We start from the raw sequence: 57,671 nt of genomic DNA, 5'->3' as shown, positions 1-57,671 counted from the left end.
TGAAGCATGGCTTGTACGCCGCAGCGAATAAGCTGGCGAATGGACGGAATATATCGGCATTGGATGATACTTGGACGAAGTTCAAGCTGGAAAATGTCAAACCTAAACCGAAGGAAGCGCCTGAGCCGCCGAAAACGAAGACAACAACGAAAGAGTCTACAAAAGGCGGCCCTGGTGTAAATAAGCCGATTGATGAGTTTGACGATGCGACGATTTATCAAGGGGCAGGTAAGGGTAGATCAGAGCCTCCGAATGCAACGGGTGGGGAAGTAGGGGGGACAGGTAATTCTTCAAAGATACCTAGAACAGGACCAGAGTGGGATGAGTATTTCCGTTCAAAATATGGTGATAAAAATGTAGACTGGAAAACTAGTTCAGAGTACAAACTATATGGTGAAAAATATATTCCTTATACACCTAAAATTAGACCCAATGCTATAATTACAAAGCCTTCATTACCTAAGGGTGGCAAACCAGAAGGAAATTATGCTAAAGATACAGGTAAAGATGCTCGAGGATTAAAAAGACAAAATGAAGCTGCTGATGTTCTTGCAGAACAAGGATATCGTACAACAATGCTTGACGAAGTCCCCAATGGAAATGCATTTGATGGAAATGGCTATGGCATTGATCCCTCTAAAAGTCCAGACTTTATAATTGAAGGACAAGTATTTGATTGTTATGCTCCAGATAAAGGTACTAGTTTACAGAATATTCTTACTACACTCAGGAGCAAAACTACAAAACAAGCTAGAAGAATCGTATTAAATTTAAATGATTATCCTGTTGAAAAAAGGCGAGAACTTATTGATTATTTAATAAGTCAGACACACAAGGATTTAAAACATCTAGACGAACTATTAATTATTGAAGGTCGTCAAGTAACAAGAGGGTATTGGAGGTTTGATTAAAATGGATTTTAGAATATCTATTGGTTCTGATTTGCCTAGAGAAGCCTTGCGAAAGATACTTTACGATATGATATGCGAAGTGTTTTTTGTAGAATTAATTAATTATGAAGTGGAAGTAAGGGATCGATCTGGTGCACAGCAAGTGAGTATTGGTTGCACTTATTTTTCACTAAGTATAGATTTAGATGAAGAAGAAGACTATATTAAACGCTTTCGAGAGATGAATCTCGAAGATCATGGGGTGGATACAAATGTTCCTATTAGTATTCAATTTATATCGCGTACTTTTGATATTGGGTGGTTAAAGATGCTTGAAGTTATTGGGAAAATACTGCAGTTGAACGATAAGGATATGCTTGTTGAAGATGATACCTCCTATCCATTAATAAAAAGGGTTAAAGGGAGTTTACTGATCAATACCCATTTAGATGAATATCAAACGAGTTATTTGGCTAAGGAAGATTTAGAACTACTGAACTACCCCTATCTAGAAGAGGATTTTTTTAAAGATAGAGAGTAAAAAAGCAGCCACTCTTTATTTGCTGAATAACAGGAACATTCAATCCTGTGGATGAGAGGCAAAAATGAGTGGGAGAAGAACAGTTTTGCAGCACAGGCTGCAAGCTGTTCTTTTTTTCTGTAAAAGTTAAAATTGCACGGATATCATCTGTGTGTCGAGAGAAAATTTTAAAGGCGATGAGCGAGGCTGAAAAGGTAATATTGGAGAGCCAACAATTGCACATTAAAGGCACATTCCACTTAGAAGTTGAGTTAAAAAAAGTGTTTTTTTAAGATGTCTTCTTTACTATATACAAGGGAAACTGGTGGTTCCCGTATTCGGGGAAAGGCAACAATATGTTTCACGTGCTGCCCGATGAGGGCGCGTGGATTAAGGTGTATTTTCCAAGAGTCTACGGAACATTCTTGATATACTCAATAAGAAAACTACAGAACAAGCCAGAAGAATAGTGTTAATTTAAATAAACTATAAACCATTGAAGGCTATAAAGTAACTAGAGCATACTGGAGGTATGAGTAAAATGGATTTTTCGTTATGCATTGGTTCTAATGTGCCTAAAGAAGAATTGAGGAAATTGCTCTACAATATGATATGCGAAGTATTATTTGTAGAATTAATTGATTATGAAGCAGAAGTATGGGATTGGTCCGATACTCAACGCGTAAGAATCGGTTGCATATATTTTTCAATGAGCATTAATTTAGAGGATGAGGATGACTATATAGAACGTTATCGGAAGGCGAACTTCGAAGCGTATGGTGTAGATACAAATGTGTTTATTAGTATTCAATTTATATCGCGAACTTTTGATATCGGATGGTTAAAACTACTCGAAGTGATTGAAAAACTATTGCGGTTAAACAATCTGGATTTGGTTGTTGAGGATCACACCACGTATCCTCTATTGAAAAGAATGAAAGGGCGTTTGCTTATTAATAGTAATTTAGATTATCGGACCTGGTTTATGACAAAAGAAAATCTAGCACTATTGAATTATCCTTATGAAGAAGAAAATTTTCTTAAAGATAGTGAGTGAAGAAAGTAACCACTCTTTATTTGATAAGTAACAGGGACATCAAATCCTGCAAGCTGTTCTTTTTTCTGTGAAAGTCAAAATTGTACGGAGTATCTATAGCAACAGTATTTAAAAAGCTAATTTTAAGAAGGCAGGTGTTGAAATGGGAGAGCAGTCGAATGATTTAGCAAAAGTTATGGAGAAGATTAATAGAGTTCGATTAGAAGAAGGTATACTGGATTACTTAGAGATAGGCGGGCTGGACCTCTCTTTTTCAGACTTATCAGAGCTAAGGGCAGATCGAATTATGGCTCATGGTACGAACCTGCGAGGCTCTGAGCTATTAAGTGTCTCTTTGCGTGATTGTGAATTTGACAAGGCTAATCTGGAAAGCTGTAATTTGGAGGAAGCCGATATCGCTGATTGTGTATTAAGCGAGGCGAACCTGCGTAAAGCTCAGATGAAGTATGCGCACATAAAAATAAGTACGTGTATAGAGACTTGTTTTGACGAGGTGGATTTTTACCATGGCCATTTATCTGGAACAACTTTCAATGAAGCTACATTTCGCCAGGCGAATCTAACGGGAATTATTGCAATCGAGGCCTATTTTGATGAAGCCGTCTTTGTTGGTGCTATTCTCATAGATGGAAACTTTGAAGGATCTGATTTCATTAAGGCTAATTTGTCCGAAGTACAAGCTAGGAATGCGAATTTCTCAGGAGCTGATTTAACTGGAGCTACACTATGGAATGGTCATTTTCAAGCAGCTGACTTTACAAATGCTAAACTTAACGATGTAATATGGAAAGGGGCTAACATAGAAGGAGCTAAGTTCGATAAAGGTGTTAGAGAACAAATTTTAAAACAGCTATAAAAGGTATGATCATGCTGCGGACTACTGGCGATGATGCCACCTCAGGCTGTATCCCCTGATAAAGCCGCAGTTTTAGTCATGAATACATATAACGAAAGGTTCAAACAAAATGGAAAATAAAATAACCGCAAGTTATGCTGCCATTCAACAGGATTTAGTTCAACAAATTAAGCTGCAAAATCATTTTAAAATAGAAGATATTAAGCTCATTGCCGGAGTGGATCTAGCGTACTGGGAGGAAGCTGGAAAGACAATTGCAGTGTGCTGCATATGTGTCGTAGATTTTCTGACCAAAGAGGTTGTGGAAATACAGTCTTTAAAAGCTGAAGTTAAGGTGCCTTATATACCGGGCTATTTATCTTTCAGAGAATTGCCTTTAATTATCGAAACATTTAAGCTGCTGAATAGCGATCCGAATATGATCATGTTTGATGGTAATGGATATTTGCATCCTAGAAATATGGGAATCGCCACACATGCGTCCTTCCATCTGAATAAACCGACGATAGGTATGGCGAAAACTTATTTGAAAATCGATTCGGTTGATTTTGATATGCCGGCGAATGAAGCAGGGGCGTTCACCAATATTGTAATAAACAACATCGTATATGGACGAGCGCTAAGAACGCATAAAGATGTGAAGCCTATTTTTATTTCATGCGGCAATTGGATTGATATAGATACCGCGACCGCCATCACGCTAGCGTTAATTAATAAAGAAAGCAGACTGCCTATACCCGTAAGACTAGCCGATTTAGAAACTAAAAAAAGGAGAGAGCATTTTAGATAGCATATGGAAAAGGCTCGTTCCACTTGGACTTCAAGGAGGAATAAGCCTTTTTTTAGAATAGCTTTAGAAAAGCCCCGTGACACTTAAACTCCAATACTATCTCTACAACTACATCGTCGCGCTAATATGCAGCAGACTGTGCTTATTTATTCAAAACACTTTCCTCCAGCATCGAATACTTATCGCCATAAATCCGGATAATATGCTCTTCTCCCCAGTTGCAGAGGGCGCTGAGAATGCTATCAAGGCTGAGTCCGTATTCGGTCAGCTCGTATTCGACCTTAGGCGGAACCTGATTATACGTAATCCGGTTCACGATTCCATCGTCCTCCAGCTCGCGGAGCTGCTGAGTGAGCATTTTTTGCGTAATGCCTGGCATGAGCCGTTTCAGCTCGCTAGTCCGCTTCTTGCCGTGGGTGAGATGGCACAGAATGACGCATTTCCATTTCCCTCCGATAACCTCAAGCGTCGCTTCTACGGAAATATTGTATTTCTTCTTCGTCATGCTGCTCCTCCTTGCTGATCGGTATTTATAGGTACTTTTTAGTGCCTACAGTACTGAAAAGTACGTACTATTCATTTGGATAGATATGACCTATCATAGCATTTATCGATCCATTGCGGCTACTCGCGAAGTGAACCGTACCCAATAGATACACGACAGGATAGGAGGCAATATAGCATGACTATTAATCAAAAAAGAAGCACATTGGCACTGCTGGCTCTCGCCGTTAGCGCATTTGCCATTGGTACCACGGAATTTATAAGCGTTGGGCTGCTGCCGCTGATTTCAGAGGACTTGCAGGTATCGCTTCGGGCAGCGGGGCTTACTGTTTCGCTTTATGCACTGGGTGTAACGATTGGGGCTCCCATCCTTACATCCTTAACGTCCAGCTTGTCACGCAAAACGCTGCTCATGTGGATTATGCTCATCTTCATTATCGGCAACAGCTTAGCGGCCGCGTCATCGAGCATTGAGGTGCTGCTGATCGCGCGCATCGTATCGGCTTTTTCGCATGGCCTATTTATGTCGATTGGCTCGACGATTGCGGCTGATCTTGTTCCGGCGAACCGCCGTGCCAGCGCGATTTCGATTATGTTCAGCGGATTGACCGTTGCGACGGTAACCGGTGTGCCGCTCGGTACATTTATCGGCCAGCTGTGGGGCTGGCGTACGGCTTTTGTCGCTATTGTGATTGTCGGCGTTCTTGCGTTTATTGCGAATATGCTGCTCATTCCAGGCGATTTGCGCAAAGGAGCGCGTTCTTCCTTTAAAGATCAATTGCAATTGGTCAAAAATGGCCGGCTATTGCTGCTGTTCGCCATCACCGCCTTGGGCTACGGTGGCACATTTGTCGTATTCACTTATTTATCCCCGCTATTGCAGCAAATAACCGGATTTAAATCGGGAACGGTCACGGTTATTTTGCTCGTATACGGTATTGCGATTGCGCTCGGTAATATGATTGGCGGAAAGCTTGCCAACCGCAACCCGATTGTTGCTTTGTTTTATATGTTTATGGTGCAGGCCGTTGTGCTTGTTATCCTGACATTTACGGCGCCTTTCAAAATTATCGGTCTAGTGACGATTATTGCGATGGGACTGCTGCATTTTATGAACGTGCCGGGTTTGCAGGTGTACGTTGTAATGCTGGCCGAACGGTTCGTGCCGCGTGCAGTTGATGTGGCCTCGGCGATCAATATTGCTGCCTTTAATGCAGGCATTGCCATCGGCGCTTATCTTGGCGGCATCATTGCTGCTTCCATCGGGCTTATTCATACGACCTGGATCGGCGCGTTGATGGTGCTCGGAGCGGTGCTGCTGAGTGGGTGGAGCATGGCGCTGGAGCGCAAGGACCAGAAGGGAAGTCAGAAAGCGGCGTGATTTTAGCGGGAGTAAACCAACAATCTGCAATATTAACAGGGCTGTCCATCCGTCAGTAAAATGGCGGGGGCGGCTTTTTGCATTTTTTAAAATAAATCCTTATTCGTCTCAATCCAAGTATATTTCCTTTAGCAAAAACAGCTCATCATTAAATGGATTATGGATGGAATTAGAATCCCCTTAGGATCGGGAAGTTAGAAGTGAAAAAGGCATAAAATTGATAAGCGGACGCCCATTTGCTATCATAAATAATAAGGGACTGACCGAAAAAACAAATCGGTCATTTCGTTTGTTTTCAACATTTTTTGCGTTCCATTATGGGCAATGAGGGAGAGTGAAGCATGTCAACGATCGAGGTAAATACGAAGGATGGCACGGTTAAAGGGCAGCAGTTAAACGGAGTTTCCGTTTGGAAGGGAATTCCCTATGCCAAGCCGCCAGTAGATGAGCTGCGATTTGCAGCGCCTGTTCCGCCTGAGCAGTGGGAAGGCGTCAGAGAAGCTTTCCATTTTGGCCCTGAAAATATACAGCCAAGACACAATGGGGCGTCAGCGGAGTTTGCCGCAGGTACGTCCCTTGAATCTGAAGATTGCCTTTATTTAAACGTATGGGCACCGGAAGCAGCCATAACTGAAAATGCAGCCGCGCCGCTTCCAGTTATGGTATGGATTCATGGCGGCTCTTTCTTGACTGGAGCAGGAAGCTTGCCACTCTATGATGGATCAGAGCTGGTGAAGCGAGGAAATGTGATCGTCGTAACGATCAATTATCGTCTAGGACCGTTCGGGTTTCTGCATCTCGCGCCGCTTGGCGGCTCCTTCGTATCGAATGCAGGACTTCTAGATCAAATAGCAGCACTGGAATGGGTGAAAAATAATATCGCGGCGTTCGGCGGCGATCCCGCTGCCGTCACCATTTTTGGCGAATCCGCAGGCAGTATGAGCATTGCTGCGCTGCTGGCCATGCCGAAAGCGAAAGGCTTGTACAGCCGTGCCATTATGCAAAGCGGAGCCTCGCAGTCCATTGCGCCTCAGCAAGCGGATGCCATCCGGGCAGGCCTGCTTCAAGCTCTCGGCATTAGTCCATCTGAGCTGGATAAGCTGAGGAGCGTGCCGGCGGAGCAAATTTTTGCAGCAGGAGAAAAGCTGAAGGAGCAGGCGGGAGACCGATTTGCGCTGCTGTTTCAACCGGTGCCCGACGAGGCGACGCTTCCGCAGACGCCGCTTGAGGCCATTCAGGAAGGGGCGGCGGAGGGCATTCCTCTGCTAATCGGGACGAATTTGAATGAGGGGCATTTTTTCATCCGGCCCGATATGCCTTTTGATGATAATCTTGATATGTCCAAAGCGTTGGCTTTTATGGCGCCGGATATCAAAAACGCAGGCGCAGCCGCGGCTGCTTATCCGCAAACGTCAGACGGACAAGCGCAAATGATGACCGAAGCCTTTTTCTGGCGTTCGTCCCTGCAGTTCGCCACCGCACAAAGCGAGCATGCGCCTGTATGGATGTATCGTTTTGACTGGGTGCTGCCGGAGCACCCGCTGCTGAATAAAGCGATTCACGCCATTGAAATCTTCTTTGTGTTCAATACGCTGGAGCATATGCAGGGCATGGGCGTTACACCTGATGAGTCCATGAGGCAGTTAGCTTGGCGCATGCAGGATGCGTGGCTTGCTTTCGCCAAACAGGGCAAGCCTAATGTTGAAAATGTCACTTGGCCTGCATACAGCAAGCCGGAGCGTTCGACGCTCATTTTCAACCATAGCATTCAAGTGATTGCTGACCCTGAAGCTCAAAAGCGCGAGCTGCTGGAGCTGTAAAGCATCAGCTTAAAGTAAGCTTCAAATCGAAAAGCACCAATGAAGCAGGCGCAATTGCCTATTTCATTGGTGCTTTGTTGTAGTGTGGCTTTGTTGTAATGGTGTTTGGTGCTTTGGTGTTCATAATCCCATCAATCCATCATCCATTACCTGCTTGGCTGCAAAACCGCCGCCCGCCCTTTCCGCTGTTTAAGCAGCAGCAAGAGAGGGAAGCCGGCCAGCACTGTAATGGCACCGACCACAAACACATCATTAATGCTCATTGTGAACGACATCAAGCGGATCTTATTCGTATCGGTAGCGCCAGACTGGATGAGCTCGCTGCTATGGATGGCGGAACGGCTGGAAATGAGTCCCGTAAACACTGCAATAGCGAAGGAACTGAGCACATTGCGAATCCAGTTGCTGATGGAAGCGGCATGACCGGACCACTCAGGCGGAATTTCTTCCATGGAGGCGGTACTGCTCGGAACGGAAGCAAAGCCAAGCCCAATATTGCGAATGATCATTCCCCACAGTACGAAGCTGTACGCCGTATCCATATGCAGCCAGCTCAGCATAAACAGCCCTGCGAAAATAAATACAATGCCGATGCTGATCATTTTCACCGCTCCAAGCTTCGGGTACAGCTTTCCGGCTATTGGGCTTAGAAGCGCCAATATGACGGAGGAGGGCAGCAAAATCAGCCCTGTTGCAAGCGGACTTTCAAGCTGCACCTGCTGCAAAAACAGCGGAGTCAAATACGTTCCCGTGTACAGCGCCACCGTCACCATGCCATAAATGCTCAGCATGACGGTAAAGCGGCGAATGCGGAAAACCCGCAAATTCAGCAGCGGCTCCTTGGCCGTCAGCTCCCGCCAAATAAAGAGGCCTAGCAAAGCGACGCCTGCAGCCATAAGCAGCAGCGTTTTCCATGAGCTCCAGCCCCAGCTGTTGCCCTCACTGAAAGCTACGAGCAGCGCCAGACTGCCGAGAATAACGGTCATGATGCCCGGTATATCGAGCGATTTCGGGATGTTCATCCGATAATAAGGAATCAGCTTTTGGGTCAAAATAATCGCAATCAGCCCGATCGGCACATTGAACAAAAACAGCCAATGCCAGCTTGCCTGCTGCAGCAGCCAGCCGCTGAAAGTCGGTCCAATCGCAGGCGCGACCATCGCCGACAGCGACCATAGGCTAACCGCAAATGCCCGGCGCTCCTTCGGCACAACCTGAAAAATAATCGTCATCGTACAGGACATAATAAGTCCGCTGCATGCCCCTTGCAGCATTCGAAATACGATCAGCGACGTCGTATCCCACGCGGTTGCGCACAAAAACGAAAACAGCGTAAAGCCGACCAGCGCGTATAAATATAATCGTTTATAACTGAATCGCCCTCCCAAGTACCCGACGAGTGGTGAAATGACTCCCGTTGCCAGCATGAAGCCCGTCACCATCCACTGCATCGTTGAAAGGTCCGAATGGAAATGATCCATTAGCAGTGGAAGCGCAATATTAATCGTCGTTGTGCTGAGCACAGAAAGGAACGTTCCGAAGAAAATCGCAATCATAATCGGCCAAAATCGTATCGTAGTTGTCTGCTCCTCCAAAACAAATGTCCTCCTGTCATTGCTTATATGTCTACTTTTACATATAATATTCTGTGTTATCTATGTTACACTTATGCATTTTATATGTCAATAATGACATATTGGGAGGCCGTTAGACGATGCGATTAAACACTTTATCCTACGGGTTGCTTGCTTTGCTAAGCGCTAGTCCACTAACAGGCTATGATTTGGCGCAAAAAATAAAGCCGCTGTGGCAGGCGGGCCACAGTCAGATTTACCCGCTGCTTGCTGCGCTGGAGCAAAACGGCTATATCGCTTTTGAGCGGATCGAGCAGCAGGATAAGCCGGACAAGAAGGAATATTCCATTACCGATAAAGGGCTAACGGAGCTGGGAAGATGGGTGGAGCTGCCTGCGGAAAATCCTGTGCTGCGGGACGAGCTGCATTTTAAGCTGTATGGCTTATGGCTCTCGGAGCCAGAGAAGGCGAAGGCACTGCTCGTTACTCGCGAAGCTTTTTGTCGGAGTGAGCTGAAGCGTTACGATGGACTTATGCGTGGTCTGGAGGAGAAGCGCGTAAGCGGGCAGGATGCACGCAAGCAGAACGCGCGGCTGCTCGGGCGTTATTTGCTGATTAGCAAACGAATGATGGATACGCGGACTTCGTTAGCTTTTTGCGAATGGGCAATGAAGGAGCTTGAAGCCAGCGAATGGCTGGAAGGCTGACGGGCTGGGAGTTCACGATTATGCTCGGAGGAAGCGCCGTGTTTTTCTGGTCGAGATTATATTACAAAAGGAAAATGATGTAATTAACTCTGAAGCAAAGCCCAATCCTCTATGTAGAGTGGATTGGGCTTTGCTTCGTACCAGCTTTTATGCTTCTCGAGAGGCGGCTGCGTCACTTCTCTGAAAATGCACCTTGAGCGAGGGAAGAACAGATATCAAACATACGGCTGCCGCTATGAGGTAAACGGGAACCAAGCCGATTGAAGTCGCGAGCAGTCCGGATACAACTGTGCCAAGCAGGGTCGCCCCTATGAACAAGGGGGTCATCAGACCATTGACCTTGCCGACCATTCCGTCGGGAATTTTCGCAATGACAAAGCTGGCAACTGCCGTATTAAGAACGGCGAGCAGCATGCCATTGGCGAAGCGGAATGCTCCAGTCACCAGCGGCCAGATAGAGGACCCTTCCACTATAAAGGTAATGCCAAGAAAGGCGAGTGCAAGCGGCAGCAAAAATTTAGCTTGAAGCAGCTTGGGCAACAGTGCTGCAAGCAGCGAGCCCAGCAGCAGGCCTATGCCGTCGGCGGTGGCAAACCACTGCACATTTTCCTTGCTAAGGCCAAGCCTTTCAGTCACTATAAATATTTCAAGCGGCTGAACGAGTCCGGCTGCCAGCCCGATGAAGGCGAAGGTTAGAAATAACCGGAGTAAGCTTTTCTCAGCCATAACGAAGCGGTAGCCGGAGGTTAAATCATTTTTAAGGGAAACGTTTGAACGTTCCTGTGACTTGTTTTCCTTAGGCAGCAGTGTAAGCGCGGTGGCTGACAATAGAAATAACACAGGCAGCACAAGCAGCGATGTAGTGATTCCTGCCCACTGATAAATCGCCGTTCCAACAATCGGACCGAGAATAAGAAACAATGACGATAGACTTTGCGAAAGGCCAACTGCGGCGGGAACCTGATCCTCAGGAATATGGCGTTTGAACACCTTCGCTGATGAAGGTTGTGAAAATTGGCTGACGATGGCGGATACGAATACGGATACATACAGCGCTTCCCACCAATCATTCGCCAGCATAAGCATAATGACGCCAATCGATGCGGCGCTGAGCAGGTCGCTGGCAATCATCGTGCGCTTCGGATTCCAGCGGTCGGCAAGCACGCCGCCAACGATGGAAAAGATAAGAATCGGCGCATATTCCAAAATGGACAGCAGGGATACGGCTACCTTATTGCCATTCGTCTGCTCCATGACAAAAAAGAGGAGTGCCATATTGCGAATCCAAATCGCTAGCTGCTGCATAACATCAGAAAAAAGAATAATGCGAAAAGTACGGTTCTGATATAACATGGTATCCATTCCCTTCGTTTGTAGACCGACCAACCGGTCTAATTATTAGCTAAAAAAAAAGCGCCAGCTATCCTTCACTTAGCGCGTATACCATTCAACAGCAGCTTGGCTGCCAGATGAAACAGCTTAGAGACACGATCCGGTTCCTGCTCCCGGTCAATCGTATAATACACTTTTCCAAGGCCCTCCATCATGCTGCTGACAATCAAAACAAGCTCTTCCTCATCACTAGCAACAAATAGGCCGCTGGCTTGCCCCTCGCGAATAAGGTCGCGGCAGGCTTGCGATGCGTTATTCATGATCTGGAGAAGGCGATTGAAGATTTCCTCCTGTGTGAACGCCTGGCTACGCGAAAATTCCTCCATGGCTTTCATAAGCGGATTTTGAAAGTCATGGGCGTAATGCTCTGCAAGTGCATAAAGCTGCTCCTCAACAGTAGTCAGCTTCTCACGTTTACGATCCCATGCCAAACGCCATTGCTCACTATCTTCCTCAGCCACCGCAAGGAAAAGCTGCTCCTTGCTCGGAAAATGATGATATAGGCTGCCTTTGCTGACCTTGCTGCTCTCGCATACCTCGTTCATGGAAACGGCGCCATAGCCTTTCTGGACAAACAGCTGCTTTGCCGTGGAGGCGATGCGGCGTTTGGTTTCTTCACCATCTGAACGTCCCTTGACCATTTGCTGTCCCTCCTACTAGACCGACTGATCGGTCTAATTATATGCGAGTGACGACAATCTTGCAATATTTCCAGCCGTTGTTTTGAAAAATATCCATTTCTATGCTAGTCTTAAAAGAAAATAGTCGGAGGCAAAGCATGGCAAAAGCGCATAAGAAACTTTCAAAGCTTGAAATTTTGAAAAGAACGCTGTTTATTACAATCGGAGCCGTCCTCATGGGCGTCGCACTGGAATTGTTCCTCGTCCCAAATAGCGTCATCGACGGAGGAATTACCGGTATTTCGATTATGATCTCTCACCTGACTGACAAGCCTCTGGGTATTTTTATTTTCCTCTTGAACCTGCCATTCCTGTTCATCGGCTTCAAGCAAATTGGTAAAACGTTTGCGATATCTACTCTATACGGTATCGTGGTCATGTCCGTAACGACGCAAATGCTGCATCACGTGGACGCTTTTACAGAGGATAAGCTGCTTGCTGTATTGTTCGGCGGTATTATTCTTGGCGGTGGTATCGGTCTCGTTATCCGTTTCGGCGGATCGCTGGATGGCACGGAAATTTTGGCGATTTTAGCCTCGAAGAAGTTTTCCATGCCGGTTGGACAATTTATTATGATCGTCAACGTGTTCATCTTTATTTTGGCGGGCTTCGTCTTCAAATGGGATTCCGCCATGTATTCGATGTTCACGTATTATATCGCGACGAAAGTGATGGATATTGTGGTGGAGGGTCTCGACGAATCCAAATCGGTTACCATTATATCTGCCGAATACGAGGAAATTTCTGAAGCTGTTATGAGCCGTTTGGGCAGAAGCACAACGTATATCCAGGCAAGGGGCGGCTACTCCAGAGAAGAAACGCAAATGATCTACTGCGTAGTCAACCGTCTGGAAGTGGCGAAGCTTAAATCCATCGTCCATGACATTGATCCCCGCGCATTCGTTGCCATTGAGCATGTATCTGATGTGAGCGGCGGCAACTTTAGCAAGAAAGAAATTCACTAAACGAACTCATGCCCGACCCTATATGATCTTATTTTTACCAAAAGCAGCAGTTCAGGACACGCATTTATGGTCTGGAGCTGCTGTTTTTGATTCTATGCATATAGCCTTTTATATGGCTTTACATACCCTATGGGGGTATGTTAATATAAAAATAAGCTTATGCTATACCCCCTGGAGGTATTATTATGGACAAAGAAACGAAATCGGCTTGTTTGCATCAGCATATGGATTCAGGTGGTGCAGGCGATGACCAGTCCAAGGAGCGTCTGAGCCACCATTCCGATGATATGAAAGCGAATTTGATCAGGCGTTTGAACAAGGTGGAGGGTCAAATCCGCGGCGTGAAGGCGATGATTGAGAAGGATACGTATTGCGATGATGTGCTCACTCAGATAGCAGCTGCGCAATCGGCATTAAACGGGGTAGGCAAGCTGCTGCTGGAAGGGCATATGAAAAGCTGTATTGTCGATCGCATTCAGGCAGGCGAGCATGAAGTTATTGACGAGCTGTTGATTACCGTTAAGAAATTAATGAAATAATAAAACATTACTCAAGGAGGCTATAAAGATGGAAAATGTAATACTTAAAGTAGAAGGCATGTCCTGTGGACATTGCGTGAGCACGGTGGAGAAAGCTGTAAATGAAGCGGGAGCAAGCGGTAAAGTCGATTTAGCAGCTGGACAAGTAGCGGTGGAGTTTGATGCAGAGAAAGTATCACTGGCTTCCATTAAAGAAGCGATTGAAAACACCGGTTTCGACGTCGTATAACACGGGGCATAAGCTAAACTAGCAGAGCCCTCTTTTTCCGAAGCGAACATAGCAAGATGGTTTGGGCTTTGGAGAAGGAGCGGCTTTTTGTGTTTTTTAAAAAAGGAGTTGGGAAAAGGAAAATGGCAAAAAGTAAAGCGGCGCTCTATATGACGATGATCGCGCTTGCGGGCATGCTGGCAGGATGCGGTTCGAATAGCGCAAACACTAGCGGCACAAGCGCAAGCGGTCATGAAGGGCATGAGCAGTCCAGCCCGGCAGCTGCACCAGAAGCTGCGGAGTCAGGCGCACACAATGGACATGGCAGTGATGAAAAAGCGGGGAGCAATAACGGTCATGGCGGCCATGGGGATGTGGACGGTATGGAGCATGAACAGGCAAATGCCGATGTGTTGTGGAGCTTCCAGAGTGGACAGCCAGCAGCAGGAGCGGAAGAAGCCATTGAGCTTAATGTCACGGATGATGCGGGTGCGCCAATCGAGAAGTTTGATTTGAATCATGAGAAGCTTATGCATTTGATTGCCGTAAGCAGCGACTTGAACTATTTTTCACATATACACCCGAATTATGAAAGTGGCGGCAAATTTACAGTGAAGGAAACGTTCCCGGCCGCTGGCACATACAAGCTGTTTGCCGATTTTATACCAACAGGTGCCGCGCAGCAGACGATGAGTACAGAGGTGGAAGTTACGGGGCAAGCTGCCGCTAAAGTCGAGCTGAAGGCAGACCAAGAGCTTGTGAAGACGGTGGAAGGACAGCAGGTGAAGCTCGCGCTGTCAACGACGAAAGCGGGCGAGGAAGCTAAGCTCACGTACACCTTTGAGGATGCAGCGACGGGTGAGCCGGTTACAGATTTAGAGCCTTATTTGGGAGCTGTGGGCCATGTCGTCATTATTAGCGGCGATTTGGCAAAATATTTGCATGTGCATCCGCTGGATGAGGCTGCAAAGGGCCCGGATGCTGTTTTTGCCACCGAGTTTCCAGAGCCTGGTGTATATAAAATATGGGGACAATTTCAGCGCGGCGGGAAGACGTTTATCGTCCCCTTCGTCGTGAACATTCAAGCTTAAACCTAACTTAGAAGCAAGGAGGAGAGGCGTTGCTTCCTTTCATACAGCTGCTGCAGCATCGAACGGCTAGGCCGTCGGTCCGCTTCGCCCATCTGAGCGTTGGCTCGAAAGCGGCAGCACCGAGAACGATTTACGATCATAAGTTTATTTTTGTGCTAAAGGGGAGCGGTATCGTTTCTTCTGAAGGCAAGCAAGCCGCATATAAGGAAGGCTCGGTCATTATGATTCCGCCGGGCGTCGCCCACAGCTTGATGCAGGGGCTGGAACAGGGGCAGGAGGATGAGCTGCATATTGCGATTCATTTTGACTGGGAGCCGCGGGTACAGCTGAAAGAGGAGCTATTGCATCACATTGATGCTAATGAGGCTTCCGAAACGGAGTCGGAATTGGCAGCATCAGCGCTGGTGCCAGCGCCAGTAACAGAGGAGCCAGCATCAAAATCAGCGCCATATTCCATTTGGCTTCCTCATGTGATAGTGCTTGAATCGGCAACGGACGAGCTATTTGCTTGTGCAGGCTGGACGGTGCGCGCCTATGAGCAGGGCGGTGCTTACCAGCGGCTGCGTACCGATGCTGAAATGCTGAACTTGATCGTGCAACTGGTCGAAAATTTAACGGACGGCCCGCAGGCGCTCCAAACGCTGCAGCCCTATGAAAACGAACAAGCGACAGTGCAGAAGGAGCACAGCGATATAATCATGTTCGTGCAGCGGATGGAGCAGCTTGCCGAAGAGCTGCCGATTTCGGCAGCGGCATTTGAGGAGCTGTACCGGGAAAGTTGTTTCTCTGAAAGCCATTTTCGCACGCAGTTTGAAGAGCGGCTAGGCATGGCGCCGCATTCTTATTTCACGAGAATCCGCCTGAGACGAGCTTCGCAGCTGCTGCTGGATACTGAGCTTACCGTTCAGGAAATCAGCTATTTGTGCGGCTACGAGGATGCTGAATATTTCAGCCGCTTGTTCCGCCAGCATGAAGGCATGACGCCTCAGGAATTTAGGCAATCGCTGAGGAGTGTAGGATAGGAATTGAATTATAGCTCGCACGTTGAATGAACTCATGAATTTCAGAGTGAACAGCGTTATAACAGAAATCAGCCCTTCAATCATCTTGTGGGATGACCGAAGGGCTGTTTCATTTTATCAGCTAATAAAAGTGAGAAAACGCAAGAGCTCACACCTGCTGCCTCGCACAAGCAGGAGCACCGCTCTTCCATTGCCCTGCAAACGGCTGAGCTATACCACTTTTAACCTCGTACACCATATTCCCTCTGCTCCAAGTAGCCATGACACGGCAGCCGAATTTTCTGCCGATATAAGGATTATGCTTATGACGGTGATAAAGATGCTCAGCTTCAAGAATGTATGGGGCATCGAGCTGAACCATGACTAGGTCCGCATCTGCTCCGAGGCGTATTTCGCCCTTCGTATCGCTGAGGCCAAACCTTGTGGCGGGCGCGAATGACAGCATCCGACTCAGCGCCGGGAGTGGAATCCCCCTCTTTGTATAGCCTTCATCAATCATCAGCTCCAGCGAATTTTGCGCTCCCGCTATGCCTCCCCACGCCGTAAAATAATTGCTGGATTGCTTCAATTCGCTCGGGCAGGGGGAATGGTCGGAGGCGATCATATCGATATGTCCAGCAGCAAGCATCGCCCACAGCTTTTCCTGCTCGAATTTGCTCCGTAATGGAGGGGCGCATTTGGCTGCTGGACCAATCAGCTCCAAATCACGGTCTGTGAGCACCAAATAATGAGGGCACGTTTCCAAGGTCACATCCATACCGCGCTGCTTAGCATTGGCTATCGTCTGGACGGCATCGGCACTGCTAATATGGACAAAATGCAAAGCGCATCCCGTCTGCTCCGCGAACAGGAGCGCGCGTTCAACCGCCTCAAGCTCAGCGCGCACTGGACGCGATGCCGTATAATCTGCCGCACCTATTTCTCCCTTGGCCAGCTTTTCTTTCGTCAAAGCAGAGACGATGGGCTCGCTTTCCGCATGAAGCGCCAACACATGCCCAAGCTCCGCGATAATCTTCATCCCTGCCAGCAGCGTCGCATCATCCACCTCGCGAAAGGCATCCTCGGACGGATCGCCGGGGGAAGACATAAAGGCCTTGAAGCCAATAACGCCGGCCTTATCCAACGCTCGCAAGTCATTGAGATGCCCTGGCACAAGCCCACCCCATAGAGCATAATCCACAACGGATTTTCCTTGCGCAGCAGCAAGCTTTTGCTGCAAGGCGGAAACAGTAACGGTAGGAGGGAGGCCATTTAGCGGCATATCAATATAAGTGGTGCAGCCGCCGGCTGCAAGAGCCGAGGAGCCGCTGGCAAAGCCTTCCCAAGCTCCAAGTCCCGGCTCGTTCAAATGGACATGGGCGTCGATCATGCCGGGCATCACAATCATGCCGGTTGCCTGAACCGTTTGCTTGGCAGGGGCTGTCAATCGCTCAGCCAGCTGTACAATTCGCCCATTGTGGATACCAATATCCATTTGGCGAACATCATGGCTTAGGACAACCGAGCCGTCCCGGATGATTAAATCCAATGGTTCCTTCATAAGCTCACCTCTGTCCGATTAGGAGGATATAAACATAGAAGGCAGAACCACAAGGGCTCAGCCTTCCCGTTATGTTCCTCTTATTTTTATCCCTACTCAGTTACTTTTTTACTCGGTTACTAGCGCAGGATCAAGCGCTTTGAGCAAGCTCAGATCATGGTACGAAGCGAATTCAGGGATGCTTTTGATATTGCCTACACTTTTCAAATATTCGCCTACGGCTTGGCCGTTGCTCCCGTTAATGTAAGTATCATTTACTTCCATGGCGTATACGTTGCGGTTCATAATCTCTCTAAGCTCATCTTCGGTTAAGTGCAGCTCTGGCGCCAATATTTTAATTGCTTCTTCCCGATTGTCATTAATGTAAGCTGTCGCTTTCTCTAGAGCGCCAAGCATCGCTTTAATCGTATTCGGGTTTTCCTTCAAATAATCGTCGGTAACCTGTACCGTCGTATGCACGCTCATCCAGTTCACAGCGCCCGTTTTATCAGGAAGCTCGCTTTTTGTGCCGCTGAATAGAAACTTGCCGCCACCTTGAATCGCCTTCGTAATGAATGGCTCCCACGCTGCCATTGCATCGATTGACCCGTTCTGTAAAGCGACAACGGCGTCACTCGGCGCGAGGTTGACGTATTTGATTTTGCTTACGTCAACGCCAAGCTCCTTGCCCATATTATCGATGGCGAACTTGACATCTGCTCCGCTTGGAATGCCGATTGTTTTGCCTTCCAGATCCTTAGCGCTTTTCAATTCAAGCTTGCTAGAGCCGACGACAGCCTGTGTTCCGGCAATTTGAGCTAGCGGCGCTACAATTTTCACGGGAATATTAGAGGATTTCAAAATAATATCCATAAAGTTCGTCTGAATGCTGACAGGAGCGCTGCCCCCTGCAACCAAAGGAGCAATATCCGGGCCGCTTTCGATGAGCTGGCTTGTTACATCGAGGCCTGCTTCCTTGAAGTAGCCAAGCTTGTCGGCAATAATTTGCTGGGAGGAAATTTGGGCGTCGCGTACGCCGACGAGTGTAACGGTTGTCGTCTCGGGGGTGTCATCGGCAGCAGCCGCAGGCGAGCTTGTTTCCGCAGCCGCGGCAGTAGGGGCAGAGCTAGCGTTTCCGCTTGCACTCGTAGCTTCTTCCTTCGCGCCGCATGCCGTCAGCGCCAATGCCAGAGCGGAAACGACCAATAATTGTTGAACCCATTTTTTCTGATTAGCCATCGTAATCTCTCCCTATACCCATTGTTTTTTGTCTCTAATTTCTAATTTCTAAATTCTAAATTCTACTTTCTCGATGCTGCCAGCCGCATAAAGCGGATCAAGCTCCCTTAGTTGTGTGTGCTACTTCTCAACCGCTTCGCTCATCCCTCCTTTGCGCCAGCTAAGAACCTTGTTCTCCAACAGCTTAAGCAAGGCGGAGAAGATGCTATAAATCAAGCCAATAAAAATAATGGCAACGAACATATTGGAAATTTTAAAATAATTCCGTGCGTCTACAATAATATAGCCGAGCCCCGATTTGGCACCCATCATCTCGGAAACGATCAGGGCGGAGAAGGACAATCCAAGGCTGACTCTGGCGCCTACGATGAAACTCGGAATGGCGGAGGGAAGCAGCACTCTTCTGAAAATTTGCCGTTCCGAAGCGCCAAGGCTCATCGCCGAACGGATAAGGGTAGAAGGGACGGTTTTGAACCCGTCTACCGTATACACTAATACCGGAAGAAACGTCGTCCAGGCAATGAGCAGCACCTTCGGAAATTCTCCGATTCCAAACCAGATAATGATCAGAGGGAGCAGGGCGAGTGCCGGAATCGGACCTACTAAATTCAGCAGAGGAGACATCCAGCGCTCCACTTGACGAAACTTGCTCATTAATACGCCGATGAAAACGGCAAGCACACAGCCGATAACAAAACCAGCCGCAATACGCAAAGTGCTGGATAGCAAGCTCTCAAAGAGAAGGCCCGTTTGCGCAAGTGCCCAAGCATCGCTAATAACGAGTGAAGGGGGTGGGAGAAAAAGCGGATTGAACAGTGCCGCTTTCATATTTATTTGAGAAAAAACTTCCCATAGAATGAAAAAGGCCAGATAAGGAACGAAATTCGATGTTCGCATAAAGCTGGAGCTAGGCTTAGCCTTCAACCTGCGTACGGCCTGATGTGCCCCAAGCTTGCCCGCTTGCGCCCCCTCGGCTGTGAAAGAACCTGATGTCTCGCTCATTGTACGGCCTCCTCCAATTCATTCTCCATCAATACGTGCTCGATTCGCTGCATAGCCTCGCCGAAGCCGGGCATATCGAAGGTGCGGGGATGCGGAAGGTCGACCTTAAATTCATCAGCAATGACACCGTTTTTCATGACGACAACACGGTCAGCCAAATAAATCGCTTCGCTTATGCTGTGTGTCACGAACAAAGTAGTGGGCTTTAGCTTTTCGCAAATGCGGCGCAGCTCTCTGCGCATCATGTCGCGGGTCAAAATATCCAATGCCCCGAAAGGCTCATCCATCAGCAAAATATCGGGGGAGCTTGCGAGCGCCCGGGCAATGCCTACCCGCTGCTTCATCCCGCCTGACAATTCGGCTGGGTATTGATCCGCATATTTCTCCAAGCCAACGAGACCTAAAAACTGTCTGCCGACTTCCTTAGCCTCTGCTTTTCCCGCTCCTTGGACTTCCGGGCCAAAGCTTATATTTTCAAGTACCGTGTACCAAGGGAATAGAGCGTGATCTTGAAAAACCATGCCGCGAGCTTTGGAAGGGCCGCGAATTAGCTCGCCATCCACGAGCAGTTCCCCTTCATCAGGCAGCAAATAGCCGGCGATCATATTAAGCAGCGTAGATTTGCCGCAGCCGCTATGTCCAAGAATGCATACGAACTCGTGAGCATCCACCGTCAAATCGACATTTTTCAATATCGTCCGTTCACCAAAACGCTTTCCTGCATTTCGCACCATCAACTTCATCGCTATCCCTCGCTTTCTACCAAACATGTCCCTTGTTGTATCCCATTTATGAAGGTATCCCATCCAATATGAAATCCAAGATTGGATACAATCCTGTGCAAAAAAAATGATTCGCCTGCCGTCTCAGCTTTTCGCACTGGCGTAATGACCGTTTGCCAAGCGGAAAACCTCGCTTAAGGACTGAGGAGCCGTTCCCTTTTCTTCGAACTGGAGCGTATCTTCGATTTCCTTTAAATGCTCGATCATCAAACGTTCCGCCTGCTCCGCGTCGCCTTGCTCGATTAAAAGCACTAATCGTCGATGATCGCTGCAATGCATATGCTTACTCATGCCATATAGGGCGATGATCACGTAGGTGAGCGATATAAGCTCCTCCAAATAGCGGTAATAATAATTATTGCCTGTGAACTCGGCGATTTTGAGATGGAAGTTGCCCGAGAGCCGCAGGGCGAGCAAAGGATCGCCGTTGTGATGGGCCTGATGTTCTTCATCAAGCAGCCTGCTTAACTGTCCGAGCTGATCGGCGGTCAGCTTTCCACTTACTTTTTTCACGCTGGAAGCTTCAATGACTCTGCGCATTTCGAAAACTTCCTTGGCCTCATCGACCGTAGGGCATGCAACGAATGTTCCCTTGTATGGAATCACCGTCACAAGCTTCTCGCCTGCCAGCTTGCGGAGTACATTGCGTACTGGCGTGCGGCTGACTCCGAACGATTCGGCAATAACCTCCTCGACGAGCTGCATGCTAGGGCGCAGCTTTTGCTGAATAATGGCATCTTTAATGGCTATATAAATATCAAGTTCATTTGCTACCCCCACTGGGAACATCTCCTTTCTAAGGCGGATCAGTCAAACGAAAGTATTTGTTATGTTTTATAACATGAATAGTAAATTAAAAGCACTTTACAAGTCAACAGTTATTTTTGAATGGGGTGAAATGACGGTTTTATAAAAGTTATTTCAGAATTCCAACTGATTTTAGCACTTTTGCGTATAAATACTTGTCTTTTTCGCTAGCTCGCTTTTAGTCTATGTCATATTTGAGTAATATAAACTAACACAAATAATAGATTGATAGCTGATTTTTAATTTGCAGGTTGTCCTACTTTTAAACTATAAAAAACACCTATATAGTGGTAGAATTGGATGAGTGAAATGAATGTGAAGGGTATAAAGAACTAGACGAAAATCATTTTGGGGTTATGCTTTTTATTTATTTTTATAACATTATAAAGTTGAGAGGATTGAATCATCATTATTAAATTTTATTATCGTATCAGTGTAACAGGGTTGGTTATTCTGCTTATGTCATTGGTTTATTTGCCTAGGGAGCAAGTGGTATCGGCGAGAGCGGTTGTTCAAGAGTTCGCCGCAAGCTCATCCGTTAAAACGGATAACGCCCTTACAAGAGCTGAGGCGGCCAGCATGCTGAGCCGGGTTACCCAATTGCCAAAGCCTGACATGGCGGATGTAGCGTCGGTATTTCCTGATCTGGACAAGCATAGCAGCCGCAGCGATGTGCGCAAGCTCGTTGCCCTTGGAATGATTGCGAAAAATGACTACCCCAAAGGCTTCCAGCCTGACAAGGCGGTGACCCGCTTTGAAATCATGAAATGGATGGCTAGCGGACTTGCGGTGTCCGACGAAAGCTTCAAGCAAGCGTTGGCGGATACGGTGAATACGCTGCTGCCTACTCCTGAGACTTATAAAGGCGGCATTGCGGACAAGCAAATTCCGTACATCGCCGTTATTCGAGGAACGGGCATTATTACAGGGATGCAGGATGGCACGTTTCGGCCCGCTTATCCCGTTTCGAAGGCTGAGCTGGCGGCCAGTCTGCTCCGCTATAAGCGAGTGGAGGGCACCAAAGCGGAAGGTTATCAGGCTTTAAATGAGCTGCGGGAAGTGGGACTAACCGGCAGCAATCTGAGCAGCATTACGAAATTCAAATACGAAAGAATAACCTATTTTAACAATGACGGAACCTACAAGCCTGAAGCAGTTGCAAGCGCGGGGATTGACCTGGAGCAGCACATTGATGTCAGCACCTTGGAGCCCTATCTGCGCATTCCGGGCATAGGATTGGATTATCACCATTTTGTAAATGGCTATAGCAAGCGCTACAAATTCGTTAGGCTGGAGGAGCTGGGGATGAGCCTGAAGGATGCGATAGCAGATGCATATGACACAGGATATATGCCGCATCTTGGGGTAGAGGATCCGAGCAAGCTTAGCCAGAAGGATTTGAATTTGATATTGTCACACGAGGATGCTACTTTGAAGGTTGAGGGGAGCAGAATGCCGTTTACCTCCTTTGCCGATGTGGTCGACAGCCCTATCAAGGCCAAGAAGGTCGCTACGGCCAAGCTTCACCGAATGATTTTCGTCGATGTTCCCGTGACGGGCAAAGGGGAAGCGAAGGGTGTTTATGCGAACTATTTTGCCGATTCCATTGCAACTTGGCGCAAGCTTGATAATAGTGTTTACATGGCCTTCACGGAAATGACGATCCAGACCCATGCGGAGAAAATGGATCTTATGGGCTTCTACAACGCCATTGGCAATGGGAATGGGAACGGATTTTTTAAATTCAGCCGTCTCGCTCCCGAAACGATGGACAAAAACGGGCTGACTACCGTTCCGATGGCTACTTCCACTTATTTTACTAAAGACAGCGTCAGACGCTTTTGGACCTTTGGTACCTATCTAAAAAAATACCGTGATCCAGTCCACCTCACGACTGACTCAGGCGCTTACTTTAGAGCGTATTACCAACCTTAATCGAAGCACCCCTTGTCCTCTCTCTATGAGAGTGAAGGGGTGCTTTTTCTCTTGCTGCTCATAGGATAAACGGAAGGTGTGCCTATTCGGAGCAACTACCTTGCATAACAATGTATATAAATATATAATGCAGTTTAGGAGGTGACACCTTTTGCCAATTGAGAAAGAGATTTTGAAGGGGTATATCGATATTATTATTCTTTCGTTGTTGTTTGAAAAAGATATGTACGGTTACGAGATGGCTAAAATGGCTCATCATAAATCACAATTTGAATTAAAAGAAGGAACGATGTATTTGTCTTTGAAAAGAATGGAGAAAAACGGGCTTATTGAATCGTATTGGAATGACAGCGAGTCGGGGGGCAGCAGAAGGAAGTATTATAAAATTCTTTCTGAAGGCGTAGAGCGATTGAGGCAGAAAAAACAGGAGTGGATTGAAATTAATCAAGTGCTTTCCACTTTTTTGGAAGGGGTCGAATAATGAAGCAAGTTGATGTATTTATTGATGAGCTATACCAAAATGTACGGGATACCGCTCATGTGAGAGAGCTTAAGGAAGAAATGCGTGTCCACTTACTTGAGTCCATAGGTGAATTGCAAAGCCAGGGTCTTTCTTTGGAAGAGAGTATTCGAACGGCCTTTGAAAAATTCGGCGATGTAGATAAACTAAAGAAGGAATTAACCGAAAATGATGTGATTCGCCGAACGAGAGCAAGTAGATTTTTAGCGCTCATTGTTATACTTGGTGTTTTAGGCTCCGCTATTTTACTTCTATATAGCATGTGGAACGACAATATTTCACAAAATAAAGTAAATCAGGTTTTTGATGAGGTAAAAATATTCGCTAATAGTGATAAGGAAATGTCGGAGGAGCTTCTAGCCGATATTTTGACAAATAATGCGAGCATTTCGGCAATCGGGTTTAAACGGGTTCCTGCTGGCAAAGCAAGTCTAGAGTATCCTTATGAATATATTTATCCGGCGAGTACACCTATCGATTCTTATGGGGAATTTGCAAATTCTTCACCGAACGGCATTTGGTTTACGAACAACTATAAATATTCATTGCAGGCTCAAGGCAAGAATAGCCATGCAGATATTGCTGTTGATGTGATGCTATGGAAATTTTCAGATAAATTTTATTTAGTAGGTTGTGGACTGCTTATTTTATATTGGCTGCTCTTTATCGTCTGGGCAACTACAAATTTGTATGTCAATCATACTCAAAAGAAATGGAAATGGCTTGTCATCTTTACTTTATTCAATGTAATTGGTTATTGGCTGTACATCGATGAAATTAAATCAGCGCAACTGCGAAGGTCCTGGCTTTATATCAAAATGATTGCATGTCTCGCCGGATTATATATTGGATATCGTGGCATAAAATTGATGCTTTTGCAGACAAGAAGTGAAAATATGGTTATTAATGAATTAGGTATTGATGTCCCATTAAACACACAATCGCTTGTTATTTATGGAGCTGCATTCGTATTAGCGGGTATTTTTCTAGTTCTCATTCCCTTCAAGATTCATAATAAACTGGTTTGGAAAAAGGGATAACAACAATCACCAACCGTTATCCTTCCGTTATCCGTATGCTGCTTAAAGCATAAAACAAGGGCTATCCCCGGAACGTTTAGTTCCAGGAATAGCCCTTGCTGTATTTTAATCGTAAGCATCTCAGGTTGTTAGATCGTTTTGACAGCCGGAGCAGCCTGTGTCTCTACTGCATCAGGAGCAGCCGTTCGCTGGAGTTCTTGATGAAATGATGTCCCAACTAGGACTTACTGTTCTATTTTTGGATACCTATAGCATACTCTGGGTATATATGCCAATTGGTACCTATATGGTATTTATGGCATTAATTTCATTAAATGGTTGAAGCTTATAACTAGGAGGGATCGTTTATGGAAAGGCCTATTGGGATTATTGTGTCAGAACCACATGCTTTAGCAGGGCAAGGTAGTCGTTCAAGTGGAAACTTCTCTACGGAATGGTTTGGAGGTGCCCATGTCATGTTGGTTGAAGTAACGGTCGATGGTCAAATTGATGATACGATAACTTTCAATATTGCCGAAGATAAAAGTGGCAGTGATCCTGTTAGAGCTCGTGATGTGAAGAATAACTATCAAGTGGGATATATAGGAAGTAACTCGTTATACATTTGTGAGGTTAGATGTCCAGCGAATAAGAATTTTATGATTACATTTAAACCTTATGTCAACTAAATAATTCAAAATGAATTTTTATGAAAATAGTCCATTAAATTTAGGGGTGTGAATCATGAACAGACCAATCGCTGTTGTTGTATCCAGTAATACAGTTTTAAATGATGAAAGAAGTCGCACAAGCGGTAATTTTTCGACGAAATGGTTTGGCTCATGTAAATATATGGAGGTTGAAGTGAGCGTAAATGGTAAAATTAATAATGATATTAAATTCAGCATGGCTATTGATATTAATAATGGAAACGATGTTACGAAATATAATGACGTCAAAAATGGTTCTAGAATAGATTATTATGATTCAAATACTTTTTATATTTGCGACGTACCTTCAAGTCAACGTGAAAATTTTATGGTTAAGTTTTTTCCCGTTTAGGAGCAAGGTACAGCTTTTTCAATTAACGTAATTGTGAAGGAGAAAAGGGATGTCTCCGACCGTTAGGCTCGGGGCATCCCTTGCTAAAGCATACAGGAAAATGGAAGATTGAGTGGAGATATCGGTACGAATTGTTATTTCACTGGGCTGACAGGTGCCGTCGGTGCTTCCGCAGCGGCTGGGTCAGCCTTACGTGCTGGCTGGGCTTGCTTCTCCACCTGCTCAGCAGGGGCAAGCGCTGCTGCTTGAAGCGCTGCTTGGTTAAGCAAGCTCCACGGCTTGTTGTAATGCGGCTGGAAGAAGAAGTCGACGAAGCCAACCTCATCAATCGTCATGCGGTTTTGGATGCATACCGACATCGTATTCATCATTTGCGTCAGATCGGCCTTCGATAAAATTTGTGCGCCGACGACACGCTCGCTGTCCGCTTCATAAACGAATTTTAGCGTGACCTCCTCAAACGTTGGCATAAATTCCGGACGGTAGTTTTCAACGATTGTGACAGTTTTCACATTCATTTCAGCAGCAAGTGCAGCTGTTTCAGTCAAGCCCGTCGATGCAATGTTGTAGTCAAAAAGCTTAATGGCCGACGTTCCTTGCGTGCCTAAATATTTCACGCGCGGCTGCAGCAGGTTTTTGCCGATAAGCGTTCCCATCCGGACCGCATTCGTAGCGAGCGGAATGTACGCATGCTGGCCAGTCGGGTTGTACATAACCGCACAGCTGTCTCCGGCTGCGAACACATCAGGCTTGCTGGTGCGCATATATTCGTCGACGATAATAGCGCCATTCGGCAGCATATCGACTTGGCCTTTCAGCAGCTCTGTATTAGGACGGAAGCCAATGCACATAATGACAAGATCGGCTTCGTATTCGCCTTTGGTCGTCAAAATCTGTTTCACTGCTCCGTTTGTACCCTTGAAGCCCGTAACGGTCTGGTCAAGCGCAAGCTCGATGCCATGGGCGACGAGATCCGTTTCGATCACATCGGTGTATTCCTGATCCAAATATTTGTACAAAATGCGATCCATATTATCAATCAGCGTCACCTGTTTACCCAACTGCTCGAATGCTTCCACCAGCTCGATGCCGATATAGCCCGCACCAATGACGGCAATGCGGCCCGCATATTTCGCTTTTTCAATAATCGTTTGGGCATGATTGTAGTTTTTGCATAACAGTATATTTTCAAGCTCCATGCCTTCGAGCTTTGGAATAATCGGCCACGAGCCCGTTGTCACGACAAGCTTGTCAAAGCTGTTTTCAAACGTTTCATTCGTCAGCAGATTGCGGACGGTGACGGTTTTTGCATCGGTATCGACGTTCAGCACCTCATGCTGCATATGCGTTTGAACGCCCATTACTGCAAGCTGCTCAGGCGAAGCATAGAAGAGCTTGGTCGGATCTTTGACGACGCCTCCGACATGAAGGGCGATGCCACACGACAGGAAGGAAATATTGTCATTTTTCTCGAAAACGGTAATTTCCGCCTCAGGGTAGAGTTTGATCATTTGATTAATTGCGGCAGTTCCTGCATGTGTACATCCAATAACGGTAACCTTCATAGTAGGGCCTCCTCGAGTATATGTGAATGTTTTCACAACCATAATGTCTAATGTGAAATGATTCACAATGTGTTGTTGGTATTATCATAAAACATTCGATGCCTGAAAACAAGGTCGGAATTGTGAACTTTTTCACAAGGTATGGCATAGCCCGTTCGAGCCATGTTCAAGCGGGTTATTTTCAGCGACAATAAAGGTGTACAATATATTAGTAGAAAAGTGCGGCAGTGTTGCAAAGCTAGATAGAATGAGAAAAGAGGGAAGGGCATGACCCAGCCGGTTCGAATATTGATTGTGGATGACCATCATCATGCGCGCGAGGGCATACGGGCGATTTTGCAGGCGGAGCCTTTGTTTGAGGTCGTCGGCGAGGGATGCAGCGGGCTTGAGGCGCTTGCGCTCACCGAGCAGCTGATGCCGGACTTGATATTGATGGATATTAATATGAAGGAGATGGACGGGCTCGAAGCGACGAAAGAAATTAAAGCCCGCTACCCTTATGTGAAAATCGTGATTATAACCGTATCGGATGATATTACGCATCTGTTCGAGGCGCTTAAGAAGGGCGCGCAGGGCTATTTGCTCAAAAATTTAAATCCCGGCGCCTGGCGCGAATATTTGAAGGCCATTGCGCTGGACGAAGCGCCTTTGTCGAGGGAATTGGCGCAGCGGATTTTGCAGGAGTTCGCCCTTGCAGGCGCGGGCAGACAGCAGTCCGAGGAAAGTCCGCTCACGGCGCGTGAACAGGAAATTTTGCGCTGTGTGGCGCAGGGGGCGGCCAATCGGGACATTGCCGGCATGCTGATGATTTCAGAGCATACCGTGAAAAATCATCTGAAAAACATTTTGCAGAAGCTCCATCTGGACAACCGTGTGCAGCTGGCGAAATATGCATTCGAGCAAGGGTATTTGCGGGACTAGAGCTCAGTTCAAGCGATGCGCTTATAGTCTTCTAATGAGGGGCTAATGCCTGACCAGTGCCAGCAATCCGTCATCAAAGGTTCACAGCTTGGTCGCAAAGCTGATGCAGAATAGCCCTTTGTAGTCATTCTTTCCCTGAGGGCAGGTCGATATAATAGGATTTAGTTATCCAATATCGATGCTCAGGGGGCTATTTTAATGATCATTTGGAAAAAGAAACTGGCAGCCGCAGCGCTTGCCGCAGTACTAACGTTCAGCGTATCGGCGACCGCGTTCGCCCATGACGGCTGGACGCAGACGAATGCGCCGATTATTGCGCAGGGTGAGGTTGCGTACGTGGATTTGCTTTTCGGCAACCACTCGAACGATCACAAGAGCTATCGCATTACCGGACAATGGGGCGTAGACAGCTCAAAGGTTTATGTGACTTCTCCGGCAGGCGTGAAGACGGACATTACGTCTACGCGTTTTTACACAGGTGAAGCAGCTACAGAGACGGAGCCAGCTGTAAACAATGGTTTTATCGCTTCCTTCTCGGCGGCATCTCCCGGAGCTTATATCGTGACGGGCGAATCGGACAGCGTGAGCACGACCTCGCTCAGCCGCTCGATGCGCAGCGCGAAATCGTTCGTCGCGATCAGCGATCTTCCTCTTATTGCGCGGGTCAGCGCGCTGAAAGGTTTTGCAAATCCGGTGAGCCTTGACCGTGCGGAATTCGTTCCGCAGTTTAATCCGGCAGCTGCCCTGCCAGGGCAGGAAGTAAAGGTGCAAATGCTGCTGAAGGGCAAGCCGGTAGCGGATGCCGAAGTGTCGCTTATTCGCCGCAGCAACTCCGAAGGGCAGACGCTGACAACGGATGAGAATGGCATAGTGACTTATAAAACGGGAGCAGCCGACTATTATTTGCTGCGTGCTTCGACGTCAACGGATGAGAGCAAAGAGGGCGAATATACGAAGGTCAATTATACGGCAACGATGACCTACACGGTGCAAAATGCAGGCGTTAAGCTGCCTGCAGGTAAAGTCAGCCCTATTCCTTATGTCTACGTCGATGGCAAGCTCGTATCCAGCGACAGCCTGACCGTTGTAAAAGGCTCAACGAACGCCAGCGCTGATTTCCTTAAACAGTATATTGATCCAAGCTATAGCAGCAAAAATCCCGCTTCCTTGCGTCAAACAGCAGAGAAAGCGGGAGCGGTTGTCGAGTTTTTGCCAGCAGTTGGCGACACTCGCGCAGCTGTACTGATTTACACGAAAAAATAGAAGGCTTTAAGCGGCAGCAAGCCCCAGTGTTTTGCCCGCCATGGAACATCAATTGAAAGCAGCTGCCCGAAACGCGCAGCACTGCTCACGCATAGCGGGGTCGCCATCATTAGGCGGCTCTGTTTGCATGAGAAGGAAGGAGAGGCGAATGATTCCTCATAAGTTAAAAATAAACCTGCTAGCGCTGGCGGCGCTGCTGCTGTTTATGCTTTGCAGCCCGGCCCTTGCGGACGCGCATGCGAATATGGAGCGTTCGACTCCGCTCCAGGATGCCGAGCTCATCGAATCGCCTTCATCGATTCGCATCCAGTATACGGAAGAGTTTGATCCGGATTTAAGCCGGATTGTACTGGAGGATGAGGCTGGCAATGCGATTAAAGGCAAGCTGTCTGCGGAGAAGGATAGATGGCTTGTTTATACGATTCCGAAGCTGTCGCCCGGTATTTATAAGGTGAAATGGCAGGTGCTGTCCGTGGACACACATGTCACGGACGGTTCCTTCCGCTTTGCGGTCGGCGTGCCGCTCGCTTCGACGAAGCCGAGCGATACGATCTCGCTCGACGGCGGCGCCAGCAATGCTTCGCCGTCACCGGCTGCAACGGCGAAGCCAAGCGCATCAGCCTCGCCGAGTGGTGCCGGAAGTGGGAGCTCTGGCAAGGGCAACGACGCTTCATCGGGAGCAGCCGGACAGCCGGGCAGCGGAAGCTCCAGCAGTGGCAACAGCACCACGGGAGGTAAAGGCGGCAGCTCGCAGGGGGGCGGTGCCGCTAACGGCAGCAGTGCGGGAGGCACGGCGTCTGGCGGAACAGCGGGGAGCGGCAGTTCCTCAGGAGGCAGCAACGCCGCGGATGGAACGGTAAAAGGCGGAGGCTCTTCTGCCGGAACCGGAGCGTCAGGAGGCAAGACGAATGGCGGCGGAAGCAGTTCGACGAGTCCATCATCAAGTGCTGGCGCAGGAGACGGCGGAGCAATTGGAAGCAAAGCGAATTCAGGGGCTATAGCAGCTGAGGGTTCAGCCGTCTCTGGCCAAGTAGGCACTGGCGGCAATAGCTCGGCAACGGGGCTGGGGGAACAAAACAGCTCGGCTGGGGACGGGAGCGGCGAAGCATCCGCAGGAAGTGATGAGGCGGAAGGCTCTTCTGAAAATAGCGACGGGAAATCGGCAAACGGTGATGTTGCTGAATCGGCTAACGGCGAGCAGCAAGCTGCAACGGGTCTTGATCCGTCTATCACTGCAACCGATTCGCCTGCTGCGACGGAAGGGGATTCAACCTCTGGCGAGACGGCGCAAGCAGCGGATGCATCGCATGGGCATTCCATGTCTGGCGAACATGGATCAGACGTTCATGGAGCCGATTCCGACATGGAAATGGATGCGGACGGCAATATGATCGGCCATTCGGGAGACCACAATGCCGAGCATCAGACCGATTGGCGGACGGTTATTTACACGCTGCTGCGAGTAATTGAGGTCATTGCAGCAGCTTGCATGGTCGCTTTTTTATATGCCAGATATGTGCTTTGGTCACGCGCTGATGGCTCAGCAATTCCAAAGCTGCTTAGCAAGCGAAGCGAGCGCCTCTTATTTATAGGTGCGGCAATAGCGCTTGGCGCCACAGGATTTGTCCACATATGGCTGTTGGCGGAGCAGCTAAGCGCATTCGATATGGGCAGCGGCAGCACGTTGTACCAGAAGATTTTATCCGCGACGATGGTGGGACGTGCAGCATGGCTGCGGCCGGCATTGGCGGCGCTTATGCTGCTGCTGGCTTATGCGCCGCAGCGCGATGAACGCTGGGTAGCGCCGCTGAAATGGCTCATGGCCTTGCTGCTGACGGTGCTTTACCCATTAACGGGCCATGCCAATGCCTCCCCGTTGTTTTCGGCAGCGGTATTGTCGCATATTGTGCATATTTGGACGGCGGCGATTTGGTTTGGTGGTCTGATGGCTATTATTAGCGCCACCTTGAAGGCTAGTTTTCCGAGTGTCGAGGAACAGCAGCAGACGCTGCACGAGATGATCAAGGAATTTTCGCGGGCCGCGCTGCCGATTATTATTTTGCTGGCAGCTACAGGCATCATCTTGTCCTTGCAGCGGCTTAACGTTTGGACGGAGCTTGCAAGCAGCAGTTACGGCCGCTTGGTTCTGCTAAAAACGCTGCTGCTGGTTGCCGTTATCGGCATTGGGGCTTACCACCGGTTTGCCCTAATGCCGCGTTTGGCAGCAGGGTTGGGAAAAGGAGCAGCAGACAACAGCTCCGCTCATCCATTTGTTCAGGCGGTGCGTATAGAAGCGCTGCTGGCGCTTGCCGCTTTTATCGTGGCTGGCATGCTGTCTTCCACCGCGCCGCCAGAGCAGCCTGTCTACGCTGAACCTATCTACTGGCATGTGATGGGCGATAAAGCCCATATGTCCATGCGAATTAAGCCTGAAGAGCAGGCTTATCAGCTTGATGTGTGGCTGCCGACTGGCATGGGCGCTCCAACACAAATAGAAGTACAGGCGAAAGGTGATAGTGGGCAGGGAGAGGTGCAGGACATTCCTTTTTCGTTTAATAAGGGAGGGCCTGATCCTTACGGCTATGAAGGCTTTGACAAATATACATATTTGTCGAAGGCCCCGGTGCCTGCGGTCGGCGATATATGGGATATGACGATTGTCATTACCGATCCAACAGGCGAGAAGCATCGCTATGAGAAGCATATACCTTAATGTGCGGAATGAGCGATAACAGCAAGTGCGTGGCACTGCTATTTTGGCAAACGAACCAAACATAAATGATGAATATGGAATGGTTAGAGGGGCAAATACTGCTCCTCTTTCTTTATTTTTATTGCGTGATAAGGAATAGAAAGGAAATAACGCTCTAGAATGGAATGATTTAGCATCCTGTTATATCATGAAGCAGCGCTCAGACTGAAACATTCATTTTTTTTGTTGAAAATTTGTTACATTTGCGATGAAAAATCTATCAATTTCTAAATGAGGTCTGTCGACTATATTACATATACAATATATACAAGCTGGGGAAATTACATCATGAAGGAGAAGAGAGAGATGAAGAAAAAATTGCAATGGAAGCAAAAGTTCTATATGAGGAGGCTCAGAGGAAGGCTTCTTCTCTACATTTCCCTGATGCTGATCTTTTCACTGCTCGTTTCTACATTCTTTTCTTATACCAATGCTAAAATTCAGCTTCAAGATAAAATGGGACAAACAGCAGCTTCTACCGTATCCTCGCTCAATATGGCGATCGATCAAATCGTTGGGCTTGAGAAAGCCAATGTGAAGCAGCTAGCTTATTTGCTCTCATCGGCAGCCGTAGATGAAAAGGCTGAGACGACTCAGGCGCTTATCGACAATTTTACGGCAAACCATCCAGAGGTGGAAATTGTAACGCTTGGCAATGCGAACGGCAGCTGGATGAAATCGCCGAATCCGGGGCAGGAGGATTATGATCCGCGGGAGCGCTCTTGGTACAAGGCAATTATGGCGGCTCCGGGAGAGGCTATCGTTTCCCCGCCGGGCCTATCAGCAACGACGAATAAGTATACGATTACCGTATCTCAAACATTTGCCGATGGTCAGGGCGGCGTTACGGTTGCTTTGAGCGTAGAAGCAATCGGGCAATTAATTCAAAATGTTAAAATCGGTTCAGAGGGTTTTGTTTATTTGATGGATCAGCAGGGCGTTATTTTGGCACATCCTACGATTGAAGTGGGAACACCGATTAGTAACGAAGGTATCCAGACTATTCTGGAGCAAGATAGCGGGGAGCTCTTTTACAACGATCCGATTAACAATGTGGAACGCAAAGCTTTTTACATCACGAATAAGGATACCGGATTAAAATTGGTCGGCGCTCTGCCAACTGAGGAGTTTACTGAGGCTGCACTGCCTATTTTGCTTAATTCGTTCCTCGTCATGGTCATTTCGCTGGTTGCCGCATTCATCATTTTGTTCTTTATTATCCGGGCAATTACAAGGCCTATTGAGCAATTGAACCGTGCAGCTAGACGGGTAAGCGAAGGCTATTTGCAGGAAAAAGTCGAGACGAAGCGCCGGGATGAAATCGGGGAGCTAGCTGGAAATTTCAACGCGATGGTCGATTCGCTGCGCGGTATTGTAATGGAAGTGGCAGATTCATCGAATCAGCTGGCCGCTGCCAGCCAGCAGCTTAGCGCAAGCACAACGGAAAATACGAAGACGGTGGAGCTTGTATCGGAACTCATTGGCGGAGCAGCACAAGGTGCGGACAATCAAGCGCGTATGACGGACGAAACGCGCAGAACGATGGAGGAAATGGCGATCGGCATTACGAGAATTGCTGAGGCATCGTCCGAAATTGTGCAATCGTCGAAAGAGACGGAGCAGAATGTCGCAGAAGGCAGCGATAAAGTACAGGAAGTAACGGTTCAAATGAGAAAAATCGGCGAATCCATCGACCAATCCTCCGAGCAGATTGAGCAGCTGCATGATCTTAGCGCGCAGGTGACGCAAATGAGTACAGCGATAGCAGGCATTGCCAAGCAGACGAATCTTTTGTCGCTTAATGCGGCCATTGAAGCCTCACGGGCGGGCGATCACGGCAAAGGCTTTGCTGTCGTTGCACAGGAAGTGCAGAAGCTGGCAGACCAGACGAAGACGACAGCCGATCAAATATTGGAGACGATTGGCCAGATGACGAAGCTGGTTGCAGCTACTTACGATATGATGAAATATAAAGTTTCCGAGGATATGCGGGGAGGACTGCGCATAACGGAGGAAGCGGGACAGGCGCTGGCAAGCATTGAACAATCCACGAGGCTGATTGTCCAGCAAATTCATGATGTATCGGCGGTGACGGAGGAAATGTCGGCAAGTGCCGAGGAAGTAGCGGCGTCGATTCATGAGGTTTCGGGCATTGCAAACGAGTCGTCACAATCATTCCGCCAAGTGACGCAAGCTGGCAATCAGCAGCTTGATGCGATGGAGGGCATTTCTTCATCGGCAGTCGGCTTATCTGAAATTGCTTCCGAGCTGCAAAACAAAGTAGGCAGCTTTAAGTTGTAAGCTGCGCCCGCACGATAGCACGATAGCACGCCTGATTAGCGTAGAAAAGATATAAAGACGGAATTAAATATAAAAAAAGCCGTCCTGCATAGCCTAGTGGCTGCCATGCAGGACGGCTTTTTGCTTATGTTGCGCGGCTGTCTGCTATTGTCAAAGCCAAACATCGCAGCTGTAGCTTCGCGAACAGAACAGCCTATTAACGCTTAAGCGGGAGGTTACCCGAGCTTGGAAACGGCTTGCTTCATTTGGTTAAGCGCTCGTTCCAGCACCGCTTTCGGGAAGCCGACGCTCATGCGAAGAAAGCCTTCGCCATTGCCGCAGGAGGAGCCATCCCTGAACGCAATTTTTGCCTCCCGCATAAAATAAGGGGCAAGCTGCTCCGGAGGAAGGCCCAGCTCACGAGCATCAAGCCATAATAAATAGGTGGCTTCCGGCTGAATGAGCTTGATTTGCGGAATGTGCTCCCGCAAATAGTCCCCTACAAACCGTACATTCTCCTCCAGGTACGCAACGAGCTGATCTACATAGTAGCCGCCATGCCAATAGGCAGCCTCCAATGCCACTATGCCGAACACGGGACGGTCAATCGCTTTGTTGTTGATAAGGGCAATGCGGAAAGCTTCACGCCAGCGGTCATTAGGAATGATAGCGGCAGATGCGCGCATGCCTGCGAGGTTGAACGTTTTACTCGGATTGACGGTGACCATGCATTGCTGAGCGATTTCTTCCGAAATGGCTGGCAGCGGAATGTGGGTAAACGCCTCGTAAGCCAGATCAGCATGTACCTCGTCTGCGATAACGAATACATGGTAGCGCAGGCAAAGCTCGGCGATTCTGGTCAGCTCAAGCTTGGTCCAACAGCGCCCGACCGGATTATGCGGATTGCAAAGCAGCATCAGCTTCGTACGCGGGTTGCTTAGCTGGCGCTCCAAATCCTCAAAGTCGATCTCGTAGCGTCCATTGTGCAGCTTGAGCGGATTTTCCGCCTTAATGCGTCCGCTATTATCGATCAAGCTGTGGAAAGCATGATAGACAGGCGTCTGAATCAACACCCGGTCGCCAGGCTGTGTGAAAGCTTGGACGGCAAATACGAGGGAAGAACCAACAGATGGGGAATACTCGACCCATGCTGGTTCTATAGGAAATTGAAAGCGGCTTGCCATCCAATGCTGGACAGCAAGCGCCAGTCCTTCGCTTTCGGCCACGTAGCCAAACATGCCATGGTCTACCCGTGCAGCGAGCGCATCAATAATGGGCTGTGCCGTGGTGAAATCTGTTTCGGCCAGGTGCATAGGCAGTACATCTTCTGGAAATAGGGTATGCATTTGTGAATCGGTATGACGTCGATCGAGCTGTACGCTAAAATTATGTGTGCGAGTCATCGTTTGCCTCTTCCCCTGTCGTCAGTTTTTGGAAAAGACCGTTCCTAAAAATTTCTTCGTCCGTTCCTGCTGTGGTTGTCCAAACAGGCTTTGCGGATCGCCTTCCTCGATAATTGAGCCATCCGCCATAAAGATGACGCGGTCAGCAATTTCTCGGGCGAAGGACATTTCATGGGTCACAATCAGCATCGTTGTGTCCGTATCAACGATCGAGCGGATGACCTGCAGCACTTCCCCTACAAGCTCAGGGTCAAGCGCCGAGGTCGGCTCATCGAGTAAAATCACCGCAGGATTAACGGCCAGTGCACGAGCAATCGCTACGCGCTGCTGCTGTCCGCCGGACAACATGGCAGGATAGCTGTTCGCCTTGCTTGCCAGCCCTACTTGATCCAGCAGCTTGTGGCCGAGTGCTTCGGCATCGGGCTTGTTCATCTTTTTGGTGACAATGAGCGCTTCAATGACGTTTTGCAGCGCCGTTTTATTTTTGAATAAATTATAATGCTGGAAAACCATCGCTGATTTTTGTCTCAAGGCGTAGGCATCCGATTTCTTCAGCCTTCTCGCATCGACCTCAAAGCCATCGATTTCAATATGGCCGGCATCCGGCGTTTCCAGCAGGTTGAGGCAGCGAAGCAGCGTGGACTTGCCCGAACCAGATGGTCCAATAATCGCAACAACCTCGCGGCGCTTCACTTCCAGATTGATTTGCTTCAGCACCTCGTTATCGCCGAAATGCTTGCTTAACCCGCTCACTTTTAGCATAACAGAACTCCTATCGATAAGGCTTGCTCATTGCCTTTTCCAATTTTCCCTGCAGCATGGTCAGCACAATCGTTACGGCCCAATAAATGAGGGCAACGGCGATATAGCTCTCCAAAAAACGGAAGGAGTTGCTGGCCAAAATTTTCGTTTGCGCAAAAATGTCGGTCACACCAACTGTAAAGGCGAGCGAGGACTCCTTGACCAGCATAATCAAATAGTTGCCTAGACTCGGAACGGCAACCCGCATCGCTTGCGGCAAAATGACTCGGCGGAAGCCTTGCCATTTGGTCATCCCGACAGACAGGCAGGCTTCCATTTGCCCGCTGTCGACCGCATTCAGCGCCCCACGGAATTCTTCCGCCAAATAGGCGGCATTTTTAAAGCTGAGGGCAATGATCGTTGCGGTAATCGCATCAATAAAGGTAAATTCCGGAAAAATTTGCGGGATTCCCACATAAAAGATAAACAGCGTAACCAATGTAGGCACCGAGCGGAAGAAGGAAATGTAAACCTTCGCCACCGGTGACAAAATAAAAATTTTATTGTTAATGATGAGCGCCAGCACAATACCCATAAGACAAGCGAGAAGCATCGAGCCGACCGCCAGCATCAGCGTCATCGGCAAATACTTCAGCAGCTTGGGTATCGCTTCGAATATAAATGCTGTATCGAAATTCATCGATTAGCTAGCCTTGCTGATGTCTTGTTTCAAATGTTCATTGGACAGCTTCGTCAGTGTGCCGTCTTTTGCAAGAGCCTCAAGCGCTTCGTTGAAGGAATCACGCAGCTTCTTGCCTTCTTCGGTGTTAGGGAACGGGAATGCTTCCTCGTAAGTGTAAACGGGGTCTCCCGCTTTTTTCAAAGCAAGGCCTGAGTTGTCGATCAGCAGCTGTGCACCGGCGCGGTCCATAATATAAGCATCGATCCGTTTCAGCGCAACATCGTTGAGAATGACGCTTGGATCTTCATAGGTTGTAATGTTCAGCTCATTGTTAGGATCATTGGCGCGCAAGTAAGCTTCTTTACTTGTACCAACGTCAACACCGATCTTCTTGCCTTTCAAATCGGCCAGCGTTTTGATGGAATCATCATCCGCACGGACGATTAGCTGTGCTCCGGAATAAATATAAGTGTTGGAGAAGATATATTTTTCTTTACGCTTTTCGTTAGCTTCTACTTGGTTGGCGATCGTGTCGATTTTGCCAGCGTCCAGCATGCCGAACATGCCTGCCATATCAGCAGTCGTCCAGTTTACTTTCGTGTAGCCCAAATATTTGGCAACAGCTTCTGCTACGGCAATATCATAACCTTCCAGCCTGTCTCCGTCTTTCTTGGAGAACCCAATGCTGACGCCGAACGTAGCCAGATTTAATTCTTTGCTTTCTGCTTTGTTGCCGGAGCTAGCGCTTTCAGAATCATTAGTCGTTTTCGACCCGCATGCTCCCAGTACTAACGTCATGGCAAGCATTAATAAGACCACACTTTTTTTTCCAAACATGTTGACAAAAGCCTCCTCTTAGTAGATCGATCTAATTATAAGCCAAACGTGTCCGGGTGCTGCTGTAGCCAGCGAAACCGTTCGCGCTTGATTCTATTAGTAAATAAACGCGTAACGTCTATTTCCTATTAGTTTTGTTGGAATTATAGCAAGTTAAAAATTGAATGTCAATGACCATTTCGCCATCTAAATGACGGGGGTGCATCGATTAATGCACGCCCATAAAATGTGTCGAGGATTCGCGGATAACAAGCTTTGGCGGCAAAATAATTCTAGCCGTCTCCTGCGGTGCTTGCGTCTCGCTGCTGATTCGTTGGTGCAGCAGGTTCGCTGCCTCGATTCCCCACTGGCCGGAGCCAACGGCAACGGTAGTCAGGCCGGGATTTGCAGTAGCGGCTTCTTTAATATCATCAAAACCTACGAGAGCCATATCTTTGCCAGCAACAAGCCGATTTTCCCTAAGGCCGACGATGACGCCAAGCGCGACGATATCGTTATGGCACAGCGCCGCTGTAGGCAGCTTGTCCTGCCGGATCAGCTGGTTAATAATGATAGCGCCACTCTCGCGCGTAGGCGGGCCAGGAATAATATGACGCTGATCGGTGGGGATGCGTGATTCCTCAAGTCCTTCCAGGTAGCCAGCGAGCCGCTCATTATAAGCAGAGGTATGAGGCGTACCGCCAAGCAAAGCAATATGCTTATGCCCTTGGTCAGCCAAATGCCGGACAGCCATCTTCGTGCCCCATTGGAAGTCAGTGCCGATATAATCAACGCGTGCTCCGGAAATTTCACGGCCGATAAGGACGCAGGGGACGTTTAATTGCTTCAGTCGGGCAAATACAGCAGGGTTTGTACCCGCTACGGGAGCCATAATAATGCCGCAAACATGATGCTCCAGCATCGTCTCCAGTATTCGCTCCTGCTTGCTTTCCGATTCAAAAGTCATGCCAAGCAGCGTTGTATAGCCGAGTTCATCGAGTCGATCCTGCAAATTGGTGAGCAGCTCAGAGAAGAAGGGATTGCCGATATCCGTAATAATGATGCCCACAGTAGAAGAGCGTCTGGAGCGAAAGCTTGCTGCGACGCGATCATAGACATAACCGAGCTTATTCATCGATGCAAGAACCTTCTGTTTCGTCTGCTCAGTAATGGACGTACTGCCTCTGACGACGAGCGATGCCGTGGCGCGTGATACGCCTGCATCCTTCGCGACATCCTGAAGCGTTACGCGTTTTTCTTTTTTATCGCCCACAATCAGTCACACCTCTTTCATTAGTGAAAATTATAGTACATAATCGCAGCTTATGGAATGACTATAGATTCCCCATCCAGCTGTTGACAGGGGGGATGCCGTTTTTTATAATCAATGGAAAGATTAGATCGATCTAATGACGAACGGCAGCTGTTCAATAGGACAGCAAAATATATTTTATAATCTCATATTAAGGTGGTTTTTGTCATGTCAGCAAATCCGGGAATTGAATTTCACAAGGAAGGCCGTATCGGAATTATCCGCTTCAACAATCCTCCGCTGAACTTGGGGACGAATAACGGGCTTGCACGGCTTGAGAAGATTTTAGCCGATATTGAGTCGGATGGGGAGCTGCGCGTGGTTGTGCTTACCCATAATGGCAAAGTTTTCTCGGCGGGCTCAGACATGAATGAAATACAGCAGCATTTGGACAAAGATACGTATGTCAGCGACAAAATGGAAAGCGAGATCCGGCTGCGCACCCGCCTATCCGTCCTTTCGATTCCGACGATTGCCGCGCTGGACGGCTCTGCCTATGGCGGAGGTTTCGACTGGGCGCTTAGCTGTGATATGCGGGTAGCTGCACCTCATGTTGTGCTGTCCTTGCCGGAGGTAAACATTGGCTCATTCCCAGGAAGCGGCAGCGCCTATCGGATCACCCGTCTCATCGGAGCAGGAAGAGCGATGCAGTTTATGCTGTTCGCCAAGCCAATGAGTGCGCAGGAAGCGCTTAGCTTGGGCGTAGTCAACGAGATTGCAAGCGAAGGAACCGCCTATGAGCTGGCCTATCGCTGGGCAGAGGAAATTGCCGCAAAATCCGGCTCGGCCGTCCGCGCTGTAAAGGAGGCGCTTACCCGCATTTATATGCCGGAGCAGTCATGGCTTGATTTGACGCAGCTCGATATTTCGCAAAAGGTTGCGGAAAGCGAAGATTTCAAGGAAGGCATGCAAGCCTTCTTCGAGAAGCGTCCTCCTGTTTTCGCAGGCGACGCCGTTCAGAAAGTGTAATATTCTAACCGCTGATTTGCTCGACTTATCCAGCAGCACAGACGAAAGCAGCCGAAGAAGGAGAATTATCCATCATGTCTAATGCAACTTTGAAAAAAAGAACCGGCCCGGTTCCCGTTTTAACCGCTGAAGAGGCGGTGCGCCTCATTCCTGACGGAGCCACGGTCGCCTTTAGCGGCGCCGGCGGCGGAATTGTCGAGGCAACCGCTGTTATTGAAGCGCTCGCAGACCGCTATCATAAAGAGCAGCAGCCAAGCGGGCTGACTTATCTTCACACAACCGGTCTCGGTGACCGGGCAGATAGAGGGATGAGCCCGATCGCCATTGCCGGCCTGTGCGCCAAAGCGATTGGCGGGCATTGGGGGCAGTCGCCGCGGATGTCGGAGCTTGCCGAGACGAACCAAATTGAAGCATATTGCTTCCCGCAAGGTGTCATTACGCAGCTGTTCCGCTCCACGGCAGCGGGGCATCCTGGTATTTTGAGCCATGTAGGGCTTGGCTCCTTTGTCGATCCGCGCCAGCAAGGCGGAAAGCTGAATGAGCATACGACGAAGGAGCTTGTTCGCCTGATGGAAATCGACGGCAAGGAATGGCTGTTCTATCCGTCCATTAAGCCGGATGTCGCGATTATTCGTGGTACGACTGCTGATACAGACGGTTATATTACGATGGAGGATGAACCGACTTTTCTGGATGTGCTGAGCATTGCACAAGCTACGAAAAATAGCGGGGGCATCGTCATCGTACAAGTGCAGCGAATGGTTCAAGCTCGTTCGCAGCATCCGAAAACGATTAAAATTCCCGGCTTCCTAGTCGACGCCGTCGTTGTCGTTCCAGAGCAAATGCAGACGTACCAGACGGAAAGCAACCGCTATATGAGCGGCGATTTGCTTGCCGTACAGGGCGGCATTGAGCCTTTGCAGCTAACCGAACGCAAAATTATCGCAAGGCGGGCACTCATGGAGGCATTCCCTGGAGCCGTAGCCAATCTGGGTGTCGGCATTTCCGATGGTGTTGGCTATGTGGCAGCCGAGGAGGGCGTTGGCGAAGCGCTGACGTTTACGGTGGAGCTGGGTCCGATTGGCGGCACGCCAGCGAAGGGTATTATTTTTGGCGCGACGATCAGCCCTAGGGCGGTGCTTGACCAGCCATACCAGTTCGATTTTTATGATGGCGGCGGTCTGGATGTCAGCTTCCTGAGCTTTGCTGAAATGGACCAAGCGGGCAACGTGAACGTTCATAAGTTCAATGGGAAAATTATGGGCGTGGGCGGCTTTATCGATATTGCCCAAAACTCCAAAAAAGTCGTGTTCAGCGGCACCTTTACCACTGGCGGCCTCTCTGTTCAAGTAAATGACGGCAAGGTCGACATTGCAAAAGAAGGACGCTTCCGCAAAATCGTGCCCGCGCTCGCGGACATTTCCTTCAATGGTATCGAGGCGGCGCAAAACGGCAAGGAAGTTATTTTTATTACGGAGCGGGCGGTGTTCCAGCTTACGGCACGCGGCTTAATGCTTTGCGAAATTGCCCCGGGAATCGATTTGCAGCGGGATATTCTTGATCTGCTGGCGTTTGAGCCGCTCATTTCACCGGAGCTCAAGCTGATGGATGCAAGGCTGTTCCAAGAGGAGCCTATGGGTCTCAAGCAAGAGTGGAATGCTGCTACAGTATGATTCGCTACAGTATGATTGGTTGCCTGGCCGTTGTCCGTTCTACGAATGTAATCCAGCCATAGGCTGAGTCACATTCGTCTGAACTACCAAAAGTCCAATCAACTCAAACATACTTCCGCTTACAGTTAAAGAAAAGAAAAGAAAAGAAAAGAAAAGACAAGAGAACAGAACAGCTATAACAGTTTATAAGGCTGTTCTTTAACTATTAAAAACAGTTGAATCCATATTAGCCGTCAAATCAATCATTGATTCGACGGCTTTTTGTGCTGTATTCCTCACATCTTCCAATCGACACTGAGAATTGTTATCACTATAATAGGGAGAGGAGCATTAAGGTCTGACCCAGTAGATCCTTAGGAGTTGAACAAGAGCGATGAATTTGAATGAACATATTCAATTGTGGAACCAAGCCTCCCTCAAGGTGCTTGATATCCGGCATGCGGTGCTGGAGCTAGGTGAGGAGCTGCGCTCGTATCAGCTGCCGGCGAGCGCTATTCTTTTTACTGCGCGGGGGCAAGGGCGGATCATGCTTGATGGAGTGGAGCATCGCGCCGAGTCTTGTTATCTTTGCCATGCAGGCAAAGGGGCGTTTCTTGATATGGAGCCAGCTTCTGGTCCACTTGAATATTATTTTATTTTTTATAAAGCGTCATTGTCGCCGCCAGCGCGTCAGGAGCTCGTGCAGCTGCTGGAGCGCAGCAAGCCGTTCCACATGCAGTATGGCTTTGCACCGCTGCATCATGCCGCAATGTATTTGAAAATCGTCCGGATGGAGCAGGAATGGAAGCAGGCAGGCGCTTTGGAGAAGCTGCGGACGAAATCGCTATTTTACCAGCTTATTTGCGAGCTGCTAGGGCAGCTGCATCATCAAGAGATTGCAACGGCAGTACCGGATATCGCGGCGCAGGCCAGCCGTTATTTGGATGAGCATTATGGCGAGGCGGTAACGCTTGCGCTGTTGTCCGAGCTGCTCCATTGCAGCCCAAGGCAGCTGCAGCGCCTTTTCAAAGTCCGCTATCAGGCGGGGCCCATCGATTATTTGATTCAAGTGAGGATGCAGAAAGCGCGTGAGCTGCTTTTAGGTACAGATGCTTCATTGAAGGATATCGCAGCTGCAGTTGGTTATCCGGACAGCTACTATTTCAGCCGCATTTTTAAAAAGCATGTAGGCTCCTCCCCGAGCAGCTTTAAAAGGGCTAGAGAGCAAGTGGAAGGCAGTCGTCATAATCCATCCGGGTTGTCGCGATATGCAATTGCTGCAAGAAGGCGGCGTCCGTATAGTGGTAAAGGTAGTGGTGAAAATCATTATCAATACCAATTTAGGGGTGCTGTAACGATGTACACAAACAGAAGCATTAAAGCGGGCTGGACGGTTAGCCTGCTGTTAAGTCTGACTTTGCTGTTAGCCGCATGCTCAGGCACGGCTGGCACGAACACAAGCGCAGGGGGCGGAGCAGCAGCTCCATCAAATAGCATAACCGCGTCGCCGAACGTAACGGACACGGGCTCGAAGGAAAGCGCGCCGCGTACGATTACGCATATGAAGGGCGAGCTGAAGCTGGAACAAACGCCGCAGCGTATTGCTGTGCTTGACACCCAGTTCATGGATCAGCTCATTGCCATTGGGGAGCAGCCCTCCGGCAGTGTAGTGACGGAATCGGAAAAATTGCAAATCCCGGAGTACATGGCGGGCAAGCTGGTAGATGTCGTTACGCTTGGCACGAAGGATGAGCCTAATGTGGAAGCGATTATCGCTCTTGAACCGGACATTATTATTGGTACGGAGTTTCAGGATAAAATTTACGACCAATTGATCAAAATCGCGCCGACGCTTATTTTTGAACGCAATGAGGATTGGCAGACGACGCTGAAAACGTTTGGCCTTATTATGGACAAGGAGCAGGAAGCGCAGCAGGTGCTGGATCAATACAATAGCAAAATTTCCGGACTGAAAGCCGAGCTGTCTGAAAAATACAAAGGACAGACGTTCGCGGTGCTAAGACCGCGTGACAATATTGTCAGGCTGCATACAACGGCCCACCGTACAGCCGCGCTTTTGTACGATCAGCTGGGACTGACTCCGCCAGCAATGGCTGTAGATGCAGAGAACAGCAGCGCGTCGCTGTCGCTCGAGAAGCTTCCTGAGCTGGAGGCCGACCATCTCTTTCTGATGGAAGACAGCAGCAATTTGGAGCTGACGAAGGAATTCGAAAGCTCGGCTATTTGGAAAAACCTGAAAGCCGTCCAAAACGGCCATGTTTACAAAGAGGATACGAATTTGTGGATTGCCTATTATGGCCCGGTAGCGATTAATTTGGTGCTCGACCAAATTCAAGCGGCGCTAAAATAATAAGCAGCAATCATTTATTATGAATAAGGAAAACGGGCATTTTTTGCACAAGCGGCTTGTGCGGAAGATGCCTGTTTCATTTGCGTTTTTCTTCTAGTGAACCTTCCTTTCTGCTTATGCAAGATTAGGTAAGCGTTTTCTTTTGCCCGAAAATGATGGTAGAATGGCGTTGATTCCCGTGACCCGCAGCAGCCAAGGAGACTGAACTTATAACGTAAGGCGGAGGAAAAGCGATGAAGATGACGACATTTCGGAAAATGATAGCTTTAATTATTGCGCTGCTTATCCCGATTATTTTGCTTTACGGCTATTCGAACCAAGTGAGCGTAGATGTGGTGCAGACGACGATCAAGGAGCAGAATCTTAACCGTCTCGGTTTTTTTATGAGCCAGCTCGACATGATGGTAGATCAGCTAGTGAAGCATTCCACCTCGGCAAGCCGCGACTACAGCATACGGGAGTATGTGGAGGGCCGGGGAAAAAATGATGAGCTTGTCCAGCTCCAGCGCCACTTGCGACTTGTGGATATGCTGAATATGCAAACGACGACGAGTGCTTGGACGAACCAAATTATTTTATATTTGCGCGACACCAAGGAGCTGATTTCGACGGATTATTCCGCCCATTATGACGAGCAGAAGCTTGAAGCCAGAGACATGGGCAAATGGGTTCATGAATATGCGACAACGTTCGGCATTAAGGAAATGCTGTTCAGCCGCATGCAGCAGTCGGACATGCCGAATTTGTATGTGGAGGTACGGTTCACCGATGCCAATTTAAAAAATATGCTCAATTCGCTCCAGCAGGATGAGGCGCGCGAGCCTTTTCTTTATCATCCCGGCGAAGCGCCGATCATGGGCTTTAACGGCAACTACCGGCTCGTTACGCAGGCGATGGAGCAGCTGGAAAGCTTGCAGCTCGCGGGCAGCGGCAGTCTCAATCTAGAAATTAACCGCCAACAATATATTGTAAATTATATCCAATCATCAAGCCTCGGCTGGTATTTGGTCGATGTTGTGCCGCTTGCCAGCGTATTCGCACCGATTAATACTAGCCGCAATCTGTTTTATATCTCGATAGCACTGCTAATGGCGCTCGGCGTTTTGTCTACCCTGCTGCTGTACCGCAATGTCCAGCGCCCGATTGTGCTGCTGGTGCGGGGAGTGCAGCGCATCAAGGACGGGCAATTTTCCACCCGCCTGAAGCAGCGTCCTAACAATGAGTTTGAGTTTCTGTTCAGCAGCTTTAATGAGATGGCGGAGCAGATTCAGGAGCTGATCGACAAGGTGTACATGGAGACGCTGCGCTCCAAGGAAGCGACGCTGAAGCAGCTCCAATCGCAGATCAATCCGCATTTTTTATACAACTGTCTATTTTATATTAAAAATATGGCGAATCTCGGCGATAAGGAGGCAGTCGTGGCGATGTCGCTGAATTTAGGCGAATACTATCGCTACACGACGCGGATGGAAAACAGCATGACGACGGTGCGCGAGGAGCTTAAGCTGGTGGAAAACTATTTGATTATTCAGCAGCTTCGTATCCAGCGTCTGCACTATGAAATAGATATTCCTGAGGAGATGATGGATTTGCCCATTCCACGGCTGCTCATTCAGCCTATTGTGGAAAATTCAGTCGTCCACGGAATTGAAAGCCAGCTGCAATTTGGCATTGTCCATATTAAAGGGCTGCGCCAGAACGGCTTGAACCGGCTCATCGTCGATGATAATGGCAGCGGCATGACGAAGGAGGAGATGGTCAAGCTGCGAATGTCGCTCGCTGTCCCGTTGGATGAGCACACCGGGTGCGGCCTATGGAATACGCATCAACGGCTAACACAGCTATATGGCGGGCTTTCAGGCTTGCAGTTCTCCGCTTCGCCTTCACCGCTGGATGGCTTTCGTACGGAAATCATTTGGGAGGATAAGGAGGAAGCGTGATGGAGGAGCAGTTGGCATTTAGACTATTGCTTGTGGACGATGAGGCGAGCGTGGTGGACAGCCTTGCCGATACGCTTCCATGGGAGCAAATTGGCATCGGCGCTGTGTTCAAAGCTTATTCCGGCATAGAGGCGCTGGAAATTTTAAATACGAATACGATCGATATTCTAATTACGGACATCCGGATGCCGGGCATCAGCGGATTGGAGCTGCTCCAGCAGGTGCGCAGGAGCTGGAAGCGGATTAAATGCATTTTATTATCTGGGCATGCCGAGTTTGCTTATGCGCAGCAGGCTATTGCCCATGAAACGTATGACTATTTATTAAAGCCGATTAGTGACGAGCACATTTTAGAAAAGGTGAGCGGGGCGGTTCAGGCATTAAAAAAGGAGCTGGACGAGAAGAGCTTCCATCAGCGCGTAGCAAGGGCCTTTCAAGAGAATTTGCCGAAGCTTCAGGGCGAGCTCTTGAATGAATTGCTTGAGGGACGCAAATATTCAGCGGAGCGGCTGCCCGAAAAGCTGGAATCGCTCAAAATTCCGGTTGCCATGGGACAACGCTTTGCGCTGATGCTCGTACGGCTTGAGGGCAAGCTGTCGGAGATGGATTTCTATAGCCTGTCCCTGATGGAATATGCTGTGAGCAATATGGCGGAGGAGCTGTTTGAGGAGCGTTTTCGTCTCTGGACATGTAAAACCATTCACGGCTACTTGGTGGGCATTGTTACGGAAATGCCAGAAAGCGCTGGCGGACCGCCTATGGCGGAAAAGCAAGGGGAGGGTGAAGAGCCGCCGTACGGTTCATCAGAGGAGGGCAAAGCTCTGGATGAGGAGCTCCAGCTCAAAGCCTCGCAGCTTCAGCTCAGCGTTAATCATTATTTGAGTGGAGAGGTATCCGTGCTCGTCAGCCAGTGGGGGTTGTTCCCGCATGATGTCAGGCAGCGGTATGAGGATGTTTTGCTGGCGCTGCGACGGCAGATTGGCAGCCAAAGCGGGCTGTTTATCCATGTCGCCAGCGATATCGCCCGCCAGCTGCCGGTTCATTCGCTTCAGCGGCTGTACGAGCCGCCGATGCTCATTCATTTGATGGAATCGGGCAGCTGGGAAGTGGCCGAGCAGAAGCTTGGCGGCATCTGGAGCGAGCTGAATCAAGGCTGGCCGGATTCGCCGGAGCATCTGATGGAAGTGTTTTTTTCCATCTATGCCTCTTTCAGCTCCTTCGCGCACAAAAACGGGCGTGAATTGGCGGAGATGATCGGCCCCGGCTTATCGGATATGAGCGGGCTGCTGCCATGCCGCTCCATTACGGCGTTGAAAAGCTGGCTAGACGAAGCATTCCGGCTGCTGCGGCAAAGCATGGAGAACGATACGAGAAATGACCGTGAAATAACGGTAGGCAAAATCCGCAGCTACATTGAGAAAAATCTCGTCACCGATGTGACGCTGCAAGCGATCGCCGATTATCTGTTTATGCATCCGGTTCATGTGTCGCGGATTTTTAAGCTGGCGACGGGCGAAAATGTGAGTGACTATGTGCTGCGGCTCAAGATGGAGCTGGCGGCATCCATGCTGGCCAATCCAGCCCTGAAAAGCTATGAAGTCGCGCTCCAGCTAGGCTATCAGAACCCGAATTATTTCAATAAGGTGTTCAAAAAATATTATTCCCTGACCCCCCAGGAGTACCGGCAAAAGCTGGAGGGCGGCAAGGAACTGAAATAGAGAAGGGCCATAACAGCGGCGCCGCAATCCGAGCGATGGAGCGGTGCTGTTTTTTTGTACTATTTTTCACCGGAAAAAGGCGGTAGTGGAATTGTGTTAATTTTGTATCATTCGATTAAATTGTTGTCATATTATCTTTTAACTATTCGAATTAAGATAGGGACAGAAGCATGAAAGCGCTTCAACTCAGATGATGCTGTACGTGAAAAAAAGCGAAACGGGAGGTCAGCATTTCTATGAAAAACGGAGTGAAAAAAGCAGTAGCAGTTTCTTTGTTGACAGTTGCCGTGGCAGGCTGCGGGAATGCAGGCAATGAGGGAACGGCGAACAATGGCGGGGCGAACGCGCAGGCGGGCAGCGGCGAGAAGCCAACGCTTACCTTTTGGATGAAGAAGCAGCTGTTTGATGATCAAAACACGTTAATTACAGAGCGTGCGAAGCAATTTGGAGAAGAAAACAATGTGAACGTAAATGTGGAGCTGATTGCCTACGAGGATTTTTATCCGAAGTGGACGGCGGCGATTGAATCCAAATCGGTGCCGGATGTATCCTTTTTCGGTTATCAGGAAATTGGGCAATTTTACGGTAAAGATGTTTTGGAGGATGTAAGCGATGTGGTGGCCAGCCTGCAAGGCAAAAGCGCCATTAATGAAAATACGAAAAAAGCGATAACGTTCAGCGGCAAGCAATATGGTGTGCCGTTTTGGACCGAGACGCAGGTGCTTTACTACCGCAAAGATTTGCTTGCCAATGCAGGCTACACAGAGCCTCCAAAAACATGGGACGAGCTTAGGGAAATGGGCAAAAAGCTGACAGATACGAGCAAAGGCCTATATGGCATCGGCATGGGCTACGGCAAAGGCAACTCCGACGCTGAGTTTCTAACTCGCGGCATTATTTGGTCCTACGGTGGATCTGTCGATACGCAGGATGGCAAAATGGTCATTGCGGATTCGCCGGAAACGGTGCAGGCCGCTTCGTTTATCCGCGATATTTTCTTAACGGATAAAAGCACGCCGCCAAGCGCAATCGGCTGGGATGATGCGGGCAACAATAAAGCTTATTTGAGCGGACAAGCAGCGATGATTTTTAACACGGGCAGCGTGCTCGCGACGATTAAGAAGGATAACCCGGACTTGTATGAAAAAACAGGCATCGCGCCTTATCCGGCAGGCCCTAAAGGTACTTTTATTCCGGGCATCAGCAACAATCTCGGCATTTTCAAAGATTCGAAAAACAAGGATTTGGCTAAAAAATTCATTTCCTACATGCTGGATAAAGACTGGTATAAGTCATGGATTGAGAAGGGTGCTCCATTGACGGCTCCCGTATATGACGAGCTGGCGAAGGAAGCGGTATGGCAAGGCGAGAAAAACAAAGCATTTGTCGAATCCGTTGCTGGCTTTAATTTCCTCGGCTATCCTGGCGAGTACAATGCGAAGGCGGGGGAAGTGTTCAATCTTCGCATTCTCAACGATACGTTCCAGAAGCTGCTGCTTGAAACGAGCTACACGCCGGAAGCGGCCATCACAGATATGCAGGCTAAAATTCAAGAGGTTTACAGCAAATAAGCTTTTGTAAAGTAAGCTGTTATTAATTCGGCGAAGGATGGCCAGAGCGTCTGGCCCTCCAATGCCTTTAAGTAAGGCGGGATGAGGCTTGAATACAAACCAAAACAATAAACTGGCTTATTTCCTCATGAGCCCGGTATTGATTTATCTGCTTGCGGTTATGGTGCTGCCATTTGGCTGGGCGCTTTATCTAAGCTTTACGAATAAAGTCGTAGGAGCGGATGCGGTTTTTATCGGGCTCGGCAATTATTTAGAGCTGCTGCAGGATTCGGCATTCTGGAAAGCGACGTGGAATACTGTTGTTTTTACCGGCGTAGCCGTGTTGTTCAAAACGGTATTTGGCATGATTATGGCGCTTGTGCTTAATGAAAAGATCATATTCCGCAATACGTTCCGTGTCCTCTTATTTTTACCTTGGACGATCCCGACTATCGTATCGGTGTTTACCTGGCAGTGGATTTACTCCGATGTTGGCGGAGTGCTGAACTTTCTGCTATTGAAAGTCCATCTGATCGATCAACCGCTTGGCTGGCTGGCAAGGCCGGACCTTGCGATGTTCTCGGTCATTCTGGTTAACGTATGGCGGGGCATCCCCTTCATGGGCATTGCCATTCTTGCTGGCCTTCAGACCGTGTCGAAGGAAATGTATGAAGCGGCTATGCTGGACGGGGCCGGTGCGGTCAAGCGTTTCTGGCATATGACGCTGCCTTCCGTGAAGGAAGTTACGATACTCGCTGCAGTGATGACTACGATATGGACCTTGAACGATTTCGAAATTATTTGGCTGCTGACGCGCGGAGGGCCTGCCAATGCGACACAGGTGCTGTCTACGCTGAGCTATACGATCGGGTTTTTGAATATGAGCCTTGGAAAAGCGATCGCCATCGCCATTATGACGATGCCGCCGTTGATTCTGCTGATCAACTACGTGACGAAGCGCTCGCTATCATCCAGAGATTAGGTGATAAAGGATGGAAAATAAATCAATCGGCAAACAGGTTCTCGTCTATGGAGCTTTAGCCTTTTTACTAATCTTTGCGTTGTTCCCGCTGTATTGGATGCTGAATACGTCCTTCAAGTCGCAGGGGGAAATCTACAATATGACGCCGTCCTTCTGGCCGCAAGTTTTCAGCTGGTCTGCTTATGAGAAGCTGCTGACGGAGAAGGGCTTTTTATCAAATATTAAAAATAGCCTTTACGTATCGCTGATCGTTTCTTTTCTGTCGATTTTGTTCAGCATGCTGGCTGCCTATGCGATTTCCAAGTTGCAGTTCAAGGGCCGCGGCTTTATATCCAGAGGAATCTTGTACGCCTACTTGATGCCGCGCGCGGTGCTGTTCATTCCGCTTTATATGCTGGTGAATGCGATTGGACTTAGCAATTCGGTTTATGGTCTCATGCTTATATACCCGACCATTACGATTCCATATGCCACTTGGATGCTCGTTTCCTATTTTAAATCAATTCCGGGAGAGATTGAGGAAGCAGCGATGATCGACGGCTGCAGCCGGGCACGTACGATGTGGAGCGTTATTTTTCCGCTAGCTGCTCCTGGGCTTGCTGCAACCTTCATCTTTGCCTTCACGCTTTGCTGGAGCGAATATTTATATGCCCTCGTCATCGTAACGAAAACGAGCGACAAGACGATTACGCTTGGCCTGTCGGATATGATCGTTGGCGACGTATTCGCTTGGGGGCCGCTGATGGGCGGCTCGATTATCGCTTCTATTCCAGTCATTATTATGTATTTGTTTACATCAAAATATATGGTTAGCGGGATGACCGTTGGAGGAGTCAAATAATGAGCACAAAGCATAAAGTTCTAGTGACGGCGACGAACTATTCGCTGCTATGCGCCGATGCGAAGCGAATGCTGGAGGAGGCAGGCTGCGAAATTATCGAGAACCAGCTTGGCCGTCCCCATACGTTTGAAGAGCTTGCTCCGCTTGTCGCGGATATCGACGGGGTCGTAGCCGGCGTAGATACATGGGATGAGGCGATTTTTAAGCTGGCGCCAAAGCTGAAGGGCATTGCCCGCTTCGGCGTTGGCGTCGACAATATTGATCTGGCGAAGGCGAAGGAATACGGCGTCAAGGTGGCGAATGTACCGGGAGGCAACGCCAATGCGGTAGCGGAGCTGACGATTGGCCTGATATTGTCGATGCTGCGCAATATCCCGACGCTTGAGCGTTCGGCACGACGCGGCTATTGGGACCGCACCGTCGGCATGGAGCTGGCGGATCGCACAGTCGGGCTGCTGGGCTTTGGCAATATTGCCCAGATGGTAGCGAAGAAGCTGCAGGGCTTTGATGTAGAGATCATCGCCTACGACAAATATCCGAATGAAGAGAAGGCGAAGGCGCTCGGGGTCAAGCTTGTCTCCTCCGATGAAGTGCTCGCCCAGAGCGACGTCGTCAGCATGCATCTGCCCAGTCTGAAGGAAACGTATCATATGATGAGCGATGAGCAATTTGGCCGGATGAAGCCAGCAGCCTATTTCGTCAATACGGCTCGGGGCGCGCTCGTCGATGAGCGGGCATTGTACAGCGCTTTGAAAAAGGGCAGCATCGCCGGAGCGGCAATCGATGTGTACGAGCAGGAGCCGGTAGCGGCGGACAATGTGCTTTTTGAGCTGGACAAGCTGATTGCAACGCCCCATACCGCAGCGGAAACGACAGAGACGTATTACCGGGTTGGCCTAGACACGGCGCAGGCGCTGCTGGATATTTTTGCAGGCAAGGACCCTGTTCATTTGCTTCGTTAACTTACAGCCTTAACTAAACCATAAATAGAAAGAGGGATTGGCACGATGAAACGTTTGTACGGTGTAACGACGGCGATGGTGACGCCTTTCACTAAAGAAGGACAGGTTGATTTGGCGAAGGTAGAAGCGCTGACCGAATTTTTGATTTCCAAAGGCATACACTGCCTGTTCCCGCTGGGGACGACAGGAGAGATGGTGCGGCTGTCGGTTGACGAGCGCCAAGCGGTTGCGGAGACGGTCGTGAAAACAGCGGCTGGAAGAGTTACCGTATTTATTCATGCAGGTGCGGCAACGCAGAATGATACGATTTTGCTGGCGCAGCATGCCCATCAAATTGGGGCTGACGGTGTTGGTGTAGTCACGCCGTTTTTCCTTGGCGCGAACGACGCGGAGCTGGAGCAATATTATGTGACGGTAGCGTCCAGTCTGCCCGCTGATTTCCCCGTCTATTTGTACAATATCCCGCAATGCGCAGCCAATGATCTCAAAACGGATGTTGCGCAGAGAGTAGCAGAGCGCTGCGGCAACGTAGTCGGCGTTAAATACAGCTATCCGGATTTTCTGCGCACGAATGAATACCTGTCCATAAAAGGCGGCGATTTCTCCGTAATGCAGGGAGCTGACCGTTTGTTCCTTCCGGCGCTCGCTATGGGCTGTGACGGTGTGATTTCCGGGGTGTCGTGCGTATATCCGGAGCCGTTTGTGGCGGTATACAACGCCTACCAGGCGAAAGATTTGGATAAGGCCCGCGAATGGCAGCGCATCGCGATTCAATATTGCGAGGTGCTGAGAAGCGGTGCCAATATGTCCTTTTTCAAGGAAGCACTCAAGCTTCGCGGCATAGATGCCGGCTTTATGCGAGCGCCGCAGCTTGATCTTAGCGCTGGGGAAGTGGAGGCGCTCAAGCAGCAGCTGGATGCGCTGCCGCAGATGACCTAGTGATGTCATAGATATTTTTGAAAGCCTATTAATAACAAGCAGCGCCCCTTCTTCATTTAGGAGGGGCGCTGCTTGTTAGGGTGTGTATGCAAACCAGAATCCGTATACTCATACATACGTACGTAGTGCTTATCCGAAGCCGATCTCATCTAACGGCTCAAGGCAAAAGCTTAAGGAATCTCAGCGTGCGAGTGTTGCAGGGCAGGGACCATACAGCTTGGGAAACGCTGTCTCTTTTTCTGAAGGACTGAGGTTCCGCTATTTTGGCTTTTGAAATGATTTGAGGTCGTACGCGGACAGGAGATCCGTTATTGCCTTGATTTTCCCATCAAAATAACGTTGGAAAGCACGTTAACGTCTCCTGAGTCCGGTTCCTCTGCCATAACCCGTGATTCGGCTGAAATAGCGGCTGCTGAGTCCGCCAAAAGCCCATCCACGAAGTTGACTCTCGGTACGCAGACTCCAAGAAATAAGCTAGACGCCGGAATAGGCCATAAAGCCGCCATCGACCGGCACGACAATGCCGGTGACGAAGCCGGACATTTGCTCATCCGCCAGCCAGAGCAGCGTGCCGAGCAAATCCTGCGGCGAGCCGAAGCGGCGCATTGGCGTGTGGGAGATGATTTTGCCTGCTCGCGCCGTATGGGAGCCGTCTTCATTCAGCAGCAGCCGTTCGTTTTGCTGGGTCAGGAAGAAGCCCGGAGCAATTGCATTTACGCGAATGCCGGCATCAGCCAAATGGACAGCAAGCCACTGCGTGAAATTGTTAATCGCCGCTTTGGCTGCACTGTAAGCCGGAACCTTCGTCATTGGCGACGGTGCGCTCATCGACGAAATATTAATGACGGCTGCACCAGCCCTGCCGAGCATGTGCTTGGAAAAAGCCTGCGTCGGAATAAGGCTGCCGACGAAGTTCAAATCCAGCACATTACGGAAGCCGTCCACATTCAAGTCGAAGAACGAGGTGACGTCAGGATTGTCCAAATCCTCCGGCTGGAACGTCTCATTCGTCGTATTGGCGCTCGGATGGTTGCCTCCCGCACCATTGATAAGCAGGTCGCAAGGACCAAGCTGGGCAAGCACTGTTTCGGCAGCGGCAGCAACGCTTTGTTGATTGGTGACATCGCAGGCGACAGCAATTGCTTGGCCGCCCGCCGCATTAATATCCGATGCAACCTGCTCGCCTTTCTCTAGTGTGCGGTTAAGCACGGCGATTTTCGCTCCTTGCCGTCCAAGCTCCAGCGCCATTGCACGGCATAATACGCCTGCGCCGCCTGTAATGACGACGACTTTGCCCTCGATGGAGGTATGCTTCGGTAAATTTACCGTTTCAGTCACTTTGCAGCAGCTCCTTCCGCAGCAGCCGCTTTCTGATACGCATCCCATAGGCCCCAAAGGTACATAATGCCGAGTGCGCGGTCATACAAGCCGTAGCCCGGGCGGCACTCCTCGCCCCAAATGTGGCGGCCGTGATCCGGTCGGCAGTAGCCTTCGTATTGCTCCTCATGGTAGGCCTTAACAACACCGGCGATATCGACCGTGCCATCTTGTGTGCGGTGCGACGATTCAATGAAATCGCCATTCTCATAGACGCGCACATTGCGAATATGCGTGAACGGAATACGATCGGCAAACTCATGAATCATCGACACGATATCATTTTCCGGGTTGGCGCCCAGCGAGCCGCTGCATAAAGTGAGACCATTATAAGGGCTGTCGTGCAGCTGAAGGTAACGGCGAATATTATCTTGCCCGGTAATAATGCGCGGCAGGCCAAAAATCGGCCAAGGCGGATCATCCGGGTGAATGGCCATTCTAATGTCATGCTCAGCAGCAAACGGAATAATTTCATCGAGGAAATATTTCGCATTTGCCCATAGATGCTCTTGCGTAACCCCTTGGTAGGCCTCAAACAGCTGGGTCAAATATTGCAGCCGCTCCGGCTCCCAGCCCGGCATCGTCAGCTTCGAATTTTCGTTGATGCGTTTGACGAGATCGAAGGGATCAACATTATCAATCATCGCTTTTTCATAAAAAAGCGCCGTCGAGCCGTCCTCCATCTCCTTATGAAGATCGGTACGCAGCCAATCGAAAATCGGCATGAAGTTGTAGCAAATGACTTTGACGCCGACCTGCGCAAGCTTGGCAATCGTCTTCTTGTAGTTGTCGATGTACAAATCACGGCTTGGCAGGCCGAGCTTAATGTCCTCATGAACATTGACGCTTTCCACGACCTTGATGTGCAGGCCGGCTTTGTCCGCTGCTTCTTTGATCTTCATAATTTTGTCCATCGGCCATTCATCGCCAGCAGGAACGTCATGCAGCGCCCAGACGATGCCTTCCGTGCCGGGAATTTGTCTGATTTGGTCAAGGCTGACGGTGTCATTGCCTTCGCCAAACCAACGAAATACCATTTTCATAGTGCCTTTCGCCTCCGATTATTTGAAGTAGGTAGGGAACTTCTCTTTCAATAGCGCCTGATCGGCAATCGTCAGGTTCAAATGCTCCTTCATCAGCCGTTCGGCAAGCTGGGTATCGCTGCTTTCAATCGCCTGCGCCATTTGCAGATGCTGCTCGTACAAATGCTCCCAATGGTGATCGGCAGCGAGACGCAGCATGCGGCTGCGGTTGAGATGGACGTTGATTTGCTGGATGACGGCCCAAGTGTTGCTCTTGCGGCAGCCTTCAAACAGCGTGCGGTGAAAAGCTTCGTCCAGCTCAAACATCGTTTTGTAGTCTTGGCTTTCTACGCAAGCCCGTTGCAAGGCGAGATTGTGACGCATCGCCGTCAGCCGCTGCGCAGGGAAGCTGATGCAGGCGAGGCGGATAACCGCAGTCTCCAACTGCTCGCGCATAAAACGGGCTTCCTCGACCAGCTCCAAATCAATGAGCGACACATCGGTACCGCGCTGCGGAAAAATTTCGAGCAGCCCTTCCTGCGCCAGCCGAACAAAGCTTTCCCGAACGGGGGTGCGGCTGACGCCAAGCTTTACGGAAATTTCCTTCTCCGAAATGCTCGTACCGGGCGGCAGCTCCAAGCTCAAAATCTGCTCCTTCAGCGTCAAATAAATCGCATCCCGCGTCGATACGGCAGTGGGCTTTATCGTAAAATCCATCGTTCACCTCCTCAGTAGGCAAGCTCTTTTTTTAGGTTGAAATTTATGTTTTCAAAATATAGGAAAGTATATAATTATGCCATCCTTTCTCTATATTTCTCGGAATGAAACGCACTGCCCCGCCAAAGGACGGCGACAGCCGTTTCACCTTGCTATACTACCATACTTGTATGGTAGTTTGGAAGCGGAAACATTTTTGGTGAAAAAGATTCCCTTCGGGCATCCCCATCATCCGCCTGCCTAACGCAAAACAAGCCTTGTCCCAGCAGTTGAACGCTGAACGAGGCTTGTTTCTATGCTATAGTGTTTGCTTATGAGCCTTTAACTGACAATTAAGAAACGATTTTGTCCGCATTGGAATCAATAAAGCCATAGACTGCAATATTCAGAAAAGGGATGTCTTATAGGAAAGAAAGATGGCAGCAGTCCCTTTCACGAAAGTTTTTAATCCATGGAATCAGTAAATTATAAGGGGTTTAAAATAATTACTTCATTATAGTGAGGTATTGTGAACGGTAGTTTGAATGTTATTTTTAAATAAAAATGAAAAAGGGAATATTTTTTTGAAAAAACACTTGCAATCTTCTAGGCACCCGTGATATATTATATGAGTCGCCGCTGAGACATACGGCAGACACGAACGAAACGCAAGCAAGAGAAATTGTTCTTTGAAAACTGAACAACGAGTGAAACTGCCACATTAACTTAGTTAATGTAAAGCGATACAAAAAAGTAATGAGCAAGTCAAACACCTAAATGGAGAGTTTGATCCTGGCTCAGGACGAACGCTGGCGGCGTGCCTAATACATGCAAGTCACCTAAATGGAGAGTTTGATCCTGGCTCAGGACGAACGCTGGCGGCGTGCCTAATACATGCAAGTCGAGCGGACTTGATGGAGTGCTTGCACTCCTGATAGTTAGCGGCGGACGGGTGAGTAACACGTAGGTAACCTGCCCGTAAGACTGGGATAACATTCGGAAACGAATGCTAATACCGGATACACAACTTGGTCGC

General features: G+C 48.8%; 51 protein-coding genes and 1 rRNA gene (1 of these 52 running past the window's edge). 34 read left to right on the top strand and 18 right to left on the bottom strand.

The features are described from left to right. The 6 genes from ASF12_RS35230 to ASF12_RS17860 form a co-directional block, all read left to right on the top strand. Positions 1-911, top strand: partial view of a hypothetical protein gene (locus ASF12_RS35230; RefSeq protein WP_200931641.1) — the end only. Its footprint begins 1,213 nt before the window's first position; 911 of the gene's 2,124 nt are visible here — the last part of the coding sequence; the start codon falls outside the window, past its left edge; it ends in the stop codon at positions 909-911. Between the two features lies 1 nt (position 912). Then, a complete protein-coding gene (locus ASF12_RS17880; RefSeq protein ID WP_056037414.1) occupies positions 913-1,431 on the top strand; it encodes a hypothetical protein in 519 nt (172 codons plus the stop codon). Positions 1,432-1,499: 68 nt separating this feature from the next. After that, positions 1,500-1,703, top strand: coding sequence for a hypothetical protein (locus ASF12_RS17875; protein WP_056037411.1), 204 nt, complete (start codon positions 1,500-1,502; stop codon positions 1,701-1,703). A gap of 248 nt (positions 1,704-1,951) precedes the next feature. Then, positions 1,952-2,467, top strand: coding sequence for a hypothetical protein (locus tag ASF12_RS17870; protein ID WP_056037406.1), 516 nt, complete (start codon positions 1,952-1,954; stop codon positions 2,465-2,467). A gap of 142 nt (positions 2,468-2,609) precedes the next feature. After that, positions 2,610-3,323 (top strand): pentapeptide repeat-containing protein, encoded by a 714-nt coding sequence (locus ASF12_RS17865; protein WP_056037403.1) that lies wholly within the window; start codon positions 2,610-2,612, stop codon positions 3,321-3,323. Positions 3,324-3,432: 109 nt separating this feature from the next. Then, positions 3,433-4,113: an endonuclease V gene (locus tag ASF12_RS17860; RefSeq protein ID WP_056037400.1), complete on the top strand. Its 681-nt coding sequence runs from the start codon at positions 3,433-3,435 to the stop codon at positions 4,111-4,113. A gap of 142 nt (positions 4,114-4,255) precedes the next feature. Here ASF12_RS17860 and ASF12_RS17855 read toward each other — a convergent pair whose 3' ends face one another. Further along, positions 4,256-4,618 carry a winged helix-turn-helix transcriptional regulator gene (locus ASF12_RS17855; protein ID WP_056037398.1) on the bottom strand — a complete coding sequence of 121 codons (363 nt, stop codon included), beginning with the start codon at positions 4,616-4,618 and terminating at the stop codon, positions 4,256-4,258. 177 nt (positions 4,619-4,795) lie between these two features. Between ASF12_RS17855 and ASF12_RS17850 the strand changes: the two genes are divergently transcribed. Next, positions 4,796-5,998, top strand: coding sequence for an MFS transporter (locus ASF12_RS17850; protein WP_056037395.1), 1,203 nt, complete (start codon positions 4,796-4,798; stop codon positions 5,996-5,998). A gap of 341 nt (positions 5,999-6,339) precedes the next feature. Beyond that, positions 6,340-7,818, top strand: a complete 1,479-nt coding sequence (locus ASF12_RS17845; RefSeq protein WP_056037393.1) for a carboxylesterase/lipase family protein — start codon at positions 6,340-6,342, stop codon at positions 7,816-7,818. 146 nt (positions 7,819-7,964) lie between these two features. Here the strand turns inward: ASF12_RS17845 and ASF12_RS17840 are convergent, their stop codons facing one another. Next, positions 7,965-9,413, bottom strand: a complete 1,449-nt coding sequence (locus tag ASF12_RS17840; protein WP_235533197.1) for a DHA2 family efflux MFS transporter permease subunit — start codon at positions 9,411-9,413, stop codon at positions 7,965-7,967. A gap of 119 nt (positions 9,414-9,532) precedes the next feature. Here ASF12_RS17840 and ASF12_RS17835 point away from each other — a divergent pair, with 119 nt between their 5' ends. Beyond that, entirely contained in the window at positions 9,533-10,099 is a 567-nt protein-coding gene (locus tag ASF12_RS17835) for a PadR family transcriptional regulator (protein ID WP_056037389.1), read from the top strand. Between the two features lie 147 nt (positions 10,100-10,246). On the opposite strand, the gene ASF12_RS17830 is transcribed toward ASF12_RS17835, so the two are convergent. Together ASF12_RS17830 and ASF12_RS17825 are read right to left on the bottom strand one after the other, a co-directional pair. After that, the gene (locus ASF12_RS17830; protein WP_056037386.1) at positions 10,247-11,452 is read right to left on the bottom strand and encodes an MFS transporter; all 1,206 of its coding nucleotides are present in this window, start codon (positions 11,450-11,452) and stop codon (positions 10,247-10,249) included. 74 nt (positions 11,453-11,526) lie between these two features. Then, positions 11,527-12,132 (bottom strand): TetR/AcrR family transcriptional regulator, encoded by a 606-nt coding sequence (locus tag ASF12_RS17825; RefSeq protein WP_056037381.1) that lies wholly within the window; start codon positions 12,130-12,132, stop codon positions 11,527-11,529. 137 nt (positions 12,133-12,269) lie between these two features. On the opposite strand from ASF12_RS17825, the gene ASF12_RS17820 reads away from it, so the two are divergent. From ASF12_RS17820 to ASF12_RS17800, 5 genes are all read left to right on the top strand, one after another. Continuing rightward, on the top strand, positions 12,270-13,136 hold the full coding sequence (locus ASF12_RS17820) for a YitT family protein (protein WP_056037378.1): 867 nt from the start codon (positions 12,270-12,272) through the stop codon (positions 13,134-13,136). Between the two features lie 224 nt (positions 13,137-13,360). Next, entirely contained in the window at positions 13,361-13,675 is a 315-nt protein-coding gene (locus ASF12_RS17815) for a metal-sensitive transcriptional regulator (RefSeq protein ID WP_056037437.1), read from the top strand. A gap of 28 nt (positions 13,676-13,703) precedes the next feature. Then, positions 13,704-13,904, top strand: coding sequence for a copper ion binding protein (locus ASF12_RS17810; RefSeq protein ID WP_056037375.1), 201 nt, complete (start codon positions 13,704-13,706; stop codon positions 13,902-13,904). A 122-nt stretch (positions 13,905-14,026) separates the two neighbouring features. Further along, positions 14,027-14,974 carry a hypothetical protein gene (locus ASF12_RS17805; protein WP_235533196.1) on the top strand — a complete coding sequence of 316 codons (948 nt, stop codon included), beginning with the start codon at positions 14,027-14,029 and terminating at the stop codon, positions 14,972-14,974. Positions 14,975-15,003: 29 nt separating this feature from the next. After that, positions 15,004-15,996 carry an AraC family transcriptional regulator gene (locus ASF12_RS17800; protein ID WP_056037373.1) on the top strand — a complete coding sequence of 331 codons (993 nt, stop codon included), beginning with the start codon at positions 15,004-15,006 and terminating at the stop codon, positions 15,994-15,996. Between the two features lie 148 nt (positions 15,997-16,144). On the opposite strand, the gene ASF12_RS17795 is transcribed toward ASF12_RS17800, so the two are convergent. From ASF12_RS17795 to ASF12_RS17775, 5 genes are all read right to left on the bottom strand, one after another. Next, a complete protein-coding gene (locus tag ASF12_RS17795; protein WP_056037370.1) occupies positions 16,145-17,536 on the bottom strand; it encodes an allantoinase in 1,392 nt (463 codons plus the stop codon). Positions 17,537-17,644: 108 nt separating this feature from the next. After that, positions 17,645-18,754, bottom strand: a complete 1,110-nt coding sequence (locus ASF12_RS17790) for an ABC transporter substrate-binding protein (protein ID WP_056037367.1) — start codon at positions 18,752-18,754, stop codon at positions 17,645-17,647. Between the two features lie 120 nt (positions 18,755-18,874). Next, complete coding sequence (locus tag ASF12_RS17785) at positions 18,875-19,756, bottom strand: ABC transporter permease (RefSeq protein WP_056037364.1); 882 nt, start codon at positions 19,754-19,756, stop codon at positions 18,875-18,877. Then, positions 19,753-20,499, bottom strand: a complete 747-nt coding sequence (locus ASF12_RS17780; protein WP_056037361.1) for an ABC transporter ATP-binding protein — start codon at positions 20,497-20,499, stop codon at positions 19,753-19,755. Before ASF12_RS17780 ends, ASF12_RS17785 begins: the two co-directional genes overlap by 4 nt. A gap of 123 nt (positions 20,500-20,622) precedes the next feature. After that, positions 20,623-21,318 (bottom strand): GntR family transcriptional regulator, encoded by a 696-nt coding sequence (locus tag ASF12_RS17775; protein ID WP_235533195.1) that lies wholly within the window; start codon positions 21,316-21,318, stop codon positions 20,623-20,625. Positions 21,319-21,804: 486 nt separating this feature from the next. On the opposite strand from ASF12_RS17775, the gene ASF12_RS17770 reads away from it, so the two are divergent. From ASF12_RS17770 to ASF12_RS17750, 5 genes are all read left to right on the top strand, one after another. Next, positions 21,805-23,280: an S-layer homology domain-containing protein gene (locus ASF12_RS17770; RefSeq protein WP_081418887.1), complete on the top strand. Its 1,476-nt coding sequence runs from the start codon at positions 21,805-21,807 to the stop codon at positions 23,278-23,280. Positions 23,281-23,431: 151 nt separating this feature from the next. Beyond that, a complete protein-coding gene (locus ASF12_RS17765; protein WP_056037353.1) occupies positions 23,432-23,761 on the top strand; it encodes a PadR family transcriptional regulator in 330 nt (109 codons plus the stop codon). Beyond that, on the top strand, positions 23,761-24,840 hold the full coding sequence (locus tag ASF12_RS17760; protein WP_056037350.1) for a permease prefix domain 1-containing protein: 1,080 nt from the start codon (positions 23,761-23,763) through the stop codon (positions 24,838-24,840). Before ASF12_RS17765 ends, ASF12_RS17760 begins: the two co-directional genes overlap by 1 nt. Positions 24,841-25,187: 347 nt before the next feature. Beyond that, positions 25,188-25,508, top strand: coding sequence for a hypothetical protein (locus tag ASF12_RS17755; protein ID WP_056037347.1), 321 nt, complete (start codon positions 25,188-25,190; stop codon positions 25,506-25,508). A gap of 55 nt (positions 25,509-25,563) precedes the next feature. After that, positions 25,564-25,881, top strand: coding sequence for a hypothetical protein (locus ASF12_RS17750; protein ID WP_056037344.1), 318 nt, complete (start codon positions 25,564-25,566; stop codon positions 25,879-25,881). A gap of 134 nt (positions 25,882-26,015) precedes the next feature. On the opposite strand, the gene ASF12_RS17745 is transcribed toward ASF12_RS17750, so the two are convergent. After that, positions 26,016-27,446 carry an FAD-dependent oxidoreductase gene (locus tag ASF12_RS17745; RefSeq protein ID WP_056037342.1) on the bottom strand — a complete coding sequence of 477 codons (1,431 nt, stop codon included), beginning with the start codon at positions 27,444-27,446 and terminating at the stop codon, positions 26,016-26,018. Between the two features lie 267 nt (positions 27,447-27,713). On the opposite strand from ASF12_RS17745, the gene ASF12_RS17740 reads away from it, so the two are divergent. From ASF12_RS17740 to ASF12_RS17725, 4 genes are all read left to right on the top strand, one after another. Continuing rightward, complete coding sequence (locus ASF12_RS17740; RefSeq protein WP_056037340.1) at positions 27,714-28,367, top strand: response regulator; 654 nt, start codon at positions 27,714-27,716, stop codon at positions 28,365-28,367. A gap of 198 nt (positions 28,368-28,565) precedes the next feature. Beyond that, a complete protein-coding gene (locus tag ASF12_RS17735) occupies positions 28,566-29,630 on the top strand; it encodes a DUF4198 domain-containing protein (protein WP_056037337.1) in 1,065 nt (354 codons plus the stop codon). Between the two features lie 148 nt (positions 29,631-29,778). Then, positions 29,779-32,343: a copper resistance CopC/CopD family protein gene (locus ASF12_RS17730; RefSeq protein WP_056037335.1), complete on the top strand. Its 2,565-nt coding sequence runs from the start codon at positions 29,779-29,781 to the stop codon at positions 32,341-32,343. 345 nt (positions 32,344-32,688) lie between these two features. Next, entirely contained in the window at positions 32,689-34,683 is a 1,995-nt protein-coding gene (locus ASF12_RS17725; protein WP_056037332.1) for a methyl-accepting chemotaxis protein, read from the top strand. Between the two features lie 215 nt (positions 34,684-34,898). Here the strand turns inward: ASF12_RS17725 and ASF12_RS17720 are convergent, their stop codons facing one another. The 5 genes from ASF12_RS17720 to ASF12_RS17700 all read right to left on the bottom strand — a co-directional run bounded on the left by ASF12_RS17720 (position 34,899) and on the right by ASF12_RS17700 (position 39,577). Beyond that, on the bottom strand, positions 34,899-36,065 hold the full coding sequence (locus ASF12_RS17720; RefSeq protein ID WP_056037329.1) for a MalY/PatB family protein: 1,167 nt from the start codon (positions 36,063-36,065) through the stop codon (positions 34,899-34,901). 21 nt (positions 36,066-36,086) lie between these two features. After that, positions 36,087-36,827: an amino acid ABC transporter ATP-binding protein gene (locus tag ASF12_RS17715; RefSeq protein WP_056037326.1), complete on the bottom strand. Its 741-nt coding sequence runs from the start codon at positions 36,825-36,827 to the stop codon at positions 36,087-36,089. A 10-nt stretch (positions 36,828-36,837) separates the two neighbouring features. Then, on the bottom strand, positions 36,838-37,506 hold the full coding sequence (locus tag ASF12_RS17710; protein WP_056037323.1) for an amino acid ABC transporter permease: 669 nt from the start codon (positions 37,504-37,506) through the stop codon (positions 36,838-36,840). A gap of 3 nt (positions 37,507-37,509) precedes the next feature. Next, the gene (locus tag ASF12_RS17705) at positions 37,510-38,325 is read right to left on the bottom strand and encodes a transporter substrate-binding domain-containing protein (protein WP_056037320.1); all 816 of its coding nucleotides are present in this window, start codon (positions 38,323-38,325) and stop codon (positions 37,510-37,512) included. Between the two features lie 208 nt (positions 38,326-38,533). Continuing rightward, positions 38,534-39,577: a LacI family DNA-binding transcriptional regulator gene (locus tag ASF12_RS17700; RefSeq protein WP_056037317.1), complete on the bottom strand. Its 1,044-nt coding sequence runs from the start codon at positions 39,575-39,577 to the stop codon at positions 38,534-38,536. Between the two features lie 207 nt (positions 39,578-39,784). On the opposite strand from ASF12_RS17700, the gene ASF12_RS17695 reads away from it, so the two are divergent. From ASF12_RS17695 to ASF12_RS17650, 10 genes are all read left to right on the top strand, one after another. Beyond that, positions 39,785-40,585: an enoyl-CoA hydratase/isomerase family protein gene (locus ASF12_RS17695; protein ID WP_056037315.1), complete on the top strand. Its 801-nt coding sequence runs from the start codon at positions 39,785-39,787 to the stop codon at positions 40,583-40,585. Between the two features lie 74 nt (positions 40,586-40,659). Continuing rightward, positions 40,660-42,258 (top strand): acyl CoA:acetate/3-ketoacid CoA transferase, encoded by a 1,599-nt coding sequence (locus ASF12_RS17690; RefSeq protein ID WP_056037312.1) that lies wholly within the window; start codon positions 40,660-40,662, stop codon positions 42,256-42,258. Positions 42,259-42,631: 373 nt separating this feature from the next. Then, complete coding sequence (locus ASF12_RS17685) at positions 42,632-44,608, top strand: AraC family transcriptional regulator (protein ID WP_056037309.1); 1,977 nt, start codon at positions 42,632-42,634, stop codon at positions 44,606-44,608. Positions 44,609-44,841: 233 nt separating this feature from the next. Continuing rightward, a complete protein-coding gene (locus tag ASF12_RS17680; protein WP_056037306.1) occupies positions 44,842-46,548 on the top strand; it encodes a sensor histidine kinase in 1,707 nt (568 codons plus the stop codon). Then, positions 46,548-48,266 carry a response regulator gene (locus ASF12_RS17675; protein WP_056037304.1) on the top strand — a complete coding sequence of 573 codons (1,719 nt, stop codon included), beginning with the start codon at positions 46,548-46,550 and terminating at the stop codon, positions 48,264-48,266. Before ASF12_RS17680 ends, ASF12_RS17675 begins: the two co-directional genes overlap by 1 nt. 236 nt (positions 48,267-48,502) lie before the next feature. Further along, positions 48,503-49,837, top strand: coding sequence for an ABC transporter substrate-binding protein (locus tag ASF12_RS17670; protein WP_056037302.1), 1,335 nt, complete (start codon positions 48,503-48,505; stop codon positions 49,835-49,837). 88 nt (positions 49,838-49,925) lie between these two features. Further along, positions 49,926-50,798 carry a carbohydrate ABC transporter permease gene (locus tag ASF12_RS17665; RefSeq protein WP_056037300.1) on the top strand — a complete coding sequence of 291 codons (873 nt, stop codon included), beginning with the start codon at positions 49,926-49,928 and terminating at the stop codon, positions 50,796-50,798. 10 nt (positions 50,799-50,808) lie between these two features. Continuing rightward, entirely contained in the window at positions 50,809-51,639 is an 831-nt protein-coding gene (locus ASF12_RS17660) for a carbohydrate ABC transporter permease (protein ID WP_056037297.1), read from the top strand. Beyond that, on the top strand, positions 51,639-52,601 hold the full coding sequence (locus ASF12_RS17655; RefSeq protein ID WP_056037294.1) for a phosphoglycerate dehydrogenase: 963 nt from the start codon (positions 51,639-51,641) through the stop codon (positions 52,599-52,601). The genes ASF12_RS17660 and ASF12_RS17655 overlap by 1 nt, the downstream gene beginning before the upstream one ends. 45 nt (positions 52,602-52,646) lie before the next feature. After that, complete coding sequence (locus ASF12_RS17650; RefSeq protein ID WP_056037290.1) at positions 52,647-53,540, top strand: dihydrodipicolinate synthase family protein; 894 nt, start codon at positions 52,647-52,649, stop codon at positions 53,538-53,540. Positions 53,541-54,014: 474 nt separating this feature from the next. Here ASF12_RS17650 and ASF12_RS17645 read toward each other — a convergent pair whose 3' ends face one another. The 3 genes from ASF12_RS17645 to ASF12_RS17635 are packed head-to-tail and all read right to left on the bottom strand — an operon-like array spanning position 54,015 to position 56,656. Next, complete coding sequence (locus ASF12_RS17645) at positions 54,015-54,926, bottom strand: SDR family oxidoreductase (protein ID WP_081418884.1); 912 nt, start codon at positions 54,924-54,926, stop codon at positions 54,015-54,017. Then, complete coding sequence (uxuA, locus tag ASF12_RS17640; RefSeq protein WP_056037284.1) at positions 54,875-55,960, bottom strand: mannonate dehydratase; 1,086 nt, start codon at positions 55,958-55,960, stop codon at positions 54,875-54,877. The genes ASF12_RS17645 and uxuA overlap by 52 nt, the downstream gene beginning before the upstream one ends. Before the next feature lie 18 nt (positions 55,961-55,978). After that, complete coding sequence (locus tag ASF12_RS17635) at positions 55,979-56,656, bottom strand: GntR family transcriptional regulator (RefSeq protein ID WP_056037280.1); 678 nt, start codon at positions 56,654-56,656, stop codon at positions 55,979-55,981. An 819-nt stretch (positions 56,657-57,475) separates the two neighbouring features. Here ASF12_RS17635 and ASF12_RS17630 point away from each other — a divergent pair. Continuing rightward, positions 57,476-57,671: ribosomal RNA gene (locus ASF12_RS17630) — 16S ribosomal RNA — on the top strand; the annotation flags it as partial.

Origin of the sequence: Paenibacillus sp. Leaf72, assembly GCF_001422685.1 — a bacterium.
Lineage (GTDB): Bacteria > Bacillota > Bacilli > Paenibacillales > Paenibacillaceae > Pristimantibacillus.
This window is presented reverse-complemented; position numbering and strand designations above follow the sequence as displayed.

Bases quoted from the DNA above. Each gene is read 5' to 3' on its own strand.
- ASF12_RS17880 (WP_056037414.1), top strand. From the start codon at position 913: ATGGATTTTAGAATATCTATTGGTTCTGATTTGCCTAGAGAAGCCTTG.
- ASF12_RS17870 (WP_056037406.1), top strand. From the start codon at position 1,952: ATGGATTTTTCGTTATGCATTGGTTCTAATGTGCCTAAAGAAGAATTG.
- ASF12_RS17865 (WP_056037403.1), top strand. From the start codon at position 2,610: ATGGGAGAGCAGTCGAATGATTTAGCAAAAGTTATGGAGAAGATTAAT.
- ASF12_RS17860 (WP_056037400.1), top strand. From the start codon at position 3,433: ATGGAAAATAAAATAACCGCAAGTTATGCTGCCATTCAACAGGATTTA.
- ASF12_RS17855 (WP_056037398.1), bottom strand. From the start codon at position 4,618: ATGACGAAGAAGAAATACAATATTTCCGTAGAAGCGACGCTTGAGGTT.
- ASF12_RS17850 (WP_056037395.1), top strand. From the start codon at position 4,796: ATGACTATTAATCAAAAAAGAAGCACATTGGCACTGCTGGCTCTCGCC.
- ASF12_RS17845 (WP_056037393.1), top strand. From the start codon at position 6,340: ATGTCAACGATCGAGGTAAATACGAAGGATGGCACGGTTAAAGGGCAG.
- ASF12_RS17835 (WP_056037389.1), top strand. From the start codon at position 9,533: ATGCGATTAAACACTTTATCCTACGGGTTGCTTGCTTTGCTAAGCGCT.
- ASF12_RS17830 (WP_056037386.1), bottom strand. From the start codon at position 11,452: ATGTTATATCAGAACCGTACTTTTCGCATTATTCTTTTTTCTGATGTT.
- ASF12_RS17825 (WP_056037381.1), bottom strand. From the start codon at position 12,132: ATGGTCAAGGGACGTTCAGATGGTGAAGAAACCAAACGCCGCATCGCC.
- ASF12_RS17820 (WP_056037378.1), top strand. From the start codon at position 12,270: ATGGCAAAAGCGCATAAGAAACTTTCAAAGCTTGAAATTTTGAAAAGA.
- ASF12_RS17815 (WP_056037437.1), top strand. From the start codon at position 13,361: ATGGATTCAGGTGGTGCAGGCGATGACCAGTCCAAGGAGCGTCTGAGC.
- ASF12_RS17810 (WP_056037375.1), top strand. From the start codon at position 13,704: ATGGAAAATGTAATACTTAAAGTAGAAGGCATGTCCTGTGGACATTGC.
- ASF12_RS17805 (WP_235533196.1), top strand. From the start codon at position 14,027: ATGGCAAAAAGTAAAGCGGCGCTCTATATGACGATGATCGCGCTTGCG.
- ASF12_RS17795 (WP_056037370.1), bottom strand. From the start codon at position 17,536: ATGAAGGAACCATTGGATTTAATCATCCGGGACGGCTCGGTTGTCCTA.
- ASF12_RS17790 (WP_056037367.1), bottom strand. From the start codon at position 18,754: ATGGCTAATCAGAAAAAATGGGTTCAACAATTATTGGTCGTTTCCGCT.
- ASF12_RS17785 (WP_056037364.1), bottom strand. From the start codon at position 19,756: ATGAGCGAGACATCAGGTTCTTTCACAGCCGAGGGGGCGCAAGCGGGC.
- ASF12_RS17780 (WP_056037361.1), bottom strand. From the start codon at position 20,499: ATGAAGTTGATGGTGCGAAATGCAGGAAAGCGTTTTGGTGAACGGACG.
- ASF12_RS17770 (WP_081418887.1), top strand. From the start codon at position 21,805: ATGTCATTGGTTTATTTGCCTAGGGAGCAAGTGGTATCGGCGAGAGCG.
- ASF12_RS17760 (WP_056037350.1), top strand. From the start codon at position 23,761: ATGAAGCAAGTTGATGTATTTATTGATGAGCTATACCAAAATGTACGG.
- ASF12_RS17755 (WP_056037347.1), top strand. From the start codon at position 25,188: ATGGAAAGGCCTATTGGGATTATTGTGTCAGAACCACATGCTTTAGCA.
- ASF12_RS17750 (WP_056037344.1), top strand. From the start codon at position 25,564: ATGAACAGACCAATCGCTGTTGTTGTATCCAGTAATACAGTTTTAAAT.
- ASF12_RS17745 (WP_056037342.1), bottom strand. From the start codon at position 27,446: ATGAAGGTTACCGTTATTGGATGTACACATGCAGGAACTGCCGCAATT.
- ASF12_RS17740 (WP_056037340.1), top strand. From the start codon at position 27,714: ATGACCCAGCCGGTTCGAATATTGATTGTGGATGACCATCATCATGCG.
- ASF12_RS17735 (WP_056037337.1), top strand. From the start codon at position 28,566: ATGATCATTTGGAAAAAGAAACTGGCAGCCGCAGCGCTTGCCGCAGTA.
- ASF12_RS17730 (WP_056037335.1), top strand. From the start codon at position 29,779: ATGATTCCTCATAAGTTAAAAATAAACCTGCTAGCGCTGGCGGCGCTG.
- ASF12_RS17725 (WP_056037332.1), top strand. From the start codon at position 32,689: ATGAAGAAAAAATTGCAATGGAAGCAAAAGTTCTATATGAGGAGGCTC.
- ASF12_RS17720 (WP_056037329.1), bottom strand. From the start codon at position 36,065: ATGACTCGCACACATAATTTTAGCGTACAGCTCGATCGACGTCATACC.
- ASF12_RS17715 (WP_056037326.1), bottom strand. From the start codon at position 36,827: ATGCTAAAAGTGAGCGGGTTAAGCAAGCATTTCGGCGATAACGAGGTG.
- ASF12_RS17710 (WP_056037323.1), bottom strand. From the start codon at position 37,506: ATGAATTTCGATACAGCATTTATATTCGAAGCGATACCCAAGCTGCTG.
- ASF12_RS17705 (WP_056037320.1), bottom strand. From the start codon at position 38,325: ATGTTTGGAAAAAAAAGTGTGGTCTTATTAATGCTTGCCATGACGTTA.
- ASF12_RS17695 (WP_056037315.1), top strand. From the start codon at position 39,785: ATGTCAGCAAATCCGGGAATTGAATTTCACAAGGAAGGCCGTATCGGA.
- ASF12_RS17690 (WP_056037312.1), top strand. From the start codon at position 40,660: ATGTCTAATGCAACTTTGAAAAAAAGAACCGGCCCGGTTCCCGTTTTA.
- ASF12_RS17685 (WP_056037309.1), top strand. From the start codon at position 42,632: ATGAATTTGAATGAACATATTCAATTGTGGAACCAAGCCTCCCTCAAG.
- ASF12_RS17680 (WP_056037306.1), top strand. From the start codon at position 44,842: ATGAAGATGACGACATTTCGGAAAATGATAGCTTTAATTATTGCGCTG.
- ASF12_RS17675 (WP_056037304.1), top strand. From the start codon at position 46,548: ATGGAGGAGCAGTTGGCATTTAGACTATTGCTTGTGGACGATGAGGCG.
- ASF12_RS17670 (WP_056037302.1), top strand. From the start codon at position 48,503: ATGAAAAACGGAGTGAAAAAAGCAGTAGCAGTTTCTTTGTTGACAGTT.
- ASF12_RS17660 (WP_056037297.1), top strand. From the start codon at position 50,809: ATGGAAAATAAATCAATCGGCAAACAGGTTCTCGTCTATGGAGCTTTA.
- ASF12_RS17655 (WP_056037294.1), top strand. From the start codon at position 51,639: ATGAGCACAAAGCATAAAGTTCTAGTGACGGCGACGAACTATTCGCTG.
- ASF12_RS17650 (WP_056037290.1), top strand. From the start codon at position 52,647: ATGAAACGTTTGTACGGTGTAACGACGGCGATGGTGACGCCTTTCACT.
- ASF12_RS17645 (WP_081418884.1), bottom strand. From the start codon at position 54,926: ATGGGATGCGTATCAGAAAGCGGCTGCTGCGGAAGGAGCTGCTGCAAA.
- uxuA (WP_056037284.1), bottom strand. From the start codon at position 55,960: ATGAAAATGGTATTTCGTTGGTTTGGCGAAGGCAATGACACCGTCAGC.
- ASF12_RS17635 (WP_056037280.1), bottom strand. From the start codon at position 56,656: ATGGATTTTACGATAAAGCCCACTGCCGTATCGACGCGGGATGCGATT.